General features: G+C 61.9%; 53 protein-coding genes and 1 pseudogene (1 of these 54 cut by a window edge). 22 read left to right on the top strand and 32 right to left on the bottom strand.

Features of this window, described 5'->3' with window-relative positions:
- Together NKH28_RS03525 and NKH28_RS03520 are read right to left on the bottom strand one after the other, a co-directional pair.
- Window positions 1-1,097, bottom strand: partial view of a two-component system VirA-like sensor kinase gene (locus NKH28_RS03525; protein WP_352977829.1) — the start only. The gene continues 1,420 nt to the left of window position 1, outside the view; 1,097 of the gene's 2,517 nt are visible here — the first part of the coding sequence; it begins with the start codon at window positions 1,095-1,097; the stop codon falls past the left edge of the window.
- Entirely contained in the window at window positions 1,094-2,038 is a 945-nt protein-coding gene (locus NKH28_RS03520) for a cytochrome-c peroxidase (RefSeq protein ID WP_352977827.1), read from the bottom strand. The genes NKH28_RS03525 and NKH28_RS03520 overlap by 4 nt, the downstream gene beginning before the upstream one ends.
- A gap of 204 nt (window positions 2,039-2,242) precedes the next feature.
- On the opposite strand from NKH28_RS03520, the gene NKH28_RS03515 reads away from it, so the two are divergent.
- On the top strand, window positions 2,243-3,022 hold the full coding sequence (locus tag NKH28_RS03515) for a response regulator (RefSeq protein ID WP_352977825.1): 780 nt from the start codon (window positions 2,243-2,245) through the stop codon (window positions 3,020-3,022).
- 18 nt (window positions 3,023-3,040) lie between these two features.
- Here the strand turns inward: NKH28_RS03515 and NKH28_RS03510 are convergent, their stop codons facing one another.
- From NKH28_RS03510 to NKH28_RS03480, 7 genes and pseudogenes are all read right to left on the bottom strand, one after another.
- Window positions 3,041-5,026, bottom strand: coding sequence for a glycoside hydrolase family 127 protein (locus tag NKH28_RS03510; RefSeq protein ID WP_352977823.1), 1,986 nt, complete (start codon window positions 5,024-5,026; stop codon window positions 3,041-3,043).
- Window positions 5,027-5,053: 27 nt separating this feature from the next.
- Entirely contained in the window at window positions 5,054-5,911 is an 858-nt protein-coding gene (locus NKH28_RS03505; RefSeq protein WP_254817449.1) for a carbohydrate ABC transporter permease, read from the bottom strand.
- The gene (locus tag NKH28_RS03500; RefSeq protein WP_352452309.1) at window positions 5,911-6,840 is read right to left on the bottom strand and encodes a carbohydrate ABC transporter permease; all 930 of its coding nucleotides are present in this window, start codon (window positions 6,838-6,840) and stop codon (window positions 5,911-5,913) included. The genes NKH28_RS03505 and NKH28_RS03500 overlap by 1 nt, the downstream gene beginning before the upstream one ends.
- 370 nt (window positions 6,841-7,210) lie before the next feature.
- Window positions 7,211-8,464 carry an ABC transporter substrate-binding protein gene (locus tag NKH28_RS03495; RefSeq protein WP_352977821.1) on the bottom strand — a complete coding sequence of 418 codons (1,254 nt, stop codon included), beginning with the start codon at window positions 8,462-8,464 and terminating at the stop codon, window positions 7,211-7,213.
- Between the two features lie 83 nt (window positions 8,465-8,547).
- Window positions 8,548-9,603 carry a LacI family DNA-binding transcriptional regulator gene (locus NKH28_RS03490; RefSeq protein ID WP_352977819.1) on the bottom strand — a complete coding sequence of 352 codons (1,056 nt, stop codon included), beginning with the start codon at window positions 9,601-9,603 and terminating at the stop codon, window positions 8,548-8,550.
- A gap of 316 nt (window positions 9,604-9,919) precedes the next feature.
- A complete protein-coding gene (locus NKH28_RS03485) occupies window positions 9,920-11,329 on the bottom strand; it encodes a DUF6600 domain-containing protein (RefSeq protein ID WP_352977817.1) in 1,410 nt (469 codons plus the stop codon).
- A gap of 172 nt (window positions 11,330-11,501) precedes the next feature.
- Window positions 11,502-11,759 (bottom strand): annotated as a pseudogene (locus NKH28_RS03480) (LacI family DNA-binding transcriptional regulator); the annotation flags it as partial.
- A 335-nt stretch (window positions 11,760-12,094) separates the two neighbouring features.
- Here NKH28_RS03480 and NKH28_RS03475 point away from each other — a divergent pair.
- The 3 genes from NKH28_RS03475 to NKH28_RS03465 all read left to right on the top strand — a co-directional run bounded on the left by NKH28_RS03475 (window position 12,095) and on the right by NKH28_RS03465 (window position 16,295).
- Entirely contained in the window at window positions 12,095-13,387 is a 1,293-nt protein-coding gene (locus NKH28_RS03475; RefSeq protein ID WP_352977815.1) for a hypothetical protein, read from the top strand.
- A gap of 9 nt (window positions 13,388-13,396) precedes the next feature.
- A complete protein-coding gene (locus NKH28_RS03470; RefSeq protein WP_352977813.1) occupies window positions 13,397-15,370 on the top strand; it encodes a DEAD/DEAH box helicase in 1,974 nt (657 codons plus the stop codon).
- Between the two features lie 244 nt (window positions 15,371-15,614).
- The gene (locus NKH28_RS03465) at window positions 15,615-16,295 is read left to right on the top strand and encodes a protein NO VEIN domain-containing protein (protein WP_352977811.1); all 681 of its coding nucleotides are present in this window, start codon (window positions 15,615-15,617) and stop codon (window positions 16,293-16,295) included.
- On the opposite strand, the gene NKH28_RS03460 is transcribed toward NKH28_RS03465, so the two are convergent.
- Entirely contained in the window at window positions 16,260-16,712 is a 453-nt protein-coding gene (locus tag NKH28_RS03460) for a very short patch repair endonuclease (protein ID WP_352978098.1), read from the bottom strand. The two genes, NKH28_RS03465 and NKH28_RS03460, sit on opposite strands and share 36 nt — an antisense overlap.
- 16 nt (window positions 16,713-16,728) lie before the next feature.
- Window positions 16,729-18,636, bottom strand: coding sequence for a DNA cytosine methyltransferase (locus tag NKH28_RS03455; RefSeq protein ID WP_352977809.1), 1,908 nt, complete (start codon window positions 18,634-18,636; stop codon window positions 16,729-16,731).
- On the opposite strand from NKH28_RS03455, the gene NKH28_RS03450 reads away from it, so the two are divergent.
- The 3 genes from NKH28_RS03450 to NKH28_RS03440 all read left to right on the top strand — a co-directional run bounded on the left by NKH28_RS03450 (window position 18,608) and on the right by NKH28_RS03440 (window position 21,511).
- Complete coding sequence (locus NKH28_RS03450) at window positions 18,608-18,916, top strand: dihydrofolate reductase family protein (RefSeq protein WP_352977807.1); 309 nt, start codon at window positions 18,608-18,610, stop codon at window positions 18,914-18,916. The genes NKH28_RS03455 and NKH28_RS03450 overlap by 29 nt on opposite strands.
- Before the next feature lie 106 nt (window positions 18,917-19,022).
- Complete coding sequence (locus NKH28_RS03445) at window positions 19,023-20,753, top strand: adenylate/guanylate cyclase domain-containing protein (protein ID WP_352977805.1); 1,731 nt, start codon at window positions 19,023-19,025, stop codon at window positions 20,751-20,753.
- Window positions 20,754-20,974: 221 nt separating this feature from the next.
- Window positions 20,975-21,511: a dihydrofolate reductase family protein gene (locus NKH28_RS03440; RefSeq protein WP_352977803.1), complete on the top strand. Its 537-nt coding sequence runs from the start codon at window positions 20,975-20,977 to the stop codon at window positions 21,509-21,511.
- Window positions 21,512-21,679: 168 nt separating this feature from the next.
- Here NKH28_RS03440 and NKH28_RS03435 read toward each other — a convergent pair whose 3' ends face one another.
- The 5 genes from NKH28_RS03435 to NKH28_RS03415 form a co-directional block, all read right to left on the bottom strand.
- Window positions 21,680-22,543 carry a patatin-like phospholipase family protein gene (locus tag NKH28_RS03435; RefSeq protein WP_352770851.1) on the bottom strand — a complete coding sequence of 288 codons (864 nt, stop codon included), beginning with the start codon at window positions 22,541-22,543 and terminating at the stop codon, window positions 21,680-21,682.
- Entirely contained in the window at window positions 22,540-23,898 is a 1,359-nt protein-coding gene (locus tag NKH28_RS03430; RefSeq protein WP_352978096.1) for a M16 family metallopeptidase, read from the bottom strand. Before NKH28_RS03430 ends, NKH28_RS03435 begins: the two co-directional genes overlap by 4 nt.
- Window positions 23,899-24,088: 190 nt before the next feature.
- A complete protein-coding gene (locus NKH28_RS03425) occupies window positions 24,089-25,453 on the bottom strand; it encodes a M16 family metallopeptidase (protein ID WP_352977801.1) in 1,365 nt (454 codons plus the stop codon).
- A gap of 97 nt (window positions 25,454-25,550) precedes the next feature.
- Window positions 25,551-26,105 carry a 16S rRNA (guanine(966)-N(2))-methyltransferase RsmD gene (rsmD, locus tag NKH28_RS03420; RefSeq protein ID WP_352479911.1) on the bottom strand — a complete coding sequence of 185 codons (555 nt, stop codon included), beginning with the start codon at window positions 26,103-26,105 and terminating at the stop codon, window positions 25,551-25,553.
- On the bottom strand, window positions 26,086-28,014 hold the full coding sequence (locus NKH28_RS03415) for a pseudouridine synthase (protein ID WP_352817443.1): 1,929 nt from the start codon (window positions 28,012-28,014) through the stop codon (window positions 26,086-26,088). The genes rsmD and NKH28_RS03415 overlap by 20 nt, the downstream gene beginning before the upstream one ends.
- A 76-nt stretch (window positions 28,015-28,090) precedes the next feature.
- Between NKH28_RS03415 and NKH28_RS03410 the strand changes: the two genes are divergently transcribed.
- A complete protein-coding gene (locus NKH28_RS03410; RefSeq protein WP_352474534.1) occupies window positions 28,091-28,543 on the top strand; it encodes a nucleoside deaminase in 453 nt (150 codons plus the stop codon).
- Between the two features lie 83 nt (window positions 28,544-28,626).
- On the opposite strand, the gene NKH28_RS03405 is transcribed toward NKH28_RS03410, so the two are convergent.
- Window positions 28,627-29,307, bottom strand: a complete 681-nt coding sequence (locus NKH28_RS03405) for a hypothetical protein (RefSeq protein ID WP_352977799.1) — start codon at window positions 29,305-29,307, stop codon at window positions 28,627-28,629.
- Window positions 29,308-29,502: 195 nt separating this feature from the next.
- The gene (gene ileS / locus NKH28_RS03400; protein WP_352977797.1) at window positions 29,503-32,493 is read right to left on the bottom strand and encodes an isoleucine--tRNA ligase; all 2,991 of its coding nucleotides are present in this window, start codon (window positions 32,491-32,493) and stop codon (window positions 29,503-29,505) included.
- A gap of 42 nt (window positions 32,494-32,535) precedes the next feature.
- Here ileS and NKH28_RS03395 point away from each other — a divergent pair, with 42 nt between their 5' ends.
- The 3 genes from NKH28_RS03395 (at window position 32,536) to NKH28_RS03385 (ending at window position 33,618) form a co-directional block, all read left to right on the top strand.
- Window positions 32,536-32,721: a hypothetical protein gene (locus NKH28_RS03395; RefSeq protein ID WP_352474531.1), complete on the top strand. Its 186-nt coding sequence runs from the start codon at window positions 32,536-32,538 to the stop codon at window positions 32,719-32,721.
- 85 nt (window positions 32,722-32,806) lie between these two features.
- Window positions 32,807-33,181, top strand: a complete 375-nt coding sequence (locus NKH28_RS03390) for an Xre family toxin-antitoxin system antitoxin (RefSeq protein WP_352977795.1) — start codon at window positions 32,807-32,809, stop codon at window positions 33,179-33,181.
- A gap of 2 nt (window positions 33,182-33,183) precedes the next feature.
- Window positions 33,184-33,618, top strand: coding sequence for an RES family NAD+ phosphorylase (locus NKH28_RS03385; protein ID WP_352977792.1), 435 nt, complete (start codon window positions 33,184-33,186; stop codon window positions 33,616-33,618).
- A gap of 16 nt (window positions 33,619-33,634) precedes the next feature.
- Here NKH28_RS03385 and NKH28_RS03380 read toward each other — a convergent pair whose 3' ends face one another.
- The 3 genes from NKH28_RS03380 to NKH28_RS03370 form a co-directional block, all read right to left on the bottom strand.
- Window positions 33,635-34,438, bottom strand: a complete 804-nt coding sequence (locus tag NKH28_RS03380) for a MipA/OmpV family protein (RefSeq protein ID WP_352977790.1) — start codon at window positions 34,436-34,438, stop codon at window positions 33,635-33,637.
- 196 nt (window positions 34,439-34,634) lie between these two features.
- A complete protein-coding gene (locus tag NKH28_RS03375; protein WP_352977788.1) occupies window positions 34,635-35,540 on the bottom strand; it encodes an alpha/beta hydrolase in 906 nt (301 codons plus the stop codon).
- Window positions 35,537-35,788 carry a hypothetical protein gene (locus NKH28_RS03370; protein WP_352503367.1) on the bottom strand — a complete coding sequence of 84 codons (252 nt, stop codon included), beginning with the start codon at window positions 35,786-35,788 and terminating at the stop codon, window positions 35,537-35,539. The genes NKH28_RS03375 and NKH28_RS03370 overlap by 4 nt, the downstream gene beginning before the upstream one ends.
- 69 nt (window positions 35,789-35,857) lie before the next feature.
- On the opposite strand from NKH28_RS03370, the gene NKH28_RS03365 reads away from it, so the two are divergent.
- Together NKH28_RS03365 and NKH28_RS03360 are read left to right on the top strand one after the other, a co-directional pair.
- The gene (locus NKH28_RS03365) at window positions 35,858-36,337 is read left to right on the top strand and encodes a DUF2165 family protein (RefSeq protein WP_352978094.1); all 480 of its coding nucleotides are present in this window, start codon (window positions 35,858-35,860) and stop codon (window positions 36,335-36,337) included.
- Window positions 36,338-36,661: 324 nt separating this feature from the next.
- A complete protein-coding gene (locus NKH28_RS03360) occupies window positions 36,662-37,216 on the top strand; it encodes an HdeD family acid-resistance protein (protein WP_352474525.1) in 555 nt (184 codons plus the stop codon).
- A 79-nt stretch (window positions 37,217-37,295) separates the two neighbouring features.
- On the opposite strand, the gene NKH28_RS03355 is transcribed toward NKH28_RS03360, so the two are convergent.
- Window positions 37,296-38,279 (bottom strand): bifunctional riboflavin kinase/FAD synthetase, encoded by a 984-nt coding sequence (locus NKH28_RS03355; protein ID WP_352772785.1) that lies wholly within the window; start codon window positions 38,277-38,279, stop codon window positions 37,296-37,298.
- Between the two features lie 9 nt (window positions 38,280-38,288).
- Window positions 38,289-39,149, bottom strand: a complete 861-nt coding sequence (locus NKH28_RS03350; RefSeq protein ID WP_352503369.1) for a TIGR01459 family HAD-type hydrolase — start codon at window positions 39,147-39,149, stop codon at window positions 38,289-38,291.
- Window positions 39,150-39,486: 337 nt separating this feature from the next.
- Here NKH28_RS03350 and NKH28_RS03345 point away from each other — a divergent pair, with 337 nt between their 5' ends.
- Together NKH28_RS03345 and NKH28_RS03340 are read left to right on the top strand one after the other, a co-directional pair.
- Window positions 39,487-41,454: a pilus assembly protein TadG-related protein gene (locus NKH28_RS03345; RefSeq protein ID WP_502895757.1), complete on the top strand. Its 1,968-nt coding sequence runs from the start codon at window positions 39,487-39,489 to the stop codon at window positions 41,452-41,454.
- A 119-nt stretch (window positions 41,455-41,573) separates the two neighbouring features.
- Window positions 41,574-42,206, top strand: coding sequence for a LysE family translocator (locus NKH28_RS03340; RefSeq protein ID WP_352685524.1), 633 nt, complete (start codon window positions 41,574-41,576; stop codon window positions 42,204-42,206).
- 6 nt (window positions 42,207-42,212) lie between these two features.
- Here the strand turns inward: NKH28_RS03340 and NKH28_RS03335 are convergent, their stop codons facing one another.
- The gene (locus NKH28_RS03335; protein ID WP_352926230.1) at window positions 42,213-43,037 is read right to left on the bottom strand and encodes a DUF2189 domain-containing protein; all 825 of its coding nucleotides are present in this window, start codon (window positions 43,035-43,037) and stop codon (window positions 42,213-42,215) included.
- Window positions 43,038-43,170: 133 nt separating this feature from the next.
- On the bottom strand, window positions 43,171-43,920 hold the full coding sequence (locus NKH28_RS03330) for an SDR family oxidoreductase (protein WP_352978093.1): 750 nt from the start codon (window positions 43,918-43,920) through the stop codon (window positions 43,171-43,173).
- Between the two features lie 110 nt (window positions 43,921-44,030).
- Here NKH28_RS03330 and NKH28_RS03325 point away from each other — a divergent pair, with 110 nt between their 5' ends.
- On the top strand, window positions 44,031-44,402 hold the full coding sequence (locus NKH28_RS03325) for a winged helix-turn-helix transcriptional regulator (protein ID WP_352503373.1): 372 nt from the start codon (window positions 44,031-44,033) through the stop codon (window positions 44,400-44,402).
- Between the two features lie 101 nt (window positions 44,403-44,503).
- Here the strand turns inward: NKH28_RS03325 and NKH28_RS03320 are convergent, their stop codons facing one another.
- Window positions 44,504-45,208, bottom strand: a complete 705-nt coding sequence (locus tag NKH28_RS03320; RefSeq protein ID WP_352503374.1) for a glutathione S-transferase family protein — start codon at window positions 45,206-45,208, stop codon at window positions 44,504-44,506.
- Between the two features lie 108 nt (window positions 45,209-45,316).
- Between NKH28_RS03320 and NKH28_RS03315 the strand changes: the two genes are divergently transcribed.
- Window positions 45,317-45,682 (top strand): winged helix-turn-helix transcriptional regulator, encoded by a 366-nt coding sequence (locus NKH28_RS03315; protein WP_352503375.1) that lies wholly within the window; start codon window positions 45,317-45,319, stop codon window positions 45,680-45,682.
- Window positions 45,683-45,957: 275 nt separating this feature from the next.
- Here the strand turns inward: NKH28_RS03315 and NKH28_RS03310 are convergent, their stop codons facing one another.
- On the bottom strand, window positions 45,958-46,407 hold the full coding sequence (locus NKH28_RS03310) for an SgcJ/EcaC family oxidoreductase (RefSeq protein ID WP_352541600.1): 450 nt from the start codon (window positions 46,405-46,407) through the stop codon (window positions 45,958-45,960).
- 62 nt (window positions 46,408-46,469) lie between these two features.
- Between NKH28_RS03310 and NKH28_RS03305 the strand changes: the two genes are divergently transcribed.
- Together NKH28_RS03305 and NKH28_RS03300 are read left to right on the top strand one after the other, a co-directional pair.
- The gene (locus NKH28_RS03305; RefSeq protein WP_352503377.1) at window positions 46,470-46,925 is read left to right on the top strand and encodes a MarR family winged helix-turn-helix transcriptional regulator; all 456 of its coding nucleotides are present in this window, start codon (window positions 46,470-46,472) and stop codon (window positions 46,923-46,925) included.
- A gap of 235 nt (window positions 46,926-47,160) precedes the next feature.
- A complete protein-coding gene (locus tag NKH28_RS03300) occupies window positions 47,161-47,679 on the top strand; it encodes a CAP domain-containing protein (RefSeq protein WP_352503378.1) in 519 nt (172 codons plus the stop codon).
- A 43-nt stretch (window positions 47,680-47,722) separates the two neighbouring features.
- Here NKH28_RS03300 and NKH28_RS03295 read toward each other — a convergent pair whose 3' ends face one another.
- From NKH28_RS03295 to NKH28_RS03280, 4 genes are all read right to left on the bottom strand, one after another.
- Window positions 47,723-50,410, bottom strand: a complete 2,688-nt coding sequence (locus tag NKH28_RS03295; protein ID WP_352926232.1) for an EAL domain-containing protein — start codon at window positions 50,408-50,410, stop codon at window positions 47,723-47,725.
- A gap of 173 nt (window positions 50,411-50,583) precedes the next feature.
- A complete protein-coding gene (locus NKH28_RS03290; protein ID WP_352503380.1) occupies window positions 50,584-52,119 on the bottom strand; it encodes a DHA2 family efflux MFS transporter permease subunit in 1,536 nt (511 codons plus the stop codon).
- A 318-nt stretch (window positions 52,120-52,437) separates the two neighbouring features.
- Window positions 52,438-53,616, bottom strand: a complete 1,179-nt coding sequence (locus NKH28_RS03285) for an HlyD family secretion protein (RefSeq protein ID WP_352926235.1) — start codon at window positions 53,614-53,616, stop codon at window positions 52,438-52,440.
- A complete protein-coding gene (locus NKH28_RS03280) occupies window positions 53,613-54,092 on the bottom strand; it encodes a MarR family winged helix-turn-helix transcriptional regulator (RefSeq protein ID WP_352503401.1) in 480 nt (159 codons plus the stop codon). Before NKH28_RS03280 ends, NKH28_RS03285 begins: the two co-directional genes overlap by 4 nt.
- 135 nt (window positions 54,093-54,227) lie before the next feature.
- On the opposite strand from NKH28_RS03280, the gene NKH28_RS03275 reads away from it, so the two are divergent.
- Window positions 54,228-54,890: an FAD-binding oxidoreductase gene (locus NKH28_RS03275; RefSeq protein WP_352977786.1), complete on the top strand. Its 663-nt coding sequence runs from the start codon at window positions 54,228-54,230 to the stop codon at window positions 54,888-54,890.
- 40 nt (window positions 54,891-54,930) lie between these two features.
- On the opposite strand, the gene NKH28_RS03270 is transcribed toward NKH28_RS03275, so the two are convergent.
- Window positions 54,931-55,866: a bifunctional helix-turn-helix transcriptional regulator/GNAT family N-acetyltransferase gene (locus NKH28_RS03270; protein WP_352971419.1), complete on the bottom strand. Its 936-nt coding sequence runs from the start codon at window positions 55,864-55,866 to the stop codon at window positions 54,931-54,933.
- 217 nt (window positions 55,867-56,083) lie between these two features.
- Between NKH28_RS03270 and groES the strand changes: the two genes are divergently transcribed.
- The gene (gene groES, locus NKH28_RS03265; RefSeq protein ID WP_006203049.1) at window positions 56,084-56,380 is read left to right on the top strand and encodes a co-chaperone GroES; all 297 of its coding nucleotides are present in this window, start codon (window positions 56,084-56,086) and stop codon (window positions 56,378-56,380) included.
- 62 nt (window positions 56,381-56,442) lie between these two features.
- Window positions 56,443-56,647: TCP-1/cpn60 chaperonin family protein (locus NKH28_RS03260; protein WP_281061927.1), on the top strand; the 205-nt coding region annotated here is incomplete at its 3' end.

The raw sequence follows: 56,647 nt of genomic DNA, 5'->3' as shown, positions 1-56,647 counted from the left end.
CGCTCGTGGTCGGCCAGCGTCCAGCGTGAAGCCAGCTCGATCATGTCCTTCGACAGGCGGGCCGGCCTGCTCCCGCCCGGACGGCGATAGAAGTAGCCGCCGGAAGGATCGGCGATGTGGCTGACGAAAATCTGGGCGCCGTCGAGCCCGGCATGTTCGACCAGGCGCGCGAGGCCCTTGCTGATGCCGGCGCGGATGCGGTCACGCGGCAGATTGATGAACTGCGTGGAGATCGAGGCGATCAGGTCCTCGAATTCCAGCCGCTCGCGCAGGATCCGCGCGTTGCGGCGCAGGCGGGCGAACAGGTAGGCGACATAGCCGACGAGGCCCAACGCGGCGACATAAAGCAGCGTCTGGAACAGTTCGGCCCGCGCCGCGGCCCGCCCATGCGCACCGAGATAGACGTCCTGCAGCGCGCGAGCCCGCTCGCTCGTCGGCGCGGTCTGCAGGCGGGCGACGAGATCGTCGACCGCCGGAAGCCTGGTGACGATAAGCCGGCCGTGGGAGACGAGCGAGAGCACATCGCTTGCAGGCACGGCATCGACGGAGGGCCTTGCCAGCCGGTCGAGTGCGGCGGTTACTGCTTTTGCCGCATCCGGCTGGGGATCGCTGATAAACCGCGACATTGCGACCATCAGGGCTCCTATCTCGACCGCTCGAAGGCCGTCACCCTCGCTCGTGAGACGACCGCTCATATAGTTGAAAAAGTTCAGCGAGTTCTGCAGCAGCGCGTTATCGGACTTGAACCTCTCGACGAGCGCTTCCTCGTCGCGGATCGCGGCGATGACTTGGGCGATCAGCTTGTCGATATCCGCCCGTGTTTCGCCGCTTGCTACGTCGCGGGCAGCCGGCAGCGTCTGCGTCGCCTCATCCAGGTTCTCGATCGACCGCACAAGCGGATCGTAGCTGCGCAGCAGTCCCGCGCGTGCCCTTAAAACATCGCGTTGGAGTGCGGCGTTATAGAGGATGACGGTCCTGAGCGCATCGAGCGTGCGCTCGTGGCGCGCCGCATCGGGAGCCGTGCCCTGCACCAGGAGGTAGGTCAGGGCGATGAGCAGGCAGGCAACGATCGGCGCCAGGATGCGTAGCGACTTCATTGCTGCAGACGATCGGCTGCGCTGGTCAACGGCCGGCCGCGATACTCGCCCGTCAGTGTCCCGAGGAATTCGACGATGAGATCGGCATCGCGCTGGTCGAGCTCCCGGCCGAGTTGGTTGCGCGCCATGATCTTCACCGCGTCTGCGAGCGATGCGGTGCGGCCATCGTGAAAATACGGCGCCGTCACCGCGACGTTGCGCAGGCTGGGAACGCGGAACACATGGCGGTCGCTCTCGGCGCCGGTAACGGCGAAGCGGCCGAGATCCGCCTTGGTCAGGGTCTTCTGGCGAGCGAAGGGATCCTGGAAGATGCCGAATTTCTGAAACAGATTGCCGCCTACGTTGGCGCCCTGGTGGCAGGCGACGCAGCCATACGCTTTGAACAGTAGATAGCCGTGCTCTTCGTCGGTCGTGATGGCGTCGCGTTCGCCCTTGAGATAGCGGTCGAAACGGGCATCGGGCGTGATCAGCGACCGTTGAAAGACAACAAGCGCATCGAGCACGCTTGTCCGGTCGGGAATGGCGCCGTAGACCCTCGCGAACCGCTGCGAATACTCGGCATTCGAGCGCAGCTTGGTCAGCAATTCCTCCCAGCTCGTATTCATCAGCCTGTCATCGAGCAGGGCTGCCTCGTTCTGCTCCTCGAAAGTGCGGAAATTGCCGCGCCAGTTCAGCCGAAAATCGAGCGCCGCGTTGAAGACGGTCGGCGTGTTGAAATCGAGCGGCTTGCCATCCGCCGCCACGGAACGGGCCAGACCGTCGTCGCCGCTGAAATCGAGCCTGTGACAGGAACTGCAAGCGACGACATCGCCATGCGACAGGCGGGCATCGTTGAACAGGCTCTCGCCAAGCGCGATCTTCGCCCGGTCGGAGGGGCCGCTGGCCGTGATCGGTGCAATCGGCTCGCCCATCGGCGGGGCCGGCTGATTGCTCTGGGCCAACGCAAAAGGTGCCGCTATTGCCAGGCAAAGCGGAACAAAAAGCCCCGCCCGAACCTTACCAATCTGCTGATGTGCCATCGAGCGAGCCTGTGGCAGGGTGTGCGATCACGTAGATCATCGGCGTTCACCAATAAATCGCCGAAAATCGACGTTTAAATAAAGCAACGGCTCGGTCATGAGTTCCATGCTTGCGGACGGTGCGAGATGTCAGCCGAACAAAACATTCGCCACGAACAGCAGTCGAGAGGCAGTATCGAGCAGCCAGCGGCGCCGAAGCATATCCTTGTCGTCGACGACGACCCCGAAATTCGCGATATGCTCACCAATTACCTGGAGAGCCAAAACTTCAGGGTTAGCGCGGTCGCCGACAGCCGGGCCATGTCGCGCGTCCTCAATGAAAAGCCCGTAGACCTGATGATCCTCGACATGCGGCTTGCCGATGAGGACGGGTTCGACATCATGCGGCAACTCGGCAGTCCAACGGAAGCGCCCATCATCATCATCACCGGCCACAGGTGCGACGAGGTGGATCGCGTCGTCGGCCTGGAACTCGGCGCCGACGACTACATCACCAAGCCCTTCGGCCTCAGGGAGCTGCTGGCGCGCATTCGCGCCGTGCTGCGGCGATCGCGGTCGACGCAGTCGCAGCCGCGCGGCAAGAAACCCATACGCTATCGTTTTGCCGGCTGGGAGCTCGACATGCGGATGCGGCGCCTGAGGTCGGCGGCGGGCGAGACGACGCCGCTGACCGCCGGCGAGTTCAACCTGCTGACGGCGTTCCTGAAATCGCCGCAACAGATCCTGAGCCGCGAGCAGCTTCTCGCTGCCAGCCGCGTGCACGACGAAGAGGTGTTCGACCGCAGCATCGACGTGCAGATATTGCGGCTGCGCCGCAAGCTCGAGGTCAATCCGAGCGAGCCGAAGCTCATTGTTACGGAGCGTGGCGCCGGCTACATATTCGCGACTGCGGTCGAGGTACTTTGAGCCGCTGCCGCGCCCAGCCTACTCCGCGCTTCTCAGCCAGACCAGCATCTCGCCGGGATCGCGGTTGTCCCAGGCAAAGTACGGCACGGCGGTGATTTTCGCGCCCTCGAGCGCCGGCGGTTCGGTGCGGTAGAGCCCCTCTTCCCAGTTTTCGAAAGCCTCCTTTTTGGCAATCGCCGAAAGTGTCACAACGCCGCCCAGAAGGTTCGGCTGCTGATGCGCCTCGATGTCGGCCGTGCGCGGCAGAGCGATGCGGTGCAGCTGGCTGGAATTGTCGGTCTCCTCGACGCAATAGATCAGCGGTCCGCGCGCCAGTGCGACGCGGCCGATATCCTGCCGCACCTGCGGGTTGGCGTAGAGGCGGTCGACGGCCATTTCGAGGTCGAGCTCGACGCGGTCGCCCTTGCGCCATTCGCGGCGGATCGCGGCATAGCCGTCGCTGCTGACAGCAGCCAGATCGACATCTGCGCCGTTGACCTTGAGCGCTGCCTTGCGGCACCAGGCCGGCAGGCGCAGGTGCAAAGTGAACGCGGTCGGAGCTTCCGGTTCGACGGAGATCGAGACCGCGCCGTCCCAGGGATAATTGCTCGTTTGGGTGAGCTCTATCTGCGTCCCAGAAATATCGAAACGAGCCGTGCCGTTTCCATAGAGATGGACGGCGAGTGCGTCGTCCGAGAGGCCGTAGAAATAGCTGCCGATCGAGGCGACCATGCGCCCGACATTGGGCGGGCAGCACGGGCAGCGGTGCCATTTCCAGCGGTGGTGGGCGCCGCGGCTTTCGAGCGGATTCTCGTAGAAGAACAGCGAGCCGTCGAGCGACAGGCCGGAGATCGAGCCGTTGTAGAGCGCCCGCTCCATGATGTCGGCGTAGCGCGCATTGGGACCCATGCCGAGCATGCGGCTTGCCCAGAACACCAGGCCGACCGAAGCACAGGTTTCGGCATAGGCGGTGTCGTTGGGCAGGTCGAAATCGGCGGTGAAACCCTCATTGTGCGAGGACGGCCCGAGGCCGCCGGTGACGTAGAGGTTCTTGGTCATGAGATCGTCCCACAGCCGGTCGAGCGCCACGCGCAGCGTGTCGTCGCCATATTCGGTGGCGATGTCGGCCATGCCCGAATAGAGATACATCGCCCGCACCGCATGGCCGACGACCTTGTCCTGCTCGCGCACCGGTTTGTGCGACTGGTTGTATTCGTAAGTCTTGAAATGATAGGCCTTGGGGTCGGCGCCGCGGGCGCGCGCCTCCTCGTCGAAATAATGCGGCTCAAGGCCGCGCTGGTCGATGAAGTATCTGGCTAGCTCCATGTATTTGCGCTCGCCCGTCACCCGCGCCAGCTTGACCAGCGCCAGCTCGATCTCCTCATGGCCGCAATAGCCCTTCTTCTTGCCGGGCTCGGGACCGAACGTCTCGGCGATATGATCGACGTAGCGGCACATGATGTCGAGCAGCTTGCGTTTCCCCGTGGCCTGGTAGTAGGCGACGGCGCCTTCGATCAGGTGGCCGGCGCAATAGAGCTCGTGGCAATCGCGCAGATTGGTCCAGCGCAGGCCGGGCTGGATGCGCTGGTACCAGCTCGACAGATAGCCGTCGGGCTGCTGCAGCTTTCCATACATGTCGATGACGGCATCGATCTTCTTCTCGAGCTCGTCGTTGCGGCGGCGATAGAGCGAATAGGCGGCGGTCTCGATGGTCTTGCCCCAATCGGAGTCCCAGAACATCTGCGTCGTCACCGTCGATCCGGTGAACTCGTTGCCGGCGGTGGCCGCCTCGTCCGGTGAAGGTGAGTGGAACGGGATGACGACGCCGGGCGACGGCCGGTCGGGGTCGATCTGCTCGAGCATGCGCGCCTCGACGCAGCGGTCATAGAGGATGCCGGCGGTCTTCGAGGCGACGGCATCGACGCGGTCGCCCCAGAAGCCGCGCACATCGACCTGCGGCACCGGCAGCGGGCGGAAGGCGAGTTTCGGCTTGGCGCCCTGACTGGCGGAATGCGATGCGGTCATCAATTTACTCCGGTTCGGTTCGGTTGGTCACTTCACGGCCCCTGCCATCAGGCCGCGGATGTAGAAGCGCTGCAGCAGCAGGAAGAGCACCAGGCACGGCACCATCATGACGGTGACGCCGGCCTGCACGGCGCCCCAGTCGATGGCGCCGAAGCGGCCGGACTGCAGCGCGGTCATCATGATCGGCAGCGTGAATTTCGACTGGTCTGTCATCAGCACCAGCGCCGCCAGAAACTCGTTCCAGGCGCCAAGGAAGGCGAACAGCGCGATGGTGACGATGCCCGGCCAGACCAGCGGCAGCATCACCCTCAACAGCATGGTGACGTTGTTGGCGCCGTCCATGCGGGCGGCCTCCTCGATCTCGCGCGGCACCGCGTCGAAGGCGTTGCGCATCATGAAGATCGAGAACGGCAGCTGCAGCGTGACGTAGACGCAGACCAGCCCGGTCAGCGTGTTGTGCAGGCCGATCTTGGTCAGCACCAGGAAGATCGGCGTCAGGATCGACTGGAACGGGATCATGATCGTCGACAGGATGACGACGAACAGCAGGTTCTTCAGCGGAAAACGGAAGCGCGAGAAACCGTAGCCGGCGAGCACGCTGACGATCACCGACAGCACCACCGTCATGACCGAGACGTAGATGCTGTTTTGCGCTGGCAGCCAGAGGCCGTCGCCGAAGGTGTTGAGCGTCGCGTAGTTCTCGAGCGAGATGCCGCTGGTCGGCCACGGCGGCAGCGGCGGCTGGCGCGCCTCCTGCGCCGGCTTGAAGGCCGAAAGCACCGTCCAGGCGATCGGCGCCAGGAACAGTATGGACGCGATGATGCCGGTCGAGTGCTCGGCGATCTGCATGCCGATGCGGCGTTTGCGGCTCCTTGCCTGCGCCATCAGTCGACCCCTTCCGGATTGCGCAGCAGCCGCAGCTGGATAAGGCTGAGCGCCACCAGGATGACCAGCAGGACCATCGAAAGCGCCGCGCCATAGCCGAGCTTGAACGACACGAAGGACTGGTTGAAGATCCAGTAGACGGCGGTCAGCGTCTGGTTGCGCGGGCCGCCGCGCAGGATGATGTAGAACTGGTCGAAGGCGAGGATCGAGCCGGCGACCGACAGGATCAGCGCCAGCGCCAGCGTGCGGCGCATCAAGGGCAAGGTAATCGCCCGGAACCGCGCGAATGGCCCTGCCCCGTCGATCATCGCCGCCTCCTGCAGGTCCGGCGGGATCGACTGCAGGCCGGTCATCAGGATGATCATGGTGAAGCCCGCCACCTTCCACACGACCATGGCGATGATCGACCAGAAGGCCGGCTGGAAGGTCGCCAGCAGGTTGAATTTCTTCTCGGTCAGGCCGAGCTCGAAAGCGGCCGGGCTGAACAGGCCGGAATCGACATTGAGCAGCCACGACCACAAAAGGCTCGCCGAGGCGAAGCCGATAACCGCCGGCATGAAGAAGGACGTCCGGTAGAAGCCGGTCAGCTGCCGCGGCCTTTCGATGAACAGCGCCAGCGGAAAGGCGACGGCGAAGATCGCGATCGTCACCACCACCGTGTAGTAGCCGGTGAATTTCAGCGCGTTCCAGAAGCGGGTATCGCGCAGGATCGCCCAGTAATTGTCGAGCCCGATGAAGCTATGCGCGCCCATCAGCGGCCAGTTGTGCAGCGACATCCAGGCGGTCATGCAAAGCGGCACGATGAAGAAGACGACGACAAGCGCGACGGCCGGCGCGACATAGAGCAGGCCGATCCACTGCCGGCGGCCGGCGCCGACCAGTTTGTATGCGCGCGCTGGCGCGGCGGTGGTTGCTGTGATGGTGGTCATCGCTGGCCTTCTCCTTCTCCCCTTGTGGGAGAAGGTGGATCGGCGCGAAGCGCCGAGACGGATGAGGGGTGTTGGAAGGAATGCCGTCCGAGCCAAGCTGGAGCACCCCTCATCCGTCGCCTTCGGCGACACCTTCTCCCACAAGGGGAGAAGGGGGAGCCAACGTTGCGACGGCGTACTGTGATGGTGCTCATGCCTGTTGTTCCATTGGCGGGACGTCCCCTCCCCCTTGAGGGGAGGGTCCGGCCGAAGGCCGGGGGTGGGGTCCTCCGCGAAGCGCCGACATCAAAAGAGCGTCGAGCACTGCCGCAACGACCCCACCCGGACCTTCGGTCCGACCTCCCCTCAAGGGGGAGGTGGAGCCGGCGCCTTACTTCTGCGGCGCCGAATCGATGATCGACTGCATGGTCTCCTGCGCGTTGGCGATGGCGCCGTCGACGTCTTCGCCGAAGAAGACCTCGTTCATCATCTGGTTCCACGGACCGTTGGCCGAGTTGATCAGGTCGTTGAACACCACCGAATAGGGCGTGCGGCCCTTGGCCATGGCTTCGGCGGCAACCTTGTAGCGCGGGTCGAGTTCCTTCAGCGCCTCATTGGCGATGTCGCCGCGCACCGGCAGGCTGCCGTATTTCGCCAAAATGGTCTGGCCCTCGAGCGAATAGGCGAAGTCGAGGAACTCCTTCACCACCGCCACCTTGGTGGTGCCCTTGGTGACGACGAAATTGTCGCCGCCGGCAAACGACGACCAGCCGCCATCCTTGCCGGGCAGGAAGGTGATGCCGTAGTCGATGTCGGGGTATTGCGTGTTGAGCGCGCCGATGGCGAAGGCGCCGGACGGCGAGATGCCGATATTGCCGGTGGCGAAGGCGGCAAAGAAGTTGGAGCCGGTGTCGGTCTGCGCGCCTGAAGGCACCAGGTCCTTCTTGACCATCGAACGGTAGAGGTCGATGGCGCCGCGCATCTGCGGCGTGTCCAGCGTCGCCTTGGAGCCGTCCTCTGTCAGGATATCGCCGCCCGAGGCCCAGATCAGCGGCGTGAAGGTGAAGATGTTGCAGCCGCCGCAATTGCCGGAGAAATAGAAGCCCTTGATGTCGCCGCCGAGCGCGTTGACCTTTTCGGCGTCGGCTTCGATTTCGGCCCAGTTGGTCGGGCCCTTTTCCGGGTCGAGGCCAGCCTGCTTGAACAGCTTCTTGTTCCAGATCAGCACCGAGGAATCCGCCGAGAACGGCAGCCCGTAGATGCGGCCCTTATAGGTGCCGGTCTTGACATGCGCCGGCGACAGGCTGGCGAAATAGGGCAGCGATTTCGCCCAGTCGGTGATGTCTTCGAGCTGGCCGGCGGCGGCGAAGGACGGCGTGTAGATCAGGTCGAGCGACAGCGCATCGGGCGCCGTGCCGCCGGCGGCGGCAGCGCCGTATTTCGGGATGATTTCGGCGTTGGGGATGATGTCGAGCTTGATCTGGTTCTGATGCCCCTTGTTGAAGGCATCGACGATGCGCGGCATGAAGTTCGAGCCGTCGGCGCGAACCCAGATGTTGGCGGTGTCGGCGGCGGCCGAGCCGGCCGTTGCCAGCGTGCCCAAAATGCTCGCGGCGATGGCGAGCCCGGTAATGGTGGTTCTCATGCTTCTCCTCCACATGGTTTTAATTTAGCGTTTTAATTTAGCCGCGCCCCCAAGCGGGTGACTATCGACACGGCCCGTTTCGTTCAGCCGTCCGGCGGACGGCCGCATGACTGACGCACCACCAGCCGGCACGGCAGTTTTCTGATGCCCGGCAGAGCGGCTTCGCCGCCGACGAGCGAAAGCAAGGCAAGGCCGGCCTCGCGGCCAAGTGCTGAAAGGTTCATGTCGACGGAGGTCAACGGCGGGCGGGTCGCCTCGGCGACGATCTGCCAATTGTCGAAACCGATGACGCCGACCTCGTCCGGCACGCCGATACCGCGCTCGCGCAAGGCGTCGATGACGCCGCGCGCGATCTGGTCGTTGCCGCAGAAGACGGCATCGGGTTTTTCGCCATCGCGTCCCTTGCCGTCGAACAGCGTCTTGACCGCCTCATGGCCCCAGGCCTCCGACCACGGGCCGAGCAGCGGCTCCATGACCGGCAGGCCGTTCTCGGCCAGCACCGCGCGATAGGCCTCGGCCCGCGCATGCACCACGGCAAAGCTTGCGGGACCGCTGACATGCGCGATGCGCCGCCGTCCGAGCCGGCAAAAATGCTCGACCGCCAGCCGCGCCCCGCCGGCATCATCGGAGACGAAGGCGATGGAGCCGGGATCGGGCTCGGTGAAGGCGTAGATCGCCGGAATGCCGAGATTGGCGAGGTCGACCGGCAGATGGCGGTCGATGCGCTTGCCGGTGGCGATGATGCCGTCGACGCGCTTGTCGAGCATGGCATCGACATGCAGCTGGGCCAGGCGCGGGTCGTCCTCGACATTGCACAGGAACACCGAGACGCCGGCATCGACCAGCGCATCGGAAACGCCGGCCATCAGCGGCAGCGAAAAGCGGCCATAGGTGTCGTTGGTCAAAAGCCCGACGGTAAAGGAGCGCCGCCTGAGCAGGCTCTGCGCCAGGCTGTTCGGGCGAAAGCCAAGCCGCTGCGCCGTCTCGCGAATCCGGGTCCGCGTCTCGGCCGTCATCCGCCCCTGCCCGTTCAGCGCCTTTGACGCCGTGGCGACGCTGACGCCGGCGAGTGCCGCCACCTCACGCAGGGTGACCGGCTGCTTGGCAGAAACAGGCGTTGGCTGCGCGTCGGACGCCATGATTTGGATATCGATCCTCCCATTTGAGAAAAGCTTTTCTCTTACCGGCCTGCGAGGCGCTGAATGGTGAAGTCAGCGGATGCCGGCAGAGTTGGGAAAAGGTTTTCTCAAAAGGAAGATTAGGGGAAGGATGCAAGGATGGCAAGAGGGAATGGCCTGGTTACAGGCATGTTCGGCAGTCAACTACGACTCGCTGCCCTGGGTTCAGGATCTGCCATGGCGGCACGAAGGAAAGAGGGCGAGCAGCTTTGGCGTGCATTGCCGTTTTACGGGCACCGCGATCAAATAATCGCGGTGCCGCAGTCTACCCGCAGAGCTAGCAGTTCTCAGTCTGTGGATCGCACGCCTTGTTTTTCTGTTTCTGTGGCTTGGGCTTGACCGCCTGCTCGGGCTCGGCCTGCTGCTGCTCGGCCGCTGGCTGCTCCTTGGCCTTCCGCTTCTCAGGCTTGGCAGCCTGCTCCGGCTCAGCCTGCTGCTGCTCGGCAGCGGGCTGCTTCTTGGCCTTCCGCTTCTCAGGCTTGGCCGTCTGTTCGGGCTCGGCCTGCTGCTGCTCGGCGGCGGGCTGCTTCTTGGCCTTCGGTTTCTCGGGCTTGGCCGCCTGTTCCGGTTCGGCCTGCTGCTGCTCGGCGGCGGGCTGCTTCTTGGGCTTCGGCTTCTCAGGCTTGGCCGCCTGTTCCGGCTCGGCCTGCTGCTGCTTGGCGGCGGGCTGCTCCCCGGCCTTCGGCTTCTCAGGCTTGGCCGCCTTGCCGGGCTCGGCCTGCTGCTGCTCGGTGGCCGGCTGCTCCTTGGCCTTCGGCTTCTCAGGCTTGGCGGTTTCTTCGGGCTTGGCCTGCTCGGTCGTTGCAGCGCCTTCGGTCGGCTTCGATTTCCGGCCAGCCTGAACCTGCTTCACCTCCTCGATGTCTTTGAGCTTAGCTGGTTTGGCCTTAGGGTCGGCTTTCACCTCGCCCTCAAAGACAGCGACCGTATCGTTTTCCAGTTTGCCGGACTGCTCGGGCGCGTCGGTCTTGCTGACCTTGACGGCAATCACCTTCTGGTTCGTCTCCTTTTCGATCACATCGACATCAATGACTTTGTTGATCACCAAATTGTTCTGGATCGTCACGTCGCCGGCCGGTTCGGCCGCCTCGACAATGCGCACAAACTCCGGCTCATCACGAATAACGACCACAGAAATGTCCGCGGCAAGGAATTCGCGGGTGGGGACCACAACCCAGTAATAATCCGGCGTCGTGTCGAAGGTCACCTCGATTGAAATCAAATCCGGATCGCGGCGGGGCGGCAGCGGCGCCCAAATGATGTGCTCCCTGTCACGACGCCAACTCACCCATGCTGGCGCCCAGCGGGTGCCCGGAACCCAGTACCAGCCGATATCGTCGGCATAGCCCCACCGGCCGTAATGGTACGTCGCCCAGCCGAATGGCTCGTCGGACACCCAGAGCCAGCCATACTGCTCGGTATAGACCCAGTGTCCAAGCGTATACGGACGCCAATCGTCAGGCACATCAACCGGCACGAAAACGGTCGCTCCGTGATACGAGACCCAATCACCATAGGAAGACAGGTCTTCGTAGAACGTGCTGATCGAAACGGTGGTGGCAGCCCTTGCCTCGGACACGAGCGACAATGGCGCAATTGGGTTGGGAATCTCGACGACCGTGAGCAGGCAGGCGGTTACGCCGCCCAGCATCAGTCGCACCGCATGTTGGGCAAGGACGCGTTTCATCGTAATCTTCCTCCGAAACAGATCGCCCTTCATCGTACAAACCCGTCGGCTGCCGGATTGTTCCACTTTGCTGACGTCACCCGCATCCCCTCCCGCAGCGGCTTGGCATCGCACGATGATATTTGGGATCAGAGTTGCTTCATGAGGGCGGTGACCATCACAAATGCGCGCCGGAGGCGCGGCGATAGGTGTCGTTGGTCAAAAGCCCGACCGTAAAGCTGCGCCGCCGCAACAGGCTCTGCGCCAGGCTGTTCGGGCGAAAGCCAAGCCGCTGCGCCGTCCCGCGAATCCGGGTCCGCGTCTCGGCCGTCATCCGCCCCTGCCCGTTCAGCGCTTTTGATGCCGTGGCAACGCTGACGCCGGCAATGGCCGCCACCTCACGGAGGGTGACGGGCTGCTTGGCGGGCGTTGGCTGGACGTCGGACGCCATGATTTGGATATCGATCCTCCCGTTTGAGAAAAGCTTTTCTCTTATGGCCCTGCGAGGCGCTGAATGGTGAGGTCAGCGGATGCGAGGTGGTTTGGGAAAAGGTTTTCTCAGGAGAGACTAGGATGAGAATGCGGGCATGCAAGCGGGCATGGCGATGTAGGATGGCGCCAACCGATCTCGCACCTACTCTCGATAGCCTTCGCCCAAAAAGCACGTTAGCATCATATCGTGCGTCGATCCGAGTCAGATCAGAAGGTCGGCGTCCGGGCTGGATGGAATCGGGGCGGGCTTTTTAGCCGATCGGGGGGCGGATGTTGTTGAGTGCCGACGTTAGGATGCAGAAGCTTGGCGAGCTACGGAGCCCCGAGAAGGGTCAAGTCCTCCAGAAGCTCCATTACGACGGGGAGACAAAGGCCCATAAAGTTTCGACCATCAATCTCGATTACCTAATCTACAACCGCCACAACGGGCGTCTCGAGGCCGAGATGCTGACCTGGGAAGAGCAGAATGCGGTGTCGCCTGAAGGCTATGACGAGGACCTCCATGATGTGATCGAGGAGCTCCTATGGCAATCGGCTGTGCAGCGGAACAAGGCGACGCTCGCAGACCTAAAGGATAAAGGCCAACAGCGGCCGGGGATCGTCAGCCTGGATGGCGTTATCATCGACGGGAATCGCCGTGCCATGCTGCTGCGACGCTTGGAGAAAGCGACCGGCATCAAGCAGCATTTCGAAGCTATCATCCTGCCCCACGCTTATGCTGACAACCAGGAGGCGATCGTAAGGTTAGAAACCCAATACCAGTTGGGTGAGGATGCGAAGGTCGAATACGGAGCACTGCAGAAGTACTTGCACGTGCGTAGGCTCCACGTCGACCTCGGTATTCCGAAGGACCAAATCGATAAACTCATGAACGAGAAGCCGGGAAACGCGGCGCGACTCCTCCAGATCATGGACCTGATGGACGAGTATTTGGAGCACGTAGGCGCGCCCCGCCTCTACACGATGCTCAAGGACGGAGACGGGTCGAAGGAGGGCATGTTCGTCGACCTCCACGGAGACCTCAATCGGATCAACGGCGGCAAACACAAGATTCCGTGGGTCTTCGATCCGGATTTAGATCCGCTACAGCTCAAGTTGATTCAGTTCGACTACATCCGACTCGGAGAGCTCGCCGACGCAAAAAAGGCGTATCGTGAGATTTCGCACCAAGGAAACGGCAACAACTTCTTCGCTAAGCAGGAGATCTGGCAGAATTTCCGCGATTCCCACCAGGATGCCGTCGATCCGGTGACAACGGCGCATGGCACGCTCGACGAATTTATCCGGGAACACCCGAACGACTACGAGACCAAGGTCGATGCGGCTCGCGCACGTGACAAGCGATGGTCAGGTGCTGTCGGCGCCGCAATGAAGTCCAATTTCGGGCGATCAAGCTACAGCCTCGATCTGGCAACTAGAGAGCTGAAGCCTAGCGAGTATCTAAGGCGCGCGAAGGAATTGCTTGAGAAGATCGATCTCGATGGCGAAGCATTATTGAACGGGTCCGAAAATTTGGCGCTCGCGATAGACATCAATCGTCTCACGTACGCGATCAAAAAGCGTTTCGACCGCTCGATCCAGGCCTGACCGGCGCCCGTGCCAACCGTAACCCTTTCATTCGACCCGGCAGACAATCTGCTAGTCATCATCGGGATCGGGCCGCAATTGGCCCGCAATCCCCTTCTCGCCGCGTTCCTTCGTCAACATCGAGGGTCGATTGATTCCGATGCTCGCATACTCGTCCCTACCGACAGCGATGTACTCAGTTCGCGCTATCAGGCTGTGTCGCGGCTTCTGGCACGCATCGGCATCGAAATCGCCACTACGGGACAGGTGTCGAATGCTCTCAACCTGGTTGAGGCAGAGGAACAAAGGTTCGCGGACTTCTCGGCCCGTGCTCTTGATATTTGGAACAGGCAACTCGACACTGCGGAGTTCCGTCAGTTCGTGGATATCGTCGACCAGCGATGCCCTGGCCGGCGTTTCTACCGCAAGCAACTCCTTTCAGCATTCCATTTGGCCTTCGCCCAGAACGTCTGTAATTTCTCGGTACCTGGCGCAGGCAAGACATCCGTAGTCTATGCAGCCTATGCCTACATGCGGACGCTGCCGCCGGAGAATCCTCGTTCGATCGAACGGTTGCTGATCGTCGGCCCGCTCTCGTCGTTCAAGGCTTGGGAGGACGAATTCCACGCTATCTTCGGGCGCAAACCGGATTCCCGGAGGATCAGCGGGGCCACGCCGCCAATCGAGAGGTCCGATCATCTGCGCGGAATCACCGTCGGATCCCGGGAAGTTGAGCTCACCATGACCTCCTACCAGACGATGACGAACATCGAGGAGGATTTCCGTGTCTTCCTGGCTCGCGGTGGGGGTCGCACTATGATGGTGCTCGACGAAGCGCACTACATAAAAAGCGCAGACGGGCGGCAGGCAAATGCCGCTCTACGGTTGGCGCCCCTCGCCCGCTCGCGCGTCATCCTTACCGGGACTCCGGCACCCAATGGCTATGAGGATCTCGCGAATCTCTTCCGCTTCCTTTACCCAACCAGGAACATCGTCGGCTTTCCGGCGGCGACCCTCCGAGCAATGTCTGACGGGACGATGCAACCGGCTGTCAACCAACTTAAGAAGCGCATCCAGCCCTATTTCACCCGTATTAAGAAGGCTGATCTGAACCTGCCAGCCGTACACGAAGAGCGGATGCGGATCGAGATGAATCCGAATCAGGATCGCATATATCGAGCGCTCGAGCGCAAGATCGTACCCCAGCTTCGGTCGGAATTCGAACGACTGGATGGCAACGTCAGAGTCAAGGCGAGGCTGATCCGATTGCGTCAGGCCAGCATCAATCCAGAACTGCTCCTTAAACCACTTGCAGACGAGGGCGTGTTCGATACTGGCGGTTCGGGCGATCTCACAGCCAGCGAATTGGGTGTCGCCGATCTCATCGAGGCATTCCGGGCGCAGACCGATCTCGCCAGACTGAGGGTGTGTCAGGGACTGGTCGAGGATGTGCTCCGAGATCAAGGGAAGGTCCTTGTCTGGTCCTATTTCCTCGGCAACCTCGAACGGTTACGGCAAAGCTTCCAGCCGATTGCATCTTTCGTCGAGGTTCTAACCGGCGCCACGCCGGTCGCCGGCATGGACGGGGAATCGGAGGCCTCGGAGGGAACGAGAGAAGCGATAATCGATGGCTTCCATCGTACGCCTGGGAAGGCGATACTGATAGCCAATCCGCAGGCCGTCGGCGAGTCGATTTCGCTACATAAGGCGTGCCGAACCGCTATCTATTTCGACCGCGACTTCAACGCAGGCAGGTATATTCAGTCAAAGGATCGTATTCACCGCTACAATCCCGACGGCGGCCTGCCTGTCCGCTATATTCATCTTATGTCGGAGGGGACAATCGATGACGACATCGATGCACGCCTCATCGTTAAAGAACAACGACTGACGGACCTGGTGGACTCCGAAGATATCCCGCTCCTCACGGCCACGTCGGATGATGATGGTCTCGATGACATCAGATTCATCCTCGAATCCTATGAACGCCGTAAGACCCGCTGACGGCCTCCTTTCCGGAAGCCAAACCATCGCGCTTCTGGAGACGATTGGGCGAACTGGCCATGGCAGATCGGACCACAGGATCGCGCGCGATCTTAGCGCCCATCGTGCAGTCTCGCAGTCGAAGACTTACAATTCGATCGCCATGCTGGAGGCGGCCCGTCTACTAACCCGCGAAGGTGATCGGCTCTGCTATGGTGAATTGCAGGGTCCCAATTGGAGTGCAGCGTTGTCGGATTGGGTGGCTATGGTCATCACCAGCCGCCTAGCTGAAGGTGGAGCCCATGCACTCCAGTTGCAGGATGATCGTCTTATCATCGATCCGATGCTGGTGCCCGGACCAGTCGACGGATTGCGACTTTGGCTCATCGAGTTCGGCGTCGCATCCCGCCCTGGATCCGGTAGTAGGAAGTGGATCATCGACGACCGGTTCCACGCCGCATTCCTAGACGCGGCAAGGTCGTGGAACCGTAGGCCGAGAAGGCAGATAAGCCAAGCCAACCTGGACAATGTGCTTGAACAACAAGCGATCAGTGGAGGCCTCGCAGAGGATTGGATTCTTGAAAGGGAACGGCAACGGCTCAAGCCGCATCCACTTCTGGACCAAGTCATGCGCACATCGATTGAGGACGCGGGGGCAGGCTATGATATCGCCTCGTTTTCGGATCGGACGGTCTTGGACCACGATCTATTTATCGAGGTGAAATCGTACACTGGCCGGCGCCGCTTCTTCTGGACGAGGAACGAGATCGAGACAGCGAGACGTTTGGGTGAGGCTTACCTGCTGTGCATCGTGAACAGAGATCGCATGCTCGACCCGCTGTATGAGCCCGAAGTAATAAGAGGGCCGTATACTGCGCTTATCCAAACGGAGAACAATGGCTGGTCGATCTCACCGACCACTTTCGAGTGTATCGCGCTGGAATGACTGGCACCGCTGAGGACCGAGTTCGCCTTGTAGTCGTTGAACAAGTGCTTTCCGATCATGCGTTTCGCATTCCCAGATAGTCACGCAACGCCAGCCGGCCGCTTCCGCTGCGGTTTGCAGTCTGGCGTCCCTTTCTTTGTTCGCGCGAAATTTGTTTGCCCAGAACTCGATGCGTGTCTTTGGGGTGTTTGACAACGGGCAACCGTGGGCATGCCAAAAACACCCGTGTATCATGATCACGACGCGTCGCTTCGGAAAGGCCACGTCCGGTCGTCCGGGCACGCCCTTAAGTTGGATTCTGAAGCGGTAGCCTAGCGAGTGCAATAGCGAGCGCACGATCTTTTCGGGTCGCGTATCAGAGCGCTTTATTTGCGCCATATGTGCGCTGCGCTGTGCGGGAGTAAGCCTGTCTGCCAAACCTTCGATGATCAACCTAGAACGAGTGCTTCCCGGCGGGCGCGACGCCCTTTGGCAGCAACATATATCTGTTCGAGATGGACCCGACAATAAGGCCCGTCGCGATCAGCACCGCATTGCGGTCGAGCTTGGCGAGGCCGGGGAGCAAATTGGTGGCGTCACCATATTCGGCAGTGATCACCTCGACAATGATCGTCCGCGCGTCAGCTTGATATGGTTGCATCGCCGAGCGCACTTCATCACCGATGCAGTCAAGTTCATCAAGGATCATGAAGGGACGTGTCTGGCCGGGTCCCCGGTGGCTCCACAGCTTCTGCATGTTGGCGAAGTCGGCGTTCGCCAACATGGATTCGAGCTTCTCCAACGAAGCCCTGATGCGCACCTGTGCTTCAGCGGGAAGGCGCTTCAAGACACGCTGCGCCAGGCCAGGCTCAAGATCAAGACCCTTAATAGCCTTAGACGTTCCGAACCAGAAGGATACGCACCAAGCCGGAATGTGCCCCGCTGCTTGGTTCCTAAGTTCGAAGCGGACCCCGCTCTTCAGTCGGAGGCTCGGGATGGCAAAGCGGAAGGTGCGGTTTTCCGGGAAGCGGGCGCCCGCAGTATCGGAAGCCGTGCGGTCGGGCTTGGGCGTCGGTGAGACCAGACCCATGGAGGCGTCGGTCAGAGGCACCGCTTTCGTAGCCGGTGTGCCGAGGAAGGACTGGGCCGCAAAATAGGCAAAGAGAGGGGGAATCGCGTTGCCGACCATACGCAGCTTCTGGCCGTTGTTCGCCCCGTAGAACTGGAACGTTATTGGAAACCCTTGGAGCGTGGCCCTCTCCCGAATGGTCAGCCGTCGGTAGGCACCATTGTCAGCGAGAGTTGAAACGATGATACTTTCGCGGGAGACCCGCGTGCAGGTAGCTGTAATTGTCCGGACGGTACGATCAAGTGGGTCCGGAAACGGCATCGCATTGTAAATCGGATGGAGCGTTTTGGTGGCTCGGTTGATCCTGACCTCCTCGTCGTTGAGTGGTGATTCCGGATCGTGGTCAAATAGTTCCTCCTTTGGGATCGACACGCCAAAAAGAGGATCGATCACGGGATCGCGATTCAATGAATCGACAACCTCTCCCAGCGTTGGTGCCTTGCGGCCCGCATAGGAGGAAAGCCGCTTGAAATCAAAGTTGCCGGCTATGCAGCGGCGGCGCCTCTGCGGCAGCCCGAAGTCCGCCATGTTTACAATGTGAGCTTCAAGGCCAAGCTCTTTAAAGCGATGCAGGCGGCCACCCTTCTTGAGTTCTTCGAGGAGGATTGGCGCAACGCGCGGGACGTTCTCCATCGCCCAGACCCGCGGTTTCAGATGGTCGACGATCGTAAGGAATCGGACAATATCGACCAGACCATCCTCCAAATCACCGCCTCCGCCTCGGTTGGAATAGGAGAATTGGGTGCAGGGGGGGCTGCCAACAACAATATCGATGTCAGACGGTAATTCGTCGAGTGAGAGTCGCCTGATGTCGACAGTTTGTGCCTGATGGAAGTTGTTTTTGAAGTTTGTCTCGTTTGCCGGTCCCCAGCGCTCGTAGGATGCGACCACCTCAATGCCAGCGAGTCTCAATCCGAGCGACCAGCCTCCTACACCGGAATAGAGATCTATGGCTCTAAGCATAAGAGAGAAACCGGTCAGAATCAAAGACGCATGCGACATAGACCCATGGCAGATTTCTGTTGCTGGATCTAGCCCCATCTGGCCAATCAGCGTGTATTTCTTGCGTGGCCGGTGCGCTGGCCCGTAGCTCTGATGGCGTGCCGAATCCGCGAGCTTTAAAGCAAGAAAGCGCCGCGTTAGTGTTCGTATGGCAACTCGTGAAGAGCTAGCGCAGCCCGCCCCCTGACCATCAGGACCCGCCATGCCAAAACTCATCGTCACCGAGTTCATCAGCGTCGATGGCATCGCCGAGGTCGAGAAGCTGCCAAGCGTGACCAGGAATGATGAGATGCGAGAATTCAAGGAAGACGAGCTTGCCGACAGCGGCGCCATGCTTTTGGGGCGCACGACCTATGAGATCTTTGCCGGCTCGTGGCCCAAGGAGACCGGAGATTTTGCCGACCGGTTCAACGCCCTGCCAAAATATATCGCCTCGACGAGCTTGACGCGGCGCGGATCCCTCCCGCGATTGATGCGATCGAGTTCGCAGCCACCAGGCGGAGGGTTCTGATCCGCCCTTTCTTGCTGCTGCGTAGAAGACATCTTGATTCAGCCACAAGCCCAAATTGCTGGATTTGGCAACCCAGGAAGTATAGGCTTGGTTTTTGGTTCAAGCGATGGAACAGAGACTAGCCGCAATTCTGGCTGCCGATATGGCGGGCTACAGTCGGCTAATGGAGGCCGACGAATCCGGCACGCTCGCACGCCTTCGGACCCATCGCATAGAACTGGTCGATCCCGCCATCGCGAAGAACAAGGGCCGGATCATCAAGACCACCGGAGACGGCATGCTCGTTGAGTTCCAGAGCGTGACCGATGCCGTGAAATGCGCCGTGGAAATCCAACAGCGCATGAAACGGCGCAATTCGGATGTGCCGCAAGAACGGCGTATCGAATTCAGGATCGGCATAAATCTCGGCGACATCATTTTCGACGATGAGGATATTTTCGGCGACGGCGTCAATATTGCCTCGCGCATCGAGCAACTAGCCGACGTCGGCGGTATCTGCGTGACCGCAGCGGTGGCGACCCAAATTGCCGACCGTCTCGAAATTGCCATGGAGGACCTGGGCGAGAAGACGTTAAAGAACATCAGCCGCCCGGTTCGCCTCTATCGCGTTGGGTTTGATAGTCCTGCCCTGCCAGAAGTCGAGGCGAAGCGATCCATCTCGAAACCTTCGATAGTGGTGCTGCCATTCACCAACATGAGCGGCGACCCCGAGCAGGAATTTTTCGCGGACGGACTGACCGAGGACATCATCACCGAACTGTCCCGCCGCCATGAGCTGTTCGTCATCTCGCGCAATTCCAGCTTCGTCTACAAGAACCGCGCCGTGAATGTGCGCGAGGTGGCCGAGAAACTCACCGTCCAATACCTGGTGGAGGGAAGCGTCCGCAAGATCGGCGACAGGGTGCGCGTGACGGTTCAGCTCATCGACACGGCGAATGACGCTCATATTTGGGCAGACAAATATGACCGGAAGCTGGACGACATATTCGCGATTCAGGATGAGGTGACCGCGGCGATCGCAGCCACGCTGCCCGGTCGTGTCGAGGCGGCTCAGCGGGACCAGCTCGCGCGGGCGAAACCTGCAAACATGGCCGCGTATGAATGTGTGCTTGCTGCCAAGGTGCTGCACCACCGAAGCACGATTGCGGATAATGAACGCGCGCAAACCTTGATAGAAAGGGCCGTCACGCTCGACCCCGATTATGCCCATGCCCATGCCTGGCGGGCCTGCATTCTTGGCCAGGCCTGGGTCCATAACTGGTGCGAAGACAGGGATGCCATCTGGAACAACATTATGACGGCGCTGGACAGGGCGCTGGCGCTGGACAACAACGATGCCGATGTCCACCGCATCCTCGCGGCAGTGAACGTGAACAACAATGAGCTGACCACTGCGCGCTACCATCAAGAGCGGGCGCTGGCCCTCAATCCCAATTACGACCTCGTGGTGGTGCAGCAAGGCGAGTTATTGACGTGGCTCGGGAGGCCGGAAGAGGGAATTGAATGGATCCGCAAGGCAATGCAGTTGAACCCGCACCACCCGGAGAGGTTCTGGAGCCATCTGGGAAAGGCGCATTTCGCCGCGCGCCAGTATGGCGAGGCGATCGAAGCTTTCATGCATCTGTCAACCATGGACTCGGCTCAGCACGCTTTCGCCGCTGCCTGCTACGGCTGGCTCGGCGACGAAATCGCGGCCGCGGCGCATCTAGGCAAGATCAGAACGCTCGATCCCCAATTCGACCTCGATTCATTTATTGCCACCCTGCACTTTGCCCAGGAGTCTGATGTGCAGCACGTCCGCGAAGGACTGCTGAAAGCCGGTATTGCCCACCTGTAGGCAGCCGGCAGCTACGACCCAGATCCAATCGCGGACAGGTAAAAAAGACCGGCCCCCGATGCGGACCTTGTGGCATGACCGAACGACGGGCCGGTCGGAGAAGCTTTTCCCACGCTATCGGTCTTTGGAAGCGAACAGGGAAAACCCTCCCCCTGAAAAAGCGCTGCGCTAGTTGACGGCGCATGTCGCGTAAGGCCCGCCCTGCCAGAAAGGAACCCGCCATGAGAAAACTCATCATCACCGAATTCATCAGCGTCGATGGCATTGCCGAGGTCGAGAAGCTGCCGAGCGTGGCCTGGAACGATGAGATGCAGAAGTTCAAGGACGACGAGCTTGCCGATAGCGGCGCCATGCTGTTGGGGCGCACGACCTATGAGATCTTTGCCGGCTCGTGGCCCAAGGAGACCGGAGACTTCGCCGACCGCTTCAACGCGCTGCCGAAATATATCGCCTCGACCAGCTTGCAGGCGCTCGACTGGCAGCCGGCGGAGCTGCTGCAGGGCGCGTTGCCGGAAGCGGTCAGAGGGCTGAAGCAAGGCAGCGGCGGCAACATCTATGTGCATGGCAGCCTCAGCGTCGCGCAGGAATTGCTGCGCCATGGCCTTGTCGACCGCATCAGGCTACTCAGCTACCCCGGTGCCGTCGGCCAGGGCAAGCTGCTGTTCCCGCCCGGCGCGCAATTGCCGCTCGAGCTGATCTCGGCCACGCAATTCAGCAACGGCGTGGTGGCGCTGGAGTATGCGGCTGGGATGGCGTGATGAGCCAATCTCCCCCCTCGAGGGGGAGATGCCCGGCAGGGCAGAGGGGGGCGGTTCGACCGGGCTCGGCTCCTCTCTTGCGGCAGTGGGGTGGTTGGCGCATTACGCGAGACGACCCCCTCTGTCGCCTTCGGCGCTCCCCCTCAAGGGGGGAGATTGGCAGCGCCCCTACACCGTCCGCTGCCTGCCCTCGACCGCAGCGTCTTCCCGCGCCTTCAGCGCCTTCTCGATCTCGCGCTTCAGCTCGTCCTTGATCGCCACCGTCTCTGCCATCAGCGCCTCGACCTTCATGAAATCGAGCACCCGGTATTTCGAAACGGCCGGCCGGATCAGAATGTCGGGCCGGCTCTGGTTCAGCTTGCTGGCGATGATCGACTGCATCATCAGCTGCGTGGCGCCGAACATCAGGTCGACGGAGGTCGGGAATTTGCGGCCGGCCTCGGTCGGCGCGCCGACCACGTCGACGGCGATGATGATGTCGGCGTCGAGCTCGATCAGGTCGAACGGCACGGGATTGTAGATGCCGCCGTCGATCAGCAGCCTGCCGTCGCGCATCACCGGGCGGAACACCGCCGGGATCGCCGCCGAGGCGGCCAGCGCCGAATGCAGCTCGCCTTCGTCGAACACGGCGAGCTTGTGGCCATAAAAGTCCGTTGCCGTCACCTTCAGCGGTATCTTCAATTCGGCGAAGGTCTCGGGAATGGCGTCGGGCAGGAACGCCTTGAGGATGCGCTCGACATTGAACTGGCTGACCCGTAGGCCGGCCTGCATCGCCTCGGCAAAAGTGCCGGGCCGCGCCCGCCACATGCGCGTCGCCACTTCGGCGCGGCGGCCGAGGATCGAGCGCGTATAGTCGTGGATGTCCTTGCCGGTCATGCCCGAGGCCATGCCGGCGCCCATGATGGCGCCGATCGACGAGCCGGCTATTGCTGCCGGCCTTATGCCCAGCTCGTCCAGAGCCTCGATGACATGGATATGCGCCAGCCCACGCGCGCCGCCGCCGCCAAAGGCGATGCCGAAGCTAGGGCTCATCCCTTGTTGGCCGCGCCGAGCTTCGGCCCGACCACCATGACGGCCGGCTCGGCGGAGAGCAGCTTTTTCGCCGCCGCTTTCACCTGGTCCAGCGTCACCGCGTTTATCAGGGCGGCGCGGCGCTGCATGTAGTCGATGCCGAGCTTGCCGAGCTGGATCTCGACCAGCGTTGAGGCGATCGCGCCGGAGGAATTCAGATTGTTTATGGCATAGGCGCCGATCATGTATTTCTTGGTCGCCGCCAGCTCGGCTTCGGTCGGCCCCTCCTCGGCCATGCGCTTGACCACGTCGCGCACCACGGCCAGCGTCTCGGCCGCCCTGTCGGCGCGGGTCGAGGTGGTGATGGACAGCGCCTCGGAATGCTGGTGGTCGACGAGGTCGGAGCTGACGCTGTAGGCCAGACCGCGCTTCTCGCGCACCTCGTCGAACAGCCGCGAGGTGAAGGTGCCGCCGCCGAGGATCTCGTTCATCAGCACCGCGGCGAAAAAATCCGGCGCATTCCGCTTCACGCCGGGATAGGCGAGTTGCAGCGAGGCCTGCGGCTGGTCGTAAACGACCTCGAGCTGCTGGCCGAGCTTCAGCTCGATGTCGGGAACGGGCGTCAGCGCCTGCTTTTCCGGCAGGCTGCCGAACACCAGGTCGAGCTTCTGCTTCAGCGTCTCGGCGTCGATGGCGCCGACCACCGCGACATGCAGGCCGTCGCGGGCGAAATTCGCCTTGTGGAAGGCGGCGAGATCGGCCGGCGTGATCGTCGCGATGCTTTGCCTGGTGCCCTGGTCGGGCCGCGCATAGGGATGCCTGCCGTAGATCGCTTCCAGCCATTTACGTTGGGCGAGCGTGTCGGGATCACGCTCGTTGGCGATGATGCCGGACAGGATTTGCGCGCGGATGCGGTCGATCGGCACTTGGTCGAAGCGCGGCTGGTTGACCGCCACGCGCAGCAGGTCGAAGGCGCCGTCGCGCTGGTCGGCCAGCATGCGCATCGAGCCGTAGATGCCGTCGCGCTGCGCCTCGAAGCTCATCTCTGCACCGACGTCGTCGAGCTTGATCTGGAAGGCCTCGCTGTCGAGGTTGCCGGCACCTTCGTCGAACAGGCCGCTCATCAGATTGGCAAGCCCTTCCTTGCCGGGCGGGTCCTGCGTCGCGCCGCCATCGAAGACGAAGCGGATGGCGACGATCGGCACCGAATAATCCTCCACCAGCCAAGCGGTGATGCCCTTCGACGAGGTCACCTCCTGGATGTTCATGGCGGCGCGAGCGGAAAGCGCCGGCAGGAGGAGAAAGACGAGGGAGAGAATGAGGGTGGCCAGAAGAGGGCCGGCGCGCCAATTGCCAAGGTCGGCGCCGCCCCTCATCGCCCTGCCGGGCACTTCTCCCCGTATAGTGACGGGGAGAAGGGGCTGGCCGCTGTCCCGGCGCTCGCTCTGCAAACGCTGAAGATTGGCGAAACCGTCGATGACGGCGCCCCTCTCCCCGTCCCTATACGGGGAGAGGATGCCGGCAGGCAGGTGAGGGGCGGCGCCGAGGCTCAAACTCATCATCAAATCAATTCCCAGCCTGGGTTTGCGGCAGAAGATAGCCGGTCGTTGCGTGGTCGAGATTGAGATAGCGGGCAGCGACTTCCTTGACCTGGTCGGCGGTGACCTTGCGGATGCGGTCCGGCCATTGCTGGACGTCCTGGACGTTGCCGCCGGTGGCGAGCGTCGAGCCGTAGATGTTGGCCATGTCCTCCTGCTTGTCGCGGGCAAAGATCATCGAGCGTACGAAACGGTCCTTGGATTTTTCCAGCTCGTCGCTGGTGACGCCGTCTTTCGCGATGCGGGCGATCTCGGCGTCGACCGCGGCCTCGATGTCGGCAAGCTTGGCATCGCCGCGCGGCGCGCCGTAGACGGTGAAATTGGTGTCGTCGAGCATGGTGCCCTGGAAGAAGGCGCCGGCCTCGGCGGCGATGCCTTGCCTGACGACAAGCTCCTGGTAGAGCCGGCTGCGGTTGCCGCCGCCGAGGATTTCGGACAGCACGTCGAGCGCTTCGGCTTCGCCGGGCTTTGCCGTGTGATAGGACGGGACCACCCATTGCGTGGTAAAGCTCGGCACGCTGACGCGCCCGTCGGTCAGCATCACCGTGCGCCTGGTGTTCTGCTCCGGCTCGACCGGGCGGATGCGCGGCGGCAGATCCGGGCCGCGCGCGATCTTGCCATAGGTCTTTTCGGCCAGCGCCTTGACCGTTTCCGGTTCGACATCGCCGGCCACCACCAGCACGGCGTTATTGGGTGTATAATATTTGTTGTAGAAAGCCATCGCGTCGGTGCGGTTCAGCTTCTCCATCTCCTGCATCCAGCCGATGACCGGAATGCGGTACGGCTGGTTCTGCCACAGCGTGGCGTCGATTTCCTCGTCGAGCACTGCCTGCGGATTGCTATCGATGCGCGAGCGGCGCTCCTCGAGGATGACGTCCCGCTCGGTCTTGATGACATCGTCGTTGAGGATGAGATTGCGCATGCGGTCGGCCTCGAAGCCCATCATCTCACCGAGCGCCTGCGGCACCACCGTCTCGTGAAAGGCGGTGTAGTCGTAGGAAGTGAAGGCGTTGTCCGAGCCGCCGATGGCGGCGACGGCACGGTCGAGTTCGCCCGCCGCATGGTTGCTGGTCGCCTTGAACATCAGATGCTCGAAGAAATGGGCGATGCCGGACTTGCCCGGCGGCTCGTCGGCGCTGCCGATCTTGTACCAGACCATATGGGTGACGATGGGGGCGCGGTGATCGGGGACGACGACGACCTCCATGCCGTTGTCGAGCAGGAAATCGGTCACGACGCCATCGTCAGGATTGTTATCCGCCAGAGCCGGCGCGGCCATCACCAGAGCCAGTCCCAAGAGCGTTCCGCGCAGCCATTCAGCCTGAAATGTCATAGATGGCTCCGGTTTGTGGTGGGACGATAGGCGGGGTTGCTGGTCGAGGCAAAGCGAATTGTTCGTCATTTTGAAGGCGCCACCGTGGAAGCCGAACTCAGGCGGCCTCGATGAACCGGATGACCGTCTCGCCATAGTTGCGCTCGTCGACAACCGAAAAGCCCGGCCCTGCCTCGAACGGCGCCGCCGCCGCTTCCTCGACGACGCAGAGCGCGCCAGGGGCGAGCCAGCCGCCTGCCTTGGCCGAGCGCAAGGCGCGTTCGCCAAGGCCTTTGCCATAGGGCGGATCGGCAAAGACCAGGCCGAATGCGGCGATGGTGCCTGCCTCGCCCAAGGCCGTCGCGTCGCGGCGGAATATCTTGGTGCGGCCGGTGAGGCCGAAAGCCTCGACATTGGTGCGGATCAGGCCGCGCCCTTCGGCGGATTCCTCGATGAAGACAGCGTAGGAGGCGCCGCGCGACAGCGCTTCGAGGCCGAGCGCGCCGGTGCCGGCGAACAGGTCGAGCACGCGCGCGCCGTCCAGTCTTTCGGGAAAGCGATGCGCCAGCACGTTGAAGACCGCCTCACGCGTGCGGTCGGTGGTCGGGCGGATGGCAAAGGTGCGGGGCGTCGCCAGCGGACGCCCGCGAAACTCACCGCCGACGATCCGCATTGCTTCCCTTCGGGCCGCCACGCGGCCGGTCGCCACCGCCATCCGGGCGCTCGCCGCGCGGTTTGCCGAACGGCTTTGCACCGCCGCCTTGCGGCTTGCCGCCGGGCTTGCCGTAAGACGGCTTGAACGATGCCTTGCGCGCCTTGTTTTCCGCCGCCTTGGCGGCGTCTGCCTCCGCCCTGCCCTTGCCGATCGGCCGTGCGCCCGGCGCCATCCAGACATTGGCCTTGCGCTGGCCCGGCGGCTCGATCGGCCGCTGCTCGCGTTCGGATTTTTTCCCACCGAAGCCGCCACGAGGCTTGTCGCCGCGGGGTTTGTCCCCGAAGTCGCTGCGTTCAGGTCTGGGGCCACGCTCGCCAAAGCTCTTTTTTGGCCCAAAGCTCCTGTCAGGGCTTGTCGACAGCTTGCCGAGCGCTTCGTCGCGGCTGCCTTCGCGGCGCTTGCGGTTCTTGATCAGGCCGCCCTCGCCGATCGGCCGGCGTTCGCCGTCGCGGGTGAATTTCGGCCGCTCGGGCTCCTCTTCGCGCTCACGCCTGACCGGCTTGTTGGAAAACGGCTTGGCGATATCGGCATCGAAATTGGCGCCGGACTCTTCGACCAGGCGCTCGCCGAGCTGGTCGCGCAGCACGCGGCCCTTGATCTCCAGCACATGGCCTTCCGGCAAATCGTCGAGCTGGAACGGCCCGTAGGAAATGCGGATCAGCCGCGTCACGTCGAGACCGAGCGCGCCCAGGATGTTCCTGACCTCGCGGTTCTTGCCTTCGCGCAGGCCGAGTGTCAGCCAGGCGTTCGAACCCTGCTCGCGGTCGAGGGTCGCCTCGATGGCGCCGTAAAAGACACCGTCGACGGCAATGCCTTCGCGCAGGCCGGCAAGCGCGCTTTCCTCGACCTTGCCGTGAACGCGCACGCGGTAGCGTCGCAACCAGCCGGTCGCCGGCAGTTCGAGCACGCGCGACAGGCCGCCATCATTGGTGAGCAGCAGCAGGCCTTCGGTGTTGATGTCGAGCCGGCCGATGGTCATCAGCCGCGGCAGCCCGGGCGGCAGCACATCGAAGACGGTCTTGCGGCCTTCGGGATCGCGGTTGGTGGTGACCACGCCGGCCGGCTTGTGGAACAGGAACAGCCTGGTGCGCTCGATCGGCGGGATCTCCATGCCGTCGAGATGGATGATGTCGCCGGGCATGACATTGAAGGCCGGCGAGGACAACACCTTGCCATTGACCTTGACGCGGCCGGCCGCAATCAGTTCCTCGGCGTCGCGGCGCGAGGCCAGACCGGCACGCGCCAGCCGCTTGGCAATGCGTTCGCCGGCTTCTTCCGTTGCCTCGACGCGACGCGGGCGCGGCTTGAAGCCGCCTTCCGATGCCACCTGTGCCCTTTGTGCCCCTTGCGGTCGATCGCCGCCAAAATCACGCTTGGGACGATCGCCAAAATCACGCTTGGGACGGTCGAAGCGCCTCTCGCCGCGCTCGCTTTCGGCAGCTGCCGGCCGGTCGCCGCGCGGAGTGTAAGGCTTGCGCGGACCTTCGCGCTTTTCATAAGGCGTGCCCTCCGGACGCGGCCCTTTGCTGAACGGCCTGTCGCCGCCTTTGAAGTCGCGCTTCGGCCGCTCGCCTTCGGCAGCTGCCGGCCGGTCGCCGCGCGGCGCATAAGGCTTGCGTGGACCCTCGCGCTGTTCATAAGGCTTGCCTTCCGGACGCGGCCCTTTGCTGAATGGCCGATCGCCGCCTTTGAAGTCGCGCTTCGGCCGTTCGCCTTCGGCGGCCGCCGTCCGGTCGCCGCGCGGAGTGTAGGGTTTTTTGGCGCCGAAGGGCGGCTTGCCGCCCTTGCCGGGAGCGCTATCGCGACCACGCGACCCTGCCGGCTTCGGGCCGGCCTTGCGCGGGAATTTCTTGTTTTTGTCGTCCATGTGGCCTTTGCTCGTTTGCGCGGGTAGTAACAGGATCGCGCTCTAGTGGCGAGGAGATAATCGGAATGGAAACCGCGTGAAGCGGCAGGATTTCATGGCGCTGGCGCTTAAAGAAGCCGAAGCCGCCGCCCAGCGTGGCGAGGTGCCGGTTGGCGCGGTCGTCGTCGGCGGCGATACGGTCGTTGCGAGTGCCGGCAACCGCACCCGCGAGTTTGCCGATCCCACCGCCCATGCCGAGATGCTGGCGATCCGCGAGGCCTGCCGCAAGCTTTCCAGCGAGCGGCTCAGCGGCCACGATCTCTATGTGACGCTGGAGCCGTGCGCCATGTGTGCCGGCGCCATCTCCTTCGCCAGGCTGCGCCGGCTTTATTTCGGCGCTGCGGACGAGAAGGGCGGCGCAGTGGTCAACGGCGTTCGCTTCTTCACGTCACCGACCTGCCACCATGTGCCCGACATCTATCCGGGCATGGCCGAGAACGCAGCAGCAGCATTGCTGAAGGACTTTTTTCGCGAGCGACGCGGAGCCTGATTTTCTGGTCCGGCAGACGGTCCATCCAAGTCAGCCAATCCAGCCAGCCAATCCAGGGCAAGAACGTCTCTGGCGCCGTCAGCCTACCAGGGCAGCCAGTCGAACATGCCGCCGCTCTTACTCTTGGCAGCCGCCTCCCTCTTGAGGCGGCGTTCCTTCTTGTACTCGTCCTCGCCGAGGTCACCCTGCGGCGCGGTGGCGGCGGCAGCGCGGTATTGCACCGGTGGCTCGCTCAGATATCTGCGGGTGGTCGGGTCGCCCTGTTTGCCTTCAGCCCGGCGGCGCATGATTTCCGCGGCGCGGCTCTTGTCCGAATCGGCGGGAGTCCAGGCTGGCGGGTGGCTCGAGCCCGACAGCTTCAGCGCGGCCTTGACCGACGCCGGATCCGTCTGCACGTCATCGATGACCTGCGCCTGGTAGGCCGGGTCGTCCTGATGCAGGGTGGCATCGGCGCGCAGGCGGGCACGGCGCTGCTCCGGCGATTCGGGCCATTCGGCACTCGCCGTCTCGATGCTTTCCTGCGGCGGCGGCAAGACTTCCTTCTGCCCCGGCCCTGGCTTCACCAGTGTGGGGCGCGGCTTGTAGTCGATATTATCCTTGCGCTTGGGTGCGAAGGAAAAAGCCCCGGTGAGGTCGCCGGCAAGCTGCGCGCCCGCGGTCTTGTCTGTCCCGTAAGTGGGCGAGCCCATGCAGCCGGACAAAGCGAGGCCCGATACGACAAGCGGCGCCAGCAGCGCAACGCGCGCGTAAGTTCTCTCGGTCATGCCAAAAAGTCCCACTGTAGACAGCCTCTCGATTGCCGCCGGCCAAAGAAAGGTCCGGTCCCCATCGCCTATGCTCTTCCGACGGAATTCCGGCGACAATTTGTCGTCCGGAGTTTCGCGTGTTTACCTCAACCACTCGTTAAGGGCAACGCGCGGGGGCCGATCGGCCGCCCGCCGTGGCATTTGTGCACCGCCTTAAAGACGGCTCAAAGCCTTCAGCTCATGCAGAACAGCGGCGTCACGGGCCGAAACATCCGGGAATTCCGGATCTGAGCCGACATCGGCGGTGTAGCGCCAGGAGCGCGCGCACTTCACCAGGCCACGGTCCTCCGCCTTCTCGACGACCACGGCGACGCCCTTGACGTCGTCGAGGGTAAAGCTGCCCGCCGACGCCTTGCCGTGCACGATTACCAGATCGCTGGTGATCGCCATCTCGGCCATATCGACATCGGCGATCGCCGCTTCGAGCACGGCATCGTCGAGGGTAACGACCGGCACCGCTTCCAGCGAAGAGCCGATGACCTTCTGCGCGCGGGCAATTTCCAGCGCCCCGGTGACGACACGGCGAACCTGCCGAACCTTGCGCCACTTCTCCGCCAGCGCTTCGTTCCTCCAGTCCGCCGGGATTTCCGGGAACTGGTCGAGATGCACGGAGACCGCATCCGGATGACGGTCGAGCCAAGCCTCTTCCATGGTGAAGGGCAGCATCGGCGCCAGCCATTTCACCAGGCAGTCGAAGAGATGGCGCACCACCTGCACGGAAGCCTTGCGCTTCACGCTGGAAGGCGCTTCGCAGTAAAGCGCGTCCTTGCGGATGTCGAAATAGAAGGCCGACAGCTCTACCACCATGAAGTCGAGCAGCGCGCGGGTGATGCGCTTGAATTCGAACGCGTCGTAGCCCGAGCGTACGACCTCATCGAGTTCAGCGAGCCGGTGCAGCATCAGCCGCTCCAGTTCAGGCATCTTATCCAGCGGCACCTCCTCGCCATCGTCGTGGGCGAGCGTGCCCAGCATCCAGCGGATGGTGTTGCGCAGCTTGCGGTAGGCGTCGATATTGGTCTGCAGCACGTTCTTGCCGAGCCGCTGGTCTTCCCAATAATCGGTCGTCACCACCCACAGCCGCAAGATGTCGGCGCCGGACTGCCTGATGACGTCCTGCGGCACGACGGTGTTGCCGAGCGACTTCGACATTTTCCGCCCCTCCTCATCCATGGTGAAGCCATGGGTGACGACGGTGTCGTAGGGCGCCCTGCCCCTGGTGCCGCAGCTTTCGAGCAGCGAGGAGTGGAACCAGCCGCGATGCTGATCGGAGCCTTCCAGATAGACGTCGGCCGGCCATTTCAGGTCGGGCCGGTCCTCAAGCGTGAAGGCATGCGTCGAGCCTGAATCGAACCAGACATCGAGGATGTCCATGACCTGCTGCCATTTCGAAGCATCGTGATTGCCGAGGAACCGCTCCTTGGCGCCGGCGGCGAACCAGGCATCGGCGCCTTCTTTTTCGAAGGCGTCCATGATGCGCCGGTTGACTGCCTCGTCGCGCAGCACATTGCCGTCGGCATCGGCAAAGACGGCGATCGGCACGCCCCAGGCGCGCTGGCGCGACAGCACCCAGTCGGGGCGCTCCTCGATCATGGCGCGGATGCGGTTCTGGCCGGCGGCGGGCACGAAGCGGGTATCGTCGATGGCTTTCAGGGCGCGGCTGCGCAGCGTCGTGCCGTCGCCGAGCTCCTTGTCCATATAGACGAACCATTGCGGCGTGTTGCGGAAGATGATCGGCTTCTTCGAGCGCCAGGAATGCGGATAGGAGTGCTTCAGGCGGCCGCGCGCGAACAGCGCGTTGCGCTTGATCAGCTCGTCGATGACAGCCTGGTTGGCGTTGCCCTTCTTGCCATTGTCGTCGATGACGCGCGCCGCTCCACCCTCGCGGTCCGGGCCGAAGCCCGGCGCGTCCTTGGTGAAGAAGCCGGCATCGTCGACGGTGAAGGGGATCGCGGTGTCGATGCCACGCTGGCGAAGATCAGAGGCAGCATCCATCCAGGCGTCGAAGTCTTCGCGGCCATGTCCCGGCGCGGTGTGGACGAAACCGGTGCCGGCATCGTCGGTGACGTGATCGCCGGCGAGCATCGGCACGGGGAAATCGTAGCCGCCACCCAGAGCTTTGAGGGGATGGGCAAGCGTAAGGTTTTCAATCTCTTCGGCGCCAACGCTGCGAAGCCGATTCAGAGTGACCTTGGCCTTCGCGGCAGCGTCGTCCGCAAGCTTCTCGGCAAAGATCAGCTTTTCGCCGGGCTGAGGACCAAAGGCGTTCTCGGCCGCCGTAACCTCGTAGAGACCATAGTTGATGCGCGGCGAGTAGTTGACGGCGCGGTTGCCGGGGATCGTCCACGGCGTCGTCGTCCAGATGACGACGTTGGCATCAAGCAGATCTAGCGACGTCTGCGTCAGCTTGGGGTCCAGGGCTGGCTGCCCATCCTCGATGTTGATGACCTGGCGAGCGAGGCTGACGACCGGAAACTTCGCCCAGATCGTGTCCGACTCATAGTCCTGGTATTCGACCTCCGCCTCGGCCAGCGCGGTGCGCTCGACCACGCTCCACATCACCGGCTTGGAGCCGCGATAGAGCTGGCCGGACATGGCGAATTTCAGCAGCTCGCCGGCGATCCGCGCCTCGGCATGGAAAGCCATCGTCGTATAGGGATTGTCGAAGTCGCCGACGACGCCGAGCCGCTGGAATTCGGAACCCTGCACCTTGATCCAGTGCGCCGCAAACTCACGGCATTCCTGCCGGAACTCGTTGACCGGCACCTCGTCCTTGTTCTTGCCCTTGGCGCGGTACTGCTCCTCGATCTTCCATTCGATCGGCAGGCCGTGGCAATCCCAGCCTGGTACATAGTTCGAGTCATAGCCGCGCATCTGGAACGAGCGGGTGATGACGTCCTTGAGGATCTTGTTCAGCGCGTGGCCGATATGGATGTTGCCATTGGCGTAGGGCGGGCCGTCGTGCAGCACGTATTTTTCGCGGCCGACTGCGTCTTCGCGCAACTTGCGGTAAAGGTCCATGTCCTGCCAGCGCTTGACCAGCAGCGGTTCCTTTTCCGGCAACCCGGCGCGCATCGGGAAATCCGTCTGCGGCAGGTAGAGCGTTTTGGAATAATCGATCGTCTCGGCGGTCTCGGTATCAGTCATTCGTCTGCCATATGCGTTGCCGGCGGCAAAAGAGCCCGGGCGTTGAACTATCATGATCTGGAAAAAGCGCGAGAGGCCGCGCGCAAGATTCCCGGCGGCTCCGGCGGCGGTCAGGCCGCCCGGAGCACCGGGCCTGTAATTCGTATCGCAGGCGCGAGAAGGCGCGAAAAGCTCGTCATGGCTGGGCTTTTAACCGAGACAGGCGATATTGAAAAGCCCGAACTCTGATGCTTCCTTGCGTTAGGTGCCAATTGCGCATACACTTGTAGGCAAATGGCAAGCAGAATGGCCTGCAGCGCCAAGGAAACAATTCATGTCGGTCGCAGCAAGGGCAATTCGCGCAACACACGACTTTTCCGTCCCTACGGACAAGATCGATCATCTGCGCAGTCTGGGTTTCAGTAGCGAAGAACTCTATCGTATCGTTGCCCCCCGCCGCACGCTGGCGCGTCGCAAGGAACATGCCGAGCCGCTTTCGCCAGCTGAATCCGACCGCGCCCTGCGCCTTGAACGCATCGCCGAGCAGGCGGATCGGGTATTCGGTAGCCATGAGAAAGCCCAGCGTTGGCTGAGAAGCGAGATCATAACATTGGATGGTGCAAGGCCGATCGATCTCCTTGAGACAGAGACCGGCGCCCACGTCGTTTCCGAAGAGCTTATCCGTATCGACTTTGGCATGCTTGCCTGACGATGCGCATCTGGCGCATCTCCAATTTCGCGGATCTCTCGGGTCGTGGCGGAACGCTCGTTGATGGAAGATGGAACAGGCGCGGAATGCCCATCGTCTATTGCACCGACCACCCTTCGACGGCACTGCTGGAGATACTGGTGCATGCGACGCGCGAAACCGTTCCGGAAACCTACCAGCTTATCGAAATCGACGTTCCGGACGGAATAGAAATGATCGAACCGGTTATCCATGACGGCTGGGACAAGGACATGGAATCAACACGGCGACAGGGCACGGACTTTCTCTCCGCCAATCGTTACGCGCTCATGAAAATTCCTTCGATCATAATGCACAAGGCAAACAACTATCTGCTCAACCCGACCCATGACGATGCGTCACGCATTACGATTGCGGGCCTATACCATTATCCGTTCGACAGCCGTTTGATCAAATGAGCCGACGCCCGCCCGCTCACATCGAGAAATCGAAGCGATAGGTCGTCGACACGCCGATCATGAACTGATCCCTGGAGCCGCGCTCCTTGACCAGGCTGGAATCGGCGGCCGGGCCCATCAGGCGGGAATATTCGCCGAACAGACTGGCCGTCATCGGCTCGGTCACCTTCCAGGTCACTGCGCCGCCCAGGCCCGCCGACTTCACCCAGCCGCCGGGATGATATTCGCTAAGTCCCGAGGCCAGGGACTCCTTGGCATCAACGCCGTAATAGGTGTCGAAATAGTCCGATGAGGCGAACGAAACGCGCGGTCCGGCCGAAATCCTGACGTCGGGCGTCACATCGTAAAAGGCGTCGGCGGCGATGTCGGCGACAAAACCGTTATGGGCGCGAATGCCGTGCCGCATTTCGGCGCGGGCACGCAGCCAATCCAAAGGATAGAATTCGAAGAAGCCGCCGGCCTCGCCGCCCCAGCGCACCGGGTCGAGACCCTTCAATTCGTCGGCGTCACCACCGTCGCGGGAAAACAGGAACTTGCCTGTCAGGCCGGCGCGGACGCCGCCATCGTCGATCAATGCCAATGAAATATTGTCGTTGCGCGAGGTGAAGCGCGCCGCGGGGCCAGCCTTGCCGAGCGAGATGATCGGCGAGGCACTGAGCAGGTACTTCTTGCCGCCCTCGAAATTCGGGGCAACCATGCCGGTGGCGCCGACCGTCAGGTACCAGTCTCCGGACAGCCAGCCGAAGGTGCCCTCGCCGGCCTTGGCAACGCCGCAGGTGCCGAGCATGAATGCGGCCAAGATCGTCGGGACAGACCGCATCGTTACTCCATACGTCGAACGCATTGGCCGATACAACCAGCCTTGACTGAAGCCATGGCGCCAGTTCGGTAAAATTTGACTTAATATCCGCAACATTGGCCGCGTTGGGGCCTGTTCCGCGTTGCAGTCGATTGTTTGGCGCACCAAGATTCCAGATCAAGTGTTTGGAATACGATAGCAGTTGCCTCGGCAGGGGTTACAAACATTCGCGGACAAACATGCCTGCGCTGTGAAGAGCACGGCGACCGGCGCTCAACCCCGCATTCCAAACCGGCCAAGCGTGAATCATATGCGGCCAAATTTCGAGACCTACTTTAACGTCAGCCGCGCCAGCGGCTTCGGCGAGCCGAGTTGCGTCCGACAGCAGCGTCTCGGCCGAACCGGCTTGTATCAGCATTGGGGGAAATCCGCTCAGATCGGCGAACAAGGGCGAGATCAGCGGATCGCGCCGACCAACGCCATTGGGAACATAGGCCGTTGCCAGTTCCTCCAAATACGCCCGGTGGATGATAGGGTCGATTGCGTCCTTGGTTGATAGTGTCGCGCCGGACATCGAAAGGTCCGTCCAGGGCGAAACCAGCCAAAGACATTGCGGCAACGGCTCGCCTGACGTGCGCAATATACTGACCAGGCACAGAGTGAGGTTGCCGCCCGCACTGTCTCCGCCAACCACGATGCGGTCCGACGCGATGCCTTGCCGGCTCAGAAAGCGCCATGCGGTGAGTGCGTCTTCATGTTGCGCAGGGAAAGGATGTTCCGGTGCGCGGCGATAGTCGATCGCGAGGGTGCGTATTCCCATTACCCGACCTGCCTCGGTAACCATTCGACGATGACTTTTAAGGGAGCCGGAGCAGTAGCCACCACCGTGGAAAAAGAGCAGAACCTTATCCCTGTCACTCCCAGGCGCCAGGGACCACTCTCCCTCAAGGCCATCGAAAACCACGCGCTCGCATCGGATGTCCTCCGCGACCGGCCAGACCGAACCGACTTCGTCGAGCCGCGCCCGGCGTTCGTCCCAGCGGACCGTTCGTGGTTTTGACGTCAACAGCCTGCGGACGGCGTTGATCTCTGTCAGATCGAGGTGTTCGTCCACATCGCTCATTTTGCTTCCCCAGTCTTGCCAAGCGCCGAGAAAGGCGAACAGCCAAACGTCATCGACAAGATACCGATTGCCTGCTTGCAAATATAGCGACGAACCAGCGCCACGATCATCTTGCGATCAGTCCGATCAACATCAGCGAGAAATCGTCCGACGTCCGTGCCATATTGGCGGTGCGCTGCCGTGTGAGCCAATTTTCGATTGCTCGACGGTGCAAGGTTCAAAAGAGGGGGAATTCCGATGTCGGACAATTCGTATGCCGGAACCACTGCCGAGCGGCTTGTCAATCCGCGCAGCTAGGACGATTGGGGCTGATCGTGATGGCGCTGTTCCCCACCCTGTGGGGTTTTCTCGGTCTGTTGAACGATGCAACCGACTTCAAAGACACTCTGGTGAATGCCGTGAAGCCGATGATCGAAATGACCAACACCTACGGCAACCCATGGCAGCAATGGCGTGCCATCACCATGTCATGGGCTGCCCCTGTGGCACTCGTCGGCATCATGGCCGTCGAGACCCTGGCGGGGATATTTGGACTGATCGGGCTTGTGCTTATGCTGCGCAAGGTGGTTGGCAGCAGCGCCGATTTCGCTCATGGCAAGGCATGGATGATGTTGGGCTGCCTGTGCGCAATCCTGGTGTGGGGCATCGGCTTCACGGTGATCGCCGACGACTATTTCCTGTCATGGGAAGCCAAGACCATGCCGCTTTCGAACCAGCTCGGCGGAACAATCTACTTCTTGCCCAACGCGCTCGGGCTAATCCTCGCGACCCTGCATCGCGAGGGCGGCGATTACTGAGACCTCGACGCAAGGTTGTGACATGCGGATGCGACCGGCGTTGCGCGGCGTTTGGAGGTCTGGCTCGGTATCAAAGCTCGACGTTGCGGCCGCTTTGCGGACAGGAGCTATTCTCCAACTAAACCTCGGCGTGGCCACGGTTTGGCCTGAGGGCGCAAGCCCACGTTTCACGGAAATAAACTCGCAGCGGCTGCTCTTGCCAAAAGCAGGCGTACCGCCCGAGCCTGGGTGTGACCCTCACTGCCTGCTCGCTTTACGAGAAGGCACATCGGCGTTACCTTCAAAGCCGACAAAAAAGGCCAAGTAGTCTTGAGGGAGAGGGCGATGACACTGCACGGCGATGCCTTGAAAGATGCGATCAGCCAGACGCGGGCGAAATGGGGATGGTTCGTCGCGCTCGGGGTGCTGCTGCTTGTCTTCGGCGGCATTGCCTTCGGCAATCTGTTCATCGCAACCGTCGCCTCGGTCTTTGTCGTGGGCTGGCTGATGCTGATGGCCGGCATTGTCGAGATCATCCATGCCTTCGGCGTGAAGACATGGGGCCGCTTCTTCTATTGGCTGCTCAGCGGCCTCCTCTACGCCGTCGCCGGCTTCTTCGCGTTCGACAATCCGGTCCTCGCCTCGACGGTGCTGACCTTCCTCCTGGCGGTCGCGCTTCTTGCCTCAGGCGTGCTCAGGGCCTGGGTCGGCTACAGCCACCGGCCACAGCCCGGCTGGGGCTGGGTGGTCGCGGCCGGCGTCATCAGCGCGCTGGCGGGACTGGTCATCGCCATGGGCTGGCCGGTCAACAGCGTGTGGGTGCTGGGCCTGTTCCTGGCCGTCGACCTGATCTTCCAGGGCTGGAGCTTCATCGCCCTTGGCTTGGCGCTGAAGAGATAAATTCTGGTTGAGCATGATCTTAATCGGAAAACCGGTTCCCACTTTTTTGCTTCGCTGACCTTCGGTTCGGGACCATGCTCTAAAAAGCTATGGCCGCGTCCAGCCCGGAAAGCGGCCTGACGCCGGCGAGCAGTGCCTTCGCCTCGGCCTCGTCACGCTTCATCTGGGCGACCAGCGCGTCAAGCCCGTCGAATCTCACCTCCGAGCGCAGGTAGCCGAAGAAGGACACGGCACAAATCTCGCCGTAGAGGTCGCCGGAAAAGTCGAAGACGAAGGTCTCCAGCAATGGCGCGCCATTGTCGTCGACCGTCGGCCGGCGGCCGAAGCTGGCGACGCCATCGTGAAGCGAACCGTCGGCGCGGCGGAAGCGGACGGCATAAATCCCTTCCTTGAGGGTGGCTTCCGGCGAAAGCCTCATGTTTGCGGTCGGAAAGCCGAGTGTCCGGCCGAGCTGCTGGCCGCCGATCACCTCCGCCTCGACGGTGAAACGGTAGCCGAGCAAACCGGCGGCCTCGGCCACATTGCCCTCGCACAGCAGCGTGCGTATGCGGCTCGACGACACCACCTCGGCGCTTTCGTCGCGAAACGCATCCACCAGCGTGACGCCGAAGCCGTGGCGCTCGCCGGCAGCCATCAGATAGGCCGGGCCGCCCTGGCGGTCCTTGCCGAAATGGAAATCGAAGCCGGTGACGGCGTGGCTTATGCCGAGGTTGCGCTCGAGCACGCCGGTGACGAAAGCCTCCGCCGACAAGGAGGCGAACTCGCGTGTGAACGGCTGCTCGACCAGCGCCGCAAAGCCCAGATGCGACAACAGCCGCGCCTTCATCGGCGGCGGCGTCAGCACGAACAACGGCATGTCCGGCCTGAACACCTTTCGCGGATGCGGTACGAAGGTCAGCACCAGGGCGGGTACGCCGCGACGCTCCGCTTCGGCGCGCGCGCGTTCGAGCACCGCCTGGTGGCCGCGGTGGACGCCGTCGAAATTGCCGATAGCCACCACGCCGCCGCGCAGATGGGCCGGCAGCGGTGCGGTTGCGGAAATGCGTTCGAACATGGCCGTCATGGCTTGAACCTATTGCAGCCTGGGAATCACCGCGACCGGCCTGTAGCCATATTTTTCCAGGAAGGCCGCGAGCCTGGCCGGATCCGGCTGCAGCGTCTCACCGTAATCACGGGCATGGATGCCGCCCGATACGTAGAGCACGTCGAAGCCATTGTCGGCCGCGCCCTTGATGTCGGTCATCATGCCGTCGCCGATGGCCAGAACTTGCGAACGCTCGACCGGGCGGCCGAGAATGACGGCGATCTCCTTCATGGCGACATCATAGACCGGCGCGTAGGGTTTGCCGGCGATCAGCGTGCGTCCGCCAAGCTGTGCGTATTCGCGGGCCAAAGCGCCCGCGCACCAGATCATGCGTTCGCCGCGCTCGACGACGATGTCGGGATTGGCGCAAATGAAGGGCAGGTTCCTGGCACGCAGCCGCAGCAGAAGATCGGCATAATCCTCCGGCTTCTCCACCTCGTCATCGAACAGGCCAGTGCAGACCACGCCGGATGCTTCGAACTCCTCGACGAGTTCGACGTCGAGGCCCTCATAGAGCGTGAAATCCCGATCGGCGCCTATGTGGAAGATCTTTCGCGGCCCTTCCGCGATCAGGTCGCGGGTAACGTCGCCGGACGTCACGACACGGTCGTAGGCGGCGGGAGGAACGCCGATGGCGTTCATCTGCGCCACCACGTCGGCGCTGCGACGCGGCGAATTGGTGATCAGCACGACAGGTATTTTCGCCGCGCGAGCAGCGATCAGCGCGGCAGCCGCCGCCGGGAAATGCCATTCGCCGTTGTGCACCACGCCCCAGACGTCGCACAGGATGGCTGAATAGGCTCCCGACAAGTCTGCGAGCGAACCGATGATGTCGGGCGAATCCGCCATGCCGTTGTCCCTGTACCATGATGCTTGCAAGCGCCGCGACCGACGGTCCGCCGCGACCGGTTGGGATTAACCGAAGCGCTTCACCCTGTCACCAGCTTTCATAGCGCCGCAAGATTGTGGCACGGGGACGCCGGCGAGGACGCGAGGTGAAAGCTTTTCTTTTCCAGCGCCTTATCCCCTTTTTTAGAGGCTTTGCCGCGGGAAGCTCGAAGCAGCATTGCCGATTGCGGATGCGTGGTTAACAGGGATTGAAAACCCGTACCGGCCTTGAACGTATTTCAGCAATCGGAAATTTAAAAATGCGTGGCATCGTCCGGGAAAAATGGGGCGGGCGGGAATGCTGAAGGCAATAGTCGGAGAATTCCGACACGACAGACGTGGCAACTACTCGTTAATGACTGCAATCACCATTGTGCCACTGATGGCCGGGCTGGCGCTCAGTGTCGATTACGGGGAGTTGCTGCGCCAAAAGCACGAAACGCTGAACGCCCTTGATGCGGCCGGCCTCGCCGCCGCCCAGCAGATCGTTGCCGGCGCCAGCGACAACGACGTCAAGGCCTACGCCAAGACATTTTTCGAAACCAATCTCGCACGTATCGACCCGGCGAATACAGCGCTGACCGTCACGCTGCCCAACAACAATGCCGGCGGCGGCACCCTGAAGCTCTGCGCCAGCCTCACCTTCCACCCCTATTTTCTACCGGCCGCCAGCCTGCTGATCGGCGGCACGGCAAGTGACACGACCTTCACCGAATGTTCGGAACTCCGCCTCAAGAACACCCTCGAAGTCGCGCTTGTGCTGGATAATTCCGGCTCGATGAGTGATCTCGGCTCCGGCACCGGCGAGAAGCGAATAAACCTGCTGAAGTCGGCCGCCAAGCAGCTTGTCGATACGCTGGCGCTTCAGGCGCAGCAGATGAAGCAGATCACCAAACCGGTGCAGTTTTCTCTCGTGCCGTTTGCGGCCTCGGTCAATGTCGGCCCTACCCACGACCAGGACGGCTGGATGGATCAGGACGGCATGTCCCCGATCCAGCACGAGGATTTCGACTGGACGACGATGAGTGCCGCCAACAATCCGGACAAATATGCCGAGAAGCTCAACGGCGTCTGGTACAAGCGCGGCACCGGCTGGGGCGAGACCAAGGACCAGCCGCTGACGCGTTTCAGCCTCTACGCCGACATGACGGTCGAATCGGGCCGCGAAGAGGTACCCAATTCGAAGCAATATGTCTGCGACACATACAAGAAGAACGGCACCTGCCAGTACGGCCACTGGAGCGCACCGGAATATATCTACACCACAAGCCGCTATGCGAGCTGGCAAGGTTGCGTCGAAGCACGGCCATATCCCTACAATGTCGACGACACCACGCCCGATACAGCCGCGCCGGCCACGCTTTTCGTGCCGATGTTCGCCCCGGATGAGGCTGGCACTCTGTGGCTTGATTTCAACCGTGACGGCATCAACGACGTCATCAGCACGTCCTACAATTACGGCAACAACTGGTGGGCCGATTGGCCCTATGTCGCCGGTCCTACCGCTTCCCAGCGCCAGTCTGACATGCGCAAATATTTCCTGGTAAAACCATACGGTTCGCAATCCGCAGCCGCGGGCGATGGGCCGAATTCCTCCTGCACCACCAACCCGATCACGCCGTTGAAGGACGTCAGCCAGGACGCACAGAAGCAGGAAATCAAGGACGCCATCGACGCCATGGCGCCGAACGGCAACACCAACGTGCCGGAGGGCCTTGCCTGGGGCTGGCGAACTGTATCGAGCAACCCACCGTTCACCGATGGTCGGCCGAACAGCGAGAGGGGCAACGACAAGGTGGTCGTGGTGCTGACCGACGGAGCCAATACCTATAGCGCCGTCAGCGACGGCAGCTACGCCAACAACAGGTCGACCTACGCCTCCTACGGCTACACTGGCCTGACCTATCCGGGATCTGGAAGCGTAACCCGCCTGTTTATGAATACCAGCACCGATATCGGCAAGACCACCTATACCGGTGCCAACTACACGGCAGCACTCGACGAGCAGATGAAAACGCTCTGCGCCAACGCAAAGAATTCGAACATTCTGGTGATGACGGTGGCGCTCGACCTGTCGCCTACGGATGCCGGCGACAAGAAGGCAATCGATGCGCTGAAGGCGTGTTCCTCGGATTCGCGCTTCCGCAAGGATCCGGCGGACCCGAGCAAGCCGGCCAAGCTGTTCTGGAATGCGACGGGCGCGACGCTGTCCGACAATTTCAAGGAAATCGCCAACGAATTGTCGAACCTGCGCATCGTCGGCTGAAGGCGATGGGATTGGCGACTAAGGCAGGGGGGCCCGGCGCGCTGGCGCAAAGGCTCCTGCCGCCATGCCCTTGCGGGTGATGGAAGCATGTGGTGAGTGTCCCCACCGGAGATGCGCTCTTGCCTGAACCCGCCAACCATCTTGCCTTCGCGCTGGTCTGCCTCGGTATGGTGCTGACGCCCGGCCCGAACATGATCTATCTGATCTCGCGCTCGCTGTCGCAAGGGCCGAAGGCCGGACTGATCTCGCTGGGCGGCGTGGCGCTCGGTTTTTTGTTCTACGTGCTGTCGGCGGCGTTCGGCATCACCGCGTTGCTGCTCGCCGTGCCCTTTGCCTATGATGTGCTGCGCCTTGCCGGCGCGCTCTATTTGCTGTGGCTCGCCTGGCAAGCGGTGAAGCCCGGTGGGCGCTCGCCCTTCCAGATCCGCGAACTGCCGAGAGACAGGCCGCGCAAGCTGTTCGCCATGGGCCTGATGACCAACCTGCTCAACCCGAAGGTGGCAGCGCTCTATCTGTCGCTGCTGCCGCAATTCATCAGCCCCGGCAAGGGCCACGTGCTGTCGCAGCTTCTGGTGCTCGGTGCCACACAGGTCGCGATCAGCCTGACCGTCAACGCCATCATCGCGGTGACGGCCGGCTCGATCGCCCTCTTCCTCGCCGGGCGGCCGCTATGGCTGGTGATCCAGCGCTGGATGATGGGCACGGTGCTGACCGCGCTGGCCGTCAAGATGGCAACCGACGCGCAACGCTGATCGGTCCTACATCGGCCGCCGGTCCGGCTGTGGCCGCTCCGGTTCGACCACCCTGCGGTAAAGATGCCAGGTCGCGTGGCCAAGGATGGGCATGACGACGGCAAGCCCGGCAAATAGCGGGATCGAGCCGATGACCAGCAGCACGGCGACCATCAGGCCCCACAGCGCCATCTGCAGCGGGTTTGTCAGAACTGCCCTTGCCGACGTCTCGATTGCCGAGACCGCGCCGACATCGCGGTCGAGCAGCAGCGGAAAGGCGACGACGGTCGTCGCCAGCACGATCGCGGCAAAGGCGAACCCGGCCAGGTTGCCGAGCAGGATCAGCGTCCAGCCCTTGCTGGTCGTCAGCACCTCGCGAATAAAGCCGACAATAGAGGCCGGAGGCTGATTGCCGTACAGGCTGGTATAGATCGATTGCGCGGTGAACAGCCAGAGCAGGAACAGTACCACCAGCATGATACCGATGACCGCAATCGCGGGCAGCGCCGGAGAGTGGCGCACGTCGAGCGCATGCCACCAGGATGTATCCATGCCGAACTCGCGCCGGCGGCTGATTTCGTAAAGGCCGATAGCGGCGAACGGACCGACCAAAGCGAAGCCGGACATCAGCGGATAGATGAGTTGGATGGCGTTCGAGCCCGACGTCCACTGCGTCAGGATCAGGCCGACCACCGGATAGATCAGGCACAGGAACACGTAGTGCGACGGCTTGGCCCAGAAATCCTCTACGCCGAGACGGAGCGCATCGAGCAGATCCTCGGTGCTGATGCGGCGCACCGTGGGCTGTACATGCATTCCACGTGCGTCCGCCATGACATGAAAGCCGGCCATAACCTTTCTCCCGTGGGTCGGGGCGGCCGCCGCCAGGATGGCCGCCCGTAGCTGCCACTTCTCGTATAAGCACTATGGTAGTCGATTTAGGGGTGATTGTCGCCAAGTCGATGGTCACGATGGTAAATCCCGGTTATAGATTTCCGACGCCACCATCGACGAGCAGTTCCGTGCCAACGACGAAGCTCGACTCATCCGATGCTAGAAACACCGCCGCCTTGGCGAGTTCCCAAGGTTTGCCCATCCGGCCGATCGGCACTAGCGCGCGTATCTGATCGCCAAGCGCCTTCTCGTCCGCTTCGGGCAGACCCAGCTTGCCCAAGGCCGGCGTCTCGGTCGGCCCGGGGCTGAGGCCATTGACGCGAATACCGCGCTCGATCATCTCACCCGAGAGGGTGCGCGCCAACGACAGGAGGCCAGCCTTGCTGGCGGCGTAGGCGCTACTCTGGGGCAGGCCGATATGGGCACTGACCGAACCGCACAGGATGATCGATGACGGGTTGGAGAACATCGGCAACAGGGCTTGGATCAAAAAGAACGGCCCCTTGAGATTGGTCTGCATCAGACGGTCATAGACCACCTCGTCCCAATCCTGCAGGGGCTGATACATCACATCACCGGCGTTGATGTTCAGTATGTCGAGCCGAGGCCAGCACTGCGCGAGTTCGGCGGCAAGCGCACGCTGATCGGCGAGGTTGCCGGCATCATTCCTGATCACCTGCGCCGATCCGCCCAGCTCGCGCTGCGCAGCTTCCAGCCCGGACGGGCTCCTGCCGGTGATTGCCACCGTCGCACCCTCGGCCAGGAACTGGCGCGCGGTTTCGAGACCGATGCCACTGGTTGCCCCGGTAATGAGGGCATATTTGCCTTTCAAGCGACCCATGATTTGGCGACCCATGATTTGCCTTCCCAAAGACGATGAGAATGGCATTGTCGACACGATAGTATGCTTTGTATAGTAGGCACCGAATGGGTACTAAAGGAAATAATTTCATGGCGCAGGCAAAAGCCATCGAGGTAACGCCAGTCGAAGGCGGAAATGGCACGACCGATCGTTGCCCGATGATCGATTTCGTCAATCTGGTTTCGGGAAAATGGGCCATTCCCATTCTTTATCGCCTGATCGTCACCGGTTGTCCGATCCGCTTCGGCGAGCTCCAGAGGGCCGTCGCACCGATTACGCAAAAGGAGCTCACGCGGCAGCTGCGCCTGTTCGAACATCGCGGTCTGGTCTATCGGAGGGTCTATGCCGAGATGCCGCCGCGCGTGGAGTATGAGATAACGCCGCTGGGTAGAACCTTGCGTGGCACGCTGGATTCGCTGGCCGACTGGATGCGTGTCAACGCATCCCACCTGATCACCTGACTAATCGGGCACAGATTGTTTGCCCTGCCCGGCCAAAGCCACGGGCGGTCACCGCGCGGCACCACACTTTGGCGCCGCGCGGCTGAGATGTGTGACAAAAGCTAGGCAGCGAAACGATCGATCACTTCGGCCAGGGGGACATGGCCAAGACAGGCACCCGAACCCGCCGGCTTTTCGCCACCCTCGATGGCCTGTGCGTATCGCACGGCCGGATCGGCTTCGATGCGGCGGCGTAGCGCCGCCAGCCTGGGATAAGCTGCGCCGTCGACCGCCTGGTGGAACTCCGCCCAGCGCGCTACGCCGATCAGCGTGGTATCGGCAAGCGTCGGCCGGTCGCCGACCAGGAAATCCGTGTCGAGGATCATCGCCTCGAGCTGGTCATGGCGGTTGGTAACGACCTTGCGGCCGAAATCACGCAAGGTCGCCAGCAGCACCGGTTCCGCCGACTCCATTTCATATGCGGCCCAGAGCGGGGTGAAAGCGGCGGTGAAACCGGTGTTCACGAAAGCCATCAGCTGATGCATCCGGTCGCCCTCCGGCGAGCGAGGATCGAAGCTGATACGGCGTTGCGTATCGCGGGCTTCGAGCCAGGCGGCAATCGCCATGGTCTCGGTGAGCACCCTGCCCTCGTCCGTGATCAACACCGGTGTTTCCTGACGACCGTTGATGCTGGCATAGGCGTCGTTCTTCATCTCAGTGAGCATATCGACGCGACACAGGCGGTAGGGTTGTCCGACGCGTTCAAATGCAGCGACAAGCCCCATCGAACTTCCCAGCGGGAAGCCGTAAAGGAGAATAGGTTCCATTTCTTTGTCTCTTCCATGATTTAGGGATTACGCTGCGCAGCGAAACTTGACCCTAAACGCTGGTCGCCCCATGTAAATTACGCACTATTCTGTAACCAGGTCCCCGCCATGAAAGATGTCGTCTCACGCTGCCCGATCGAGGAGACTATGCGTGTGCTCAGCGGTCGCTGGCCCACCTTGCTGCTCTACTACCTCAAGGACGGGACCAAGCGCTTCAGCGATTTGAGGCGTGACAACCCGACAGTTTCGCACCGCATTCTGGCGCTGGAACTGCGCAAGCTGGAGGAAGCCGGGATCGTGCGGCGAACGGCGCGTACCGGCTATCCGCTTCGCGTGGATTACGACCTCACGGAGCCCGGTCTCAAACTTGTGCCACTCATCGACGCCCTGGGCGATTGGTGGGAAGATACCGAGGACGATCGGGCCGACCGGGCTACATCGACGCCGGAAATCAAACTCGTGGCGGCGGAATAGCCGACCGGCGATCACCGCCGCAAAGAACTGCCGGCGAGAGCCAGAGCGCTCCAAGCCGTTCATACATTAGATTCCGCAAGACCAAGGCGACCGGCTATGGGGCGCGCCATTGTGGCCAGCCAAACCGGGACAAGGCACCGCCATCCGGCACCAACTCCTGTAGCATAGCTCGCCAATCCTGATCACCTGATCCGCCGTTCGATCTCGTTGCCCGATCAGATCGGCTTGACCATGCTGGCTGGCTGTCGCTTTCGATCCTGACGTGAACGAAGAGCCTACTTATCCTCTTGAAGTTTCTCCTGAGACTTTGCCATTTGATCGTCCCCAAGTTCCATATTGTGCATCGTTGCAATCAACCATTCATCATGATCCCGCGTCGCCACTACGCTGATTAATCCGCGCCGACGCGGCCATTCGTTTCCCATCGGATCGAGCGCGCCAGTCATGGACCACCGCAGGTCGAGCGTGGCAACATCAGGGCGAACAAGCCTGTTCCGCACGCTTTCGGCGGATAGATGGCTGTACTTGAACATCTTCTCAAAAATTGGGGCATGGAACTGCTCGATCTTGTCACGTCCAGTCGCCTGCATCCCGAAGACGTTTGTAAATTCGGCATCTGCCGCGAATACGGCGGCAAAGGCGCGAGCATCGTGACGATTCCAAGCTTCGATCAGCCTGTGCGCGACACTTTCCACCCCTTCAGTTCGGACGTTGCCGGTAGCCATGCTGATCTCCTGTCATATAGTTCGGTTGCCATACTATATGGGCACCATATAAGTTTGAAAAGATGGATAATCAGCCCTACACGCAGTCTCTGCTTCTCTATGCTTATCAATCGTCGGCGAGCGCCTTGGTCCAGGTTCTCCGGGAGAGCGGCCATGCGGCAATCAAGCCCAAACACGGCGCTGTATTCGCCAACATCGACGCAGAAGGAACCCGACCCAGCGTCCTCGCACAGCGTGCGGGCATTGGCAAAGCATCGATGGGTGAGTTGATCGATGAACTGGAGCGCCTCGGTTATGTTCGGCGTTCGCATGATCCGAACGACAGACGGGCCAAATTAATCGTTGCAACTGACGCGGCGCTTGCGGTGATCCGGACCGTCCACGATTTCAATCAGCGTCTCGAAGACCAATACCGAAGGCTGCTTGGTGCTCAGGCGTACGAATCGCTGCGGTCGTCACTGCAAGCGATATCCCCCAGCGAAAATTTGCAACCGAGGATACCTCGCCAGCGCTCGTGAAGCCGCAAAGGTAGGGCAAAAGAAACGCTCTGTCCGTGAAGGCCTGACTGGGTATCGAGCTCCTGGGAGTATCGAGCCCGAACAGCCGTCTGGGCGAATGCTGCCATCCGAGCAGGCCTGTTTCGATTGAGCGGTGAAATCAATCTGACAAAGTGTCATCGCGTCAAAACCATTCATCACGCATTTTCACCGCCCTGCCCGGCAAAAGCCATGATCGCGGTTATGTCAGGCGGGCATGACCGTTACGAAAATCGAAAATTATCAGGCCCAACCAAGCCTAAGCAGGCGCGTGCTGCTCAGAGCTGCCGGCCTTGGCGCCCTTGCCGGGCTCACCGCCTGCGCAACCGCCGTGCTGCCTACCGGTGAAAGCGCCGGTGTCTCTGCTTCCGCCGCCGGCACGCTGGCCGGCATCCGCGCTTCGGCGGGTCTGGGGCCGCTCGCCCCCGATGCCCGGCTCGAGCAGGCGGCGCTCCAGCAGGCCGGATATATGGCACGCGGCGGCCGAATGAATCACACCACCGGCTGGGGCAAGGACTTTGCCTCGCGCGTCAAAGACAATGGCATTGCCGGCGCTGCCGCCGAAAATATTGCCGAAGGCCGCTTCGACCAGCAGAAGCTGTTCGATATCTGGGTGCATTCGCCAGGCCACCGCCGCAACATGCTCGACCCGCGCTTCACCCGCTTCGGCCTCGCCTATGTGCGCGACGGCCGCGACAGCACGCTTCGCTACTGGTGCCTTGTGCTCGGCAGATAACTTCCACCATTTGGACGGCGGAAGCCTGCTGGCGACCGATCCGTCAGTCTTTGCGGCCGCCGCCGAGCAATTCCTCGATCTCCTGCGCACAAACCGGCCTGCTGAAATGATAGCCCTGCATTTCGTCGCAATTGTTCCTGCGCAGGAAAGCAACCTGATCATCTGTCTCAACGCCCTCGGCGATGACCCTCAGGTTGAGATTTTGCCCCAATGAAATCACCGCGCTGGCCACAGCCTGATCGTTCTCGTCGGCGGCGAGATCCTTGATGAAGGACTTGTCGATCTTCAGCCGCGCCACGGGAAAGGTCTTGAGTGCACTGAGGCTGGAATAGCCGGTGCCGAAATCATCGATCGAGATCTGGACACCCAGGCTTTGCAGGGCGTTCATGGTGGCGACCGCCAGCTCGATATCCTGCATGATAAGGCTCTCGGTCACCTCCAGCTCGAGATACCTGGCCTCCAGGCCGCTGTCCTTCAGCGCGCTGACGATGCGATCGATCAGGTTGCGCTCCCTGAATTGCCGCGCCGACACATTCACGCAAACGGTCAAGGGCGGCAGTCCTGCGTCTTGCCAGGCTTTGTTCTGCCGGCACGCCTCATGCAGAACCCAGTCGCCGATCGGTACGATCAGACCTGTCTCCTCGGCGGTCGGGATGAACATCGTCGGCATTACCGTGCCAAGCGTTGGGTGGTTCCAGCGTATCAGCGCCTCGACCGCAAAAACCCGACCTGACCGAAGGTCCACCTGCGGTTGGTAGAGCAGCGTGAATTCCGAACGCGCCAAGGCGTTTCGCAACTCTTCCTGAAGCACGAATTTTTCATGCGCCCTGGTGTTGAACTCCGGAGCGTAAAACTGGAAATTATCGCGGCCGAACTCCTTGGCGCGATACATGGCCGCGTCGGCATTTGCCAGCAGCGTATCGGGATCCGTCCCATCCTTGGGATAGTTGGCAATGCCGATGCTGGCCGTCGCCCGCACAAGATGCGCTCCGAGCCGAACCGGTTCGGCGAGTGCAGCCCTGAGCTTTTGCAAGGTCTCGGAAACGAGATCGACGTTCGCCGGCTGGTCGAAAAGCACGACGACGAATTCGTCGCCGCCAAGCCGCACGACGGTATCGGTCGCCCGGACGCAGTCGACCATGCGACTTGCGACGGTCTTCAGAAGCTCGTCGCCGGCATTGTGGCCGAGCGTGTCGTTGACGAATTTGAAATTGTCCAGATCAATGAACACCACCGTCACCCAGCGATCGTATCGCTGGGCGTACAAGACCGCCTGTGAAAGCCGGTCCTCCAACAAGGCGCGATTGGGAAGCCCGGTCAGCACGTCATGATTGGCCATGAAGTGGATCCGGTCTTCGGCCTGTTTGCGTTCGATGGCGATCCCGGCGATGCGCGTGGTGAAATCGATGAGGCGAGTCTCGGCCTCGGTCGGTTCGCGCACCGTCATAGAATACATCGCAAAGACGCCGAGCACGGCGCCCTGATGCGACAGGATCGGTGTCGACCAGCATGAACGCAAACCGTGTGGCCGCGCGAGTTCGCGATAGTCCTGCCAAAGCGGATCCTGCATGATATCAGCGACAATCACCGGCTCGCGCCGATAGACTGCGGTACCGCAAGACCCTGCCCTTGGGCCTACCGCGGCGCCGTCGACGGCGTCGGTGTAGTCTCTCGCCAGGCTCGGCGCGGCGGCGTGGCGCAAGTGGCTGCCATCCTTGTCGAGCAGCAAGACCGAACCGAATATCCCCGCCAGTTGGGACTCGACCAGACGCATGAGCCGCTCGAGCACGTCTTCGAGGGGAGCGCTCTTTGCGATCATCTCGAGGATATGCGCCTGCCCGTCGCGAAGGATTTCGGCCTGCTTGCGCGCAGTGATGTCACGGGCAATGCCGACGAGGCCGAAAATGTTGTTCTGAACGTTGCGCAACGGCAGTTTCGTAGACAGGAACCATTTGCCGGTGCCTGACGCATCGACGACGAACTCCTCCTCGTCGACCATCGGTTGTCCGTCGCGCATCAGTTGCTGCTCGATGAGGCGAAATTTCTGCGCAAGATCCGGCGCGTGAAGGTCGAAGTCGCTCAGACCGATCATGTCGCTCGTGCTGTCTCGACCGCTGTCGGACGCAATGGCTCGGTTGGCGACGACGAAGCGGCTTTCGGTGTCCTTCACCCACATGTAGTCAGGCACCAGGTCGATGAGCGTCTGCAAGGAGATACGCTCGTCGACGACCAAGCGGTTGGCGCTGAGCTCGCTGATGTCCTCATGCGTGGCCACCCAGCCGCCGTCAGGCATCGGCTGATGGCAGACCTGAATTGTCCGGCCATCGGCGAGCTCGGCTGTCCAGTTCCCCGAAGCCGTGCCCGAATTGACTGCCCGGGCCAACGCCAGATAAGCGTCCGCATTCATTGCCGAGGTTCCGACAGCGACGCGCCGCTCGACGATTTCGCGCAGCGCCGCACCCGGCTGCAATTGCTCCGGGGCAAGGCGATAGATTTCCGTGTAGCGTCGATTGCACAGGATCAGCCGTTCATCGGCGTCAAAGAAACAGATGCCTTGCGAGATGTTCTCTATCGCGGTCTGGAACCGCAGTGCCTGGTCCTGAAGTGCCGCAATCGTGGCGCGAAGCTCGCGCTCGAGGGCCTCATATGAGGCAGTCGCCAGTTGTGCCAGCGTCGTTAAATTTGCGGATTCGGGCGCGTCGGCGGTTTGCCTGGATGACTTCGTGGCCAAACACAATTCCTCCCGCTGATGCTTGAGGCAAGCAAAGGAGGCTCGCCTTCAACCCAAAAGCGACTGCATATTGGTCCGGATATACTAATGGCAGGTGAACCTGGCTCAACGCCGACGCGACCGGCACGGCAACGGAAACCGTGGCCGGTCGCGGTTGCCGTAAGCCCTGAGGCTTAGTCCATATGCGCGGCAGGCGTCCCACCGGCGGGCGGCGCAGCCTTTGGCTTGCGCAGCAGGAAAACAAACGGGACAGCAAGCAGCGTCATCATCATCAGCAGCTTGAAGTCATTGACGTAGGAGATCATCATCGCCTGGACATTGACCATGCGATCCATCAGCGACAGCGCCGTCGGATCGCCGCCCGCCGCTGCCGGCGATGCCGCCCAGAGGTTGGGATTGAACGGATTGATGTAGGCCGAAAGCTCGGCATGGTTGATCTGCGTGTTGCGTACCAGCAGAACCGTCACCACCGATACGCCGATCGACGAGCCAAGATTGCGCACCAGGCTGAACAGCGCCGTTGCATCGGTGCGGAAACGCGCGTCGAGCGTGGCGAAAGCCACGGTGGACAGCGGCACGAACACCATTCCCATTCCAAGGCCCTGGATGACGCCGGAACTGAGGATAAGCCAGTTGTCCATCTGCGGCGAAAAGCTCGACATCGTGTAGAGCGATTGCGCGGTCAGCAGGAAGCCGATGACGACGAGGATCCTGGCATCGATCCTGTGCATGATCCGCCCGACGAACAGCATCGCGATCATCGTGCCGACACCGCGCGGGCCCAAGACGATGCCTATGGTGAGGGTCGGATAACCGAAGATGGTCGACAGCATTGGCGGCAGCAGCGACATGCTCGCCAGGATGAGCACGCCCATGACAAAGATGAACGCGAGCCCGGTGACGAAATTGCGATCGAGGAAGATCTTCGGGTCGATAAAGGGGTGCTCCGCCGTCAACGTGTGGATGGTGAATACCCAGAAACCGGTGATGGAAAGACCAAGCTCGATCCATATCTCGATCGAGGAAAACCAGTCGACCTCGCCGCCGCGATCGAGCATCAGCTGCAGCGCGCCGACACCGAGCGAGAGCATGGTGAAGCCGAAGAAATCGAAGCTGCGCACCCGCCGGGCGACGCTGGGAAGATATGCCGCCATGCCAAGGAAGGCGATGATGCCGACCGGCAGGTTGATGAAGAACACCCAGCGCCAGTTGAAATTCTCGGTCAGCCAGCCACCCAGCGTCGGGCCAAGGATCGGTCCCAGCATGATGCCGGCGCCCCAGATGGCCATGGCCTGGCCGTGGCGTTCCCTGGGGTTGATGTCGAGCAGGAAGGTCTGCGACAGCGGCACGATGGCCGCACCGAACACGCCTTGCATGAGCCGGAACAAAACGATGGTCTCAAGGCTCCAGGCGATGCCGCACAGCATTGAAAAGACGGTGAAACCGACCACGGCCGTCAGGAACAGCTCCTTGCGACCGAAGCGGTCGGCCAGCCAACCGGTCACCGGCGTCATGATCGCCGCGGCAACGATGTAGGAGGTCAACACCCAGTTGATGTTGTCGGGGGAGGCGCCGAGATCGCCGGTCATGGTCGGCAGCGCAACGTTGGCGATCGTCGTGTCGAGCGCCTGCATGATCGTCGCAAGCATGAGCGCAACTGTGATCAGGCCACGGTGCGGTACTTCGCGAAAGGGTTCTGGGCTGCTCATGACGTAAAACTTCCAGCAGGTAACAAAAACGTGTACATTAGGTTTCCGGACGGCGAGGCCCCGCTGTAGAGAGACCCTCATCGCGGTGGGACGCGAGCATCGATGTGGGGGTTACATCGACTGAGCGTCTCGACAAAGCGGGCGCCTGCCGCCCGGAAACCTGAGGACCGAAGATCCTGCGCGACGTTGTCTGCTGAGGCAGGCTACAGCGCAGCCCGTCTACGCATTCAACTTTTCCTGCGCCTCCCTCGGACCAATCCTGCATCCATCTCGCTGTTTGCTATATGCGGCCGCTACCAGGGCTCTTTACCTGGCCTCTTACCTGGCCTCGCCTGCCGTGGCGCGGCGGAAAATGCTCGGCAGCCCGCGGGAAACGCCGGTGTCCACCGTGACGGTCGCGCTCATGCCGGTGCGCAGCGCCGCCTTGGCGTCGGCATCGGTCAATTCCAGGCGGACCGGAATGCGCTGCGTGACCTTGACCCAGTTGCCGGTAGCGTTCTGCGCGGGCAGCAGCGAGAACTCGGCGCCGGTGCCGGCGCCGATCGCCTTGACGGTGGCTTCGAACGTCTTGCCCGGATAAGTATCGACCATGATCTCGGCCTTCTGGCCGGGTTTCATGTTGGTGAGCTGGGTTTCCTTGAAATTGGCGTCGACCCAGGTGTCGCCGGTCTCGACCAGCGAAAACAGCGGCGTGCCCGAACCGACATACTGGCCGACCTTGAACGAAGCGGCCTGGCTGATGATGCCGTCGGCTGGTGCCTTGACCGTGGTCTGGACCAGATCGTAGGCCGCCTTGTCGCGTGCGGCGAGCGCCGCCATTACCGTTGGATGCTTGTCGGTCTCGATGTCGGGATTGCCGCCAAGTGCCGCCTTGGCGCTGACGATCCCTTGCTGGGCCACGGCCAGCTGCTGCTTCGCCTTGTCGAGGTCGTTCTTGGCTTCGTCCAAAGACGACTTGGCGTTGATGCCCTTGCGGGCAAGGTCGGCGGCGCGGTCATATTGCGACTGCGCGTACTGGACCTGGCTTTCGTCGGACTTCTCCTGCGCCAGCGCCTGGCTGTAGGCCGCACGCAGCTGCTCGACATTGAGCCGTGCGCCGGCCACCGCCGCGTCGGCCTGGGCCAATGCGATCCGGTAGGGCTCGGGATCGATAGCGAACAACACGTCGCCCTGGTTGACAGACTGGTTGTCGAAAATGTCGACCTGAACGATGCGGCCCGCCGTATCGGCGGCTATCGAAACCTTGGCCTGCTGCAGATTGGCGTTCTCGGTCTCCTGATAGCGGCCGCCGGTCACCCAGACATAGCTGCCGCCGGCGATCAACGCAGCGGGCAGCACAAACATCAAAAGGAAGCGGCCGGCACGGCGCTTCTGCTTCGGCGCCACCGGCGCCGGAGCTATCTGCGGAGCGACCGTTACCGGAGCTGCCGCCGGCTTCGCGGGAGCTTCCAGCTCCAGCTTGGCCGCATTCTCATCTAGTTTGGCTACCGCGTTCATGCTGCTGCGCCTTCCGTATTCTTCACTTTTTCCGAGGGCGGCGCCTCACCATCTGCAAGATTCTGCACCATTGTCTCCAGAGCCCTGACCAGGACGCGGCGATCTTCCGGCGAAACGCCAACGAGCGATTCCTCATAGACCTCGCCGGCAAGGCTCTTGACGTGGGTGTAGGCCGCGTTTGCCTTGGCGGTCGGGAAAATCATGCGCACTCGCCTGTCGGTTGCGTCGGGACGACGCTCTATCCAGCCGCCCTCCTCCATGCGATCGACAAGACGCGAGACGCTGATCGGCTCGATTTCGAGAAGCTCGGCAAGCCGCGCCTGCGCGACACCCGCCTCCTTGGCGACGCGGACCAGAAGCCGCCACTGCGCCGAAGAAAGGCCGAAACCACTGGCGCGCGCTTCGAAGCGCTTGCGCATCAGGCGCTGCACGTCGTGGATCAAAAAGCCCAATCTGTCGATGCCGTCGGAAACCATGAGCGACATATATAATAAGCGTGCTTATAATTCAAGGAGCCGGATTGTGCCAGAAGCCGGCGAGTGTGCATGGCAGTCGGTGCAGGGCGATCGTGGTTAGCAATTTATTACGCCGGGCGCTTGTGACGCGAAGCGATGCGGTTCTCGAGCGGCGCCCCGGATGAGCTGAGCCTGGATGCAGCACTTTTGACGGCGCCCTCGGGCGAACGCTTCTTCAGCATATCGGCGTGCTACATCGGCCCCCTCGACGAAGGTCAGCAAATCATTCAACCTCTGAGAGAGTATGGCACGCCAGTTGAGCGCCGGATTGCTCCTGTCCCCTATCTTCAAGTCCAATCGGCCGGGGACAGCCTCTTTCGGCGCGGGCGGCGCTACTACTGGAAGGCGCGCTTCATGCGCGAAATCACAGATCAGGCGATCGATACCATGCTTGCGGCTTACATGACTGCACCCAGCGAATCGCTTCTGGTCCTGCAGCAGGTTGGCGGCGCCATCTCGCGAGTACCGATGGACGGAACGCCCTACGCCAATCGGGATGCGCTTTACGATTGCTTCCCGATATCGATCTGGGACTACCCGTCTGACGACGAAACGCACATCCGATGGGCGCGCGACCTGTGGGATGCAATGAGACCGTTCTCGACCGGCGGCGTCTATGCGAATAATCTCGGCGAAGAAGGCACTGATCGGGTTCTGGCGGCTTACGGCGAGAATTATCCGAGGTTGGCCGCACTAAAGAACAAGTATGATCCCACCAATTTCTTTCGCTTGAACCAAAACATTAAGCCTGCGACCTGAGCGACCGCCCCAGGCCGATGCTCGAAATTCTGCGGCGCTGCTACAGCTCCAAATTCCAGTTCTGGCCGACCAGATCCTTGCCGAAGGAATGGTGGCGCTCCTCGTTGGTCAATTTAAAGCCCGCAGCCTCATAGATGTGGCGGGCGGCGGCGAGTACGTCGTTGGTCCACAGCGTCAGTGTCCTGTAACCCGTGGCGCGGCAGAAGCCGATACATTCCTCGACCAGCCGCTTGCCGATGCCGAGGCCGCGCGCCGACGGCTCGACATAGAGCAGGCGCAACTTCGCCACCGCGTCCGACTGGCGCACGACGAAGACCGAGCCGACGACCTCCCCTTCCCGCTCGGCGATCCAGCTGCGTTCCCATTTCGGATCGAAGAATTTGACGAAGGCACCGAGGATTTCGGCGACCAGCGCTTCATAGGTTTCGTCCCAGCCATATTCCTGCGCGTAGAGCAGGCCCTGGCGATGAATGATCCAGCCGATGTCGCCGACTTGCAGAGGCCGCAGCATATAGGGAATTTTGGGCTCGGCGCTTCCGCCCAGCAAACGCTGCACCGTCTGCATGGCCTTGACCAGCCTGTCCTGTTCGGCAACCGAAAGCCGTTCGAGCAAAGCCGCGACCTGGTCGTGCGAACCCTGGTTCAGCGGCGCGAAGGCCTGCCGCCCGGCCTTGGTCAGCGCGATCGACGAGCGCCGTGCATCCGCCTCGATCGTGGCGCGCTCGACCAGGTCACGCTCCTCGAACTTCTTCAGCAGCCGGCTGAGATAACCGGCATCGAGGCCGAGATCGCGCGCAAGGTCGGTGGCGGTCAGGCCATCGCGATGCGCCAGCTCATAGAGCACCCGCGCCTCGGTCAGCGAGAAGGTGCTTTTCAGCAGCCCTTCGTCGAGCAGCCCGATCTGGCGGGTGTAGAAGCGGTTGAAGGCCCGCACCGCGTCGATCCGCTCCTTGCCTGGGTGATGATGAATGGTCATGGCATCCTCCTCCCGGCAAGATCAGCGATTTAGTTGACTTGGTCAAGTATCCGTTTGAAGCAATTGTCCTGATTATGCCCAGCGGGCGCCTTGACTCGCGCGAGTTGCCAGCCTATTTCAGCGCCACGTTAGCACTCCCCCAAGATGAGTGCTAACCACATGTCCGGCGCCGCCGGACGGAGGAACTGTTCTCACCATTCTCATCGAGGAATAAAAAATGGCAAAGTCGAAGTTCCGCCCGCTTCATGACCGCGTGGTCGTTCGTCGGGTCGAATCCGAATCCAAGACCGCGGGCGGGATCATCATCCCCGATACGGCTAAGGAAAAGCCGCAGGAAGGCGAGATCATCGCCGTCGGTTCCGGCGCCCGCGACGAAGCCGGCAAGCTCGTCCCGCTGGACGTCAAGGCCGGCGACCGCATCCTGTTCGGCAAGTGGTCGGGCACCGAAGTCAAGCTCAATGGCGAAGACCTTCTGATCATGAAGGAATCCGACATCATGGGCATCATCGGCTGAATATCGGCCTCACCCTCATTTAAATCTTCGGGCTCAATCCAAGCCCCTGCCAGGAGCTAAAAATGGCTGCCAAAGACGTAAAATTCTCCCGCGACGCTCGTGAGCGCATGCTGCGCGGCGTCAACATCCTCGCCGACGCGGTGAAGGTCACGCTCGGCCCCAAGGGCCGCAACGTCGTCATCGACAAGTCGTTCGGCGCACCGCGCATCACCAAGGACGGCGTCACCGTCGCCAAGGAAATCGAGCTTGAGGACAAGTTCGAAAACA

Source organism: Mesorhizobium sp. M1227 (assembly GCF_040318315.1).
GTDB lineage: Bacteria > Pseudomonadota > Alphaproteobacteria > Rhizobiales > Rhizobiaceae > Mesorhizobium.
The sequence above is the reverse complement of the archived record's forward strand: the minus strand, read 5'-3'. Positions and strand labels throughout refer to the sequence as shown.

Coding starts and splice junctions, on each gene's coding strand:
- NKH28_RS03325 (WP_352503373.1), top strand. CDS start 44,031: ATGGCGCAGGCAAAAGCCATCGAGGTAACGCCAGTCGAAGGCGGAAAT.
- NKH28_RS03275 (WP_352977786.1), top strand. CDS start 54,228: ATGCGGTTCTCGAGCGGCGCCCCGGATGAGCTGAGCCTGGATGCAGCA.
- NKH28_RS03380 (WP_352977790.1), bottom strand. CDS start 34,438: ATGCGGTCTGTCCCGACGATCTTGGCCGCATTCATGCTCGGCACCTGC.
- NKH28_RS03305 (WP_352503377.1), top strand. CDS start 46,470: ATGGATAATCAGCCCTACACGCAGTCTCTGCTTCTCTATGCTTATCAA.
- NKH28_RS03415 (WP_352817443.1), bottom strand. CDS start 28,014: ATGGACGACAAAAACAAGAAATTCCCGCGCAAGGCCGGCCCGAAGCCG.
- NKH28_RS03375 (WP_352977788.1), bottom strand. CDS start 35,540: ATGAGCGATGTGGACGAACACCTCGATCTGACAGAGATCAACGCCGTC.
- groES (WP_006203049.1), top strand. CDS start 56,084: ATGGCAAAGTCGAAGTTCCGCCCGCTTCATGACCGCGTGGTCGTTCGT.
- NKH28_RS03300 (WP_352503378.1), top strand. CDS start 47,161: ATGACCGTTACGAAAATCGAAAATTATCAGGCCCAACCAAGCCTAAGC.
- NKH28_RS03495 (WP_352977821.1), bottom strand. CDS start 8,464: ATGAGAACCACCATTACCGGGCTCGCCATCGCCGCGAGCATTTTGGGC.
- NKH28_RS03515 (WP_352977825.1), top strand. CDS start 2,243: ATGTCAGCCGAACAAAACATTCGCCACGAACAGCAGTCGAGAGGCAGT.
- NKH28_RS03270 (WP_352971419.1), bottom strand. CDS start 55,866: ATGACCATTCATCATCACCCAGGCAAGGAGCGGATCGACGCGGTGCGG.
- NKH28_RS03475 (WP_352977815.1), top strand. CDS start 12,095: ATGCAGAAGCTTGGCGAGCTACGGAGCCCCGAGAAGGGTCAAGTCCTC.
- NKH28_RS03290 (WP_352503380.1), bottom strand. CDS start 52,119: ATGAGCAGCCCAGAACCCTTTCGCGAAGTACCGCACCGTGGCCTGATC.
- NKH28_RS03485 (WP_352977817.1), bottom strand. CDS start 11,329: ATGAAACGCGTCCTTGCCCAACATGCGGTGCGACTGATGCTGGGCGGC.
- NKH28_RS03330 (WP_352978093.1), bottom strand. CDS start 43,920: ATGGGTCGCTTGAAAGGCAAATATGCCCTCATTACCGGGGCAACCAGT.
- NKH28_RS03285 (WP_352926235.1), bottom strand. CDS start 53,616: ATGAACGCGGTAGCCAAACTAGATGAGAATGCGGCCAAGCTGGAGCTG.
- NKH28_RS03430 (WP_352978096.1), bottom strand. CDS start 23,898: ATGAGGGGCGGCGCCGACCTTGGCAATTGGCGCGCCGGCCCTCTTCTG.
- NKH28_RS03435 (WP_352770851.1), bottom strand. CDS start 22,543: ATGAGCCCTAGCTTCGGCATCGCCTTTGGCGGCGGCGGCGCGCGTGGG.
- NKH28_RS03465 (WP_352977811.1), top strand. CDS start 15,615: ATGGTCATCACCAGCCGCCTAGCTGAAGGTGGAGCCCATGCACTCCAG.
- NKH28_RS03315 (WP_352503375.1), top strand. CDS start 45,317: ATGAAAGATGTCGTCTCACGCTGCCCGATCGAGGAGACTATGCGTGTG.
- NKH28_RS03455 (WP_352977809.1), bottom strand. CDS start 18,636: ATGAACTCGGTGACGATGAGTTTTGGCATGGCGGGTCCTGATGGTCAG.
- NKH28_RS03425 (WP_352977801.1), bottom strand. CDS start 25,453: ATGACATTTCAGGCTGAATGGCTGCGCGGAACGCTCTTGGGACTGGCT.
- rsmD (WP_352479911.1), bottom strand. CDS start 26,105: ATGCGGATCGTCGGCGGTGAGTTTCGCGGGCGTCCGCTGGCGACGCCC.
- NKH28_RS03335 (WP_352926230.1), bottom strand. CDS start 43,037: ATGGCCGGCTTTCATGTCATGGCGGACGCACGTGGAATGCATGTACAG.
- NKH28_RS03440 (WP_352977803.1), top strand. CDS start 20,975: ATGAGAAAACTCATCATCACCGAATTCATCAGCGTCGATGGCATTGCC.
- ileS (WP_352977797.1), bottom strand. CDS start 32,493: ATGACTGATACCGAGACCGCCGAGACGATCGATTATTCCAAAACGCTC.
- NKH28_RS03310 (WP_352541600.1), bottom strand. CDS start 46,407: ATGGCTACCGGCAACGTCCGAACTGAAGGGGTGGAAAGTGTCGCGCAC.
- NKH28_RS03505 (WP_254817449.1), bottom strand. CDS start 5,911: ATGGCGCAGGCAAGGAGCCGCAAACGCCGCATCGGCATGCAGATCGCC.
- NKH28_RS03445 (WP_352977805.1), top strand. CDS start 19,023: ATGGAACAGAGACTAGCCGCAATTCTGGCTGCCGATATGGCGGGCTAC.
- NKH28_RS03320 (WP_352503374.1), bottom strand. CDS start 45,208: ATGGAACCTATTCTCCTTTACGGCTTCCCGCTGGGAAGTTCGATGGGG.
- NKH28_RS03500 (WP_352452309.1), bottom strand. CDS start 6,840: ATGACCACCATCACAGCAACCACCGCCGCGCCAGCGCGCGCATACAAA.
- NKH28_RS03510 (WP_352977823.1), bottom strand. CDS start 5,026: ATGACCGCATCGCATTCCGCCAGTCAGGGCGCCAAGCCGAAACTCGCC.
- NKH28_RS03355 (WP_352772785.1), bottom strand. CDS start 38,279: ATGACGGCCATGTTCGAACGCATTTCCGCAACCGCACCGCTGCCGGCC.
- NKH28_RS03345 (WP_502895757.1), top strand. CDS start 39,487: ATGCTGAAGGCAATAGTCGGAGAATTCCGACACGACAGACGTGGCAAC.
- NKH28_RS03350 (WP_352503369.1), bottom strand. CDS start 39,149: ATGGCGGATTCGCCCGACATCATCGGTTCGCTCGCAGACTTGTCGGGA.
- NKH28_RS03390 (WP_352977795.1), top strand. CDS start 32,807: ATGTCGGTCGCAGCAAGGGCAATTCGCGCAACACACGACTTTTCCGTC.
- NKH28_RS03280 (WP_352503401.1), bottom strand. CDS start 54,092: ATGGTTTCCGACGGCATCGACAGATTGGGCTTTTTGATCCACGACGTG.
- NKH28_RS03385 (WP_352977792.1), top strand. CDS start 33,184: ATGCGCATCTGGCGCATCTCCAATTTCGCGGATCTCTCGGGTCGTGGC.
- NKH28_RS03360 (WP_352474525.1), top strand. CDS start 36,662: ATGACACTGCACGGCGATGCCTTGAAAGATGCGATCAGCCAGACGCGG.
- NKH28_RS03365 (WP_352978094.1), top strand. CDS start 35,858: ATGGCGCTGTTCCCCACCCTGTGGGGTTTTCTCGGTCTGTTGAACGAT.
- NKH28_RS03405 (WP_352977799.1), bottom strand. CDS start 29,307: ATGACCGAGAGAACTTACGCGCGCGTTGCGCTGCTGGCGCCGCTTGTC.
- NKH28_RS03490 (WP_352977819.1), bottom strand. CDS start 9,603: ATGGCGTCCGACGCGCAGCCAACGCCTGTTTCTGCCAAGCAGCCGGTC.
- NKH28_RS03450 (WP_352977807.1), top strand. CDS start 18,608: ATGCCAAAACTCATCGTCACCGAGTTCATCAGCGTCGATGGCATCGCC.